We start from the raw sequence: 53,204 nt of genomic DNA, 5'->3' as shown, positions 1-53,204 counted from the left end.
GGCGGCGCAGCGCCGCCGCCCAAAGCGTGAGGAAGAAGACCGGGACGCCGATGGCGGCCGTCATCGTGAAGAACCCGGCATAGCCCGCCCACTCGACGAAGACGCCGGAGAAGCCGGCGAGGAACTTCGGCAGGATCAGCATCAGCGAGCTGAAGAGCGCGTATTGGGTCGCCGTGTGCTCACGGCTCGTCAGCCCCGAGAGGTACGCAAGGAACGCGGAGCTCGACAAGCCGCCGGCGAGATTGTCGGCGGAGACGACCGCTGCGAGCACGACGACGTCGTGCCCGGCGTGCGAGAGCAGCACGAAGAGGAGATTCGTCCCGCAGGCGAGGATCGCCCCCAGGGCGAGCGTTCTCATCGTGCCGAAGCGCATCGCGACGACGCCACCGACGAAGGCCCCGACCAAGGTCATCACGACCCCGAAGACCTTCGAGACGGCCGCAACCTCGGCCTTCGTGAAGCCCATGTCCTGATAAAACGGGTTCGCCATGATTCCCATGACGACGTCGGAGATGCGGTAGGTGGCGATCAAGGCCAGGATGACGAACGACGCCTTCCCGTAGCGGCGGAAGAAGTCCGAGAAGGGCTCTACCACGTAGCGCGCGACCTTCTCGCTCCAGGAGAGCCTGGGCGAAACCGCCTTGGCGCGGGATTCGGGTTCGGGGGAAAGGAGCGTCGCCGTGAGGCCGAGAAGAGCGCTCGCCGCCATCGCGCCGTAGCTCCAGCGCCAGGCTTCGCGCATGTCGGCCCCCTGGGTCTCCGCCCAGGCGGCGATCGCGAGCGCGCCCGCGCCCGCCCAGATCATCGCGATGCGGTAGCCCGTCTGGTACGTGGCGGCCAAGGCCGCCTGCTTCTCCTCGGCGGCGCTCTCGATGCGGTAGGCGTCCAAGGCGATGTCCTGCGTGGCGGAGCACCAGGCGGTGCAGAGCGCCGCGACGGTCATCATCGTGAGGTTCTGCGCGGGATCGGTCGACGCCATCACGAGAAGCCCCGAAGCGACGCCCGCCTGCGAGAGCGCGAGCCACGAGCGGCGGCGCCCCAAAAGGCGCCCGAGCACGGGGAGCGTGAAGCGGTCGACAAGAGGCGACCACGCCCACTTGAAGCCGTAGACGAGGCCCACCCACGAGAGAAAGCCGATCGTCTTCAGATCGACCCCGCTCTCGCGAAGCCAGAAGCTCAAGGTCCCCAGGATGAGCAGCAGCGGCAGCCCCGAGCTGAAGCCGAAGAAGAACATCCGCAGAGCCGCGGGTTCGGCATAGACCGCCAGGCTCTCGCGCCACCCCTTCGCCGTCATCCGCCCAGCACCTCGCTGCGGTCCAAAATCCAGCGCCATTCGCCGGGCTTCATGTCTTCAGGGAGCCGGTACGCGCCGAAGGCGCTCCGGTGGAGCGCCTCGACGCGGTTCGAGCACGCGGCCACCATGCGCTTCACCTGGTGGTACTTTCCTTGGACCAACGTCATCCTCAGGTGCGTGGGCGTCACCAATTCCGCGGCCTTCGCGGCGACGGGCTTCGGATCGTCGTCCAACACCACGCCCGCCGTGAGCTTTTCGCAGAGGTCCGGCGCCGCCGGGTGCTTCAGGGTCACTTCGTAGACCTTGGGGACGTGCCGCTTCGGGTGGATGAGACGGTGCTGGAGCGCCCCGTCGTCCGTCATGAGGAGAAGCCCCGTCGTGTCGACGTCCAAGCGCCCCACGGGCTGAACGTTGCGGCGGCGGAGCTGCCCGGGAAGAAGCGTCATCACGGAAGGATGCGCCGAAGGCTTCATCGAGCACTCGTACCCGGCGGGCTTGTAGAGCGCGATGATCGCGTGCTCCACGACGGGCCAGGTTTCGCCCCGGTACGTGAAGCGCATCCCGTCTTCGTCGAAGCGCTCATCCGGGTCGTCCGCGACGCGCCCCTCCACCTCGACGGCACCCGCCGACACGATCGAGCGGCAGTCGTGGCGCGTGCCGAAACCCTGTTCAAAGAGAATGTCCGCGAGCGTCTTCATCAGCGGCCTCCGGCGGTCAGGGCGCCGAGGTCGTAGTCGACCGTGAGCGGCGCGTGGTCCGAGAACTTCTCGTCCTTGTAGATCGAGGTCGCGCGGGCGCAGGAGGCGAGAAGCGGGGTCGCGATCTGATAGTCGATGCGCCAACCGACGTTCTTCGCGCGGGCCTGCCCGCGCTGGCTCCACCAGGTGTACTGATCGGGCCGGGGGTCCAGAAGGCGGAAGACGTCGCGCCAGTCGTGCTCCGAGAGGAGCTTCGTCATCCAGGCGCGCTCTTCCGGGAGGAACCCGGAATTCTTCATGTTCCCCTTCCAGTTCTTGAGGTCGATTTCCTTGTGGGCGATGTTGACGTCGCCGCAGAAGACGATCTCGCGGCCTTCCGCGCGGCGGCGCTCGACGTAGTCGAGGAACTGGTCGAGAAAGCGGTACTTGGCCGCCTGACGTTCGTCCCCGGAAGTTCCCGACGGGAAGTAGGCCGACATCACGATGTGGGTGCCGAAGTCGGCCTCCACGAAGCGCCCTTCGGCGTCGAATTCGCCCCCGAAGCCCGTACGCACCTCGCGGGGCTCTTCGCGGCACCAGAGGGCGCAGCCCGAGTAGCCCTTCTTTTCGGCGGGGTGGAAGTACGCGTGGTAGCCCGGAATCTCGGCCCACGCGGCGGGAACGTCGTCCGCGCCCGCCCTCACTTCCTGCATGCAGAGCACGTCGGCGTCCGACGCGAGAAACCATTCGAGAAGGCCCTTCTTGTGGGCGGAGCGGATGCCGTTGGCATTGACCGTGACGATGCGGTACATGGGGAGGTTCCAGCGAAAGTTCAAAAATCGGGTGTCCTATAATTTACTGATTCTTCCAACCGCATGCCGCCCGGTACACCGGTTTTCGGTCCCGGCGTCGTGTCGCGATATTTCCCCGCATTCTTCACCCATGCAGTCCATCCAGCAACAGTTCATCGAGTTCGCCCTTGATGCGAACGTCCTTCGCTTCGGCGAATTCAAGACGAAGGCCGGCCGCCTCTCGCCCTACTTCTTCAACGCGGGCCTCTTCAACACGGGCGCCCTTCTCGATACGCTCGGGCGCTTCTACGCCGAGACGCTTCTCGCCGCCCGCAACGAAGGCCGCATCGAGTTCGACATGATCTTCGGGCCCGCCTACAAGGGGATCCCCCTTGCGGCGAGCGTGGCGACGAACCTCGCGCGTCTGGGCTGCGACGTGCCTTGGGCCTTCAACCGCAAGGAAGCGAAGGACCACGGCGAAGGCGGCACGATCGTGGGTGCGCCGCTCAAGGGCAAGGTCGTCATCATCGACGACGTCATTTCCGCGGGGACCTCGGTGCGCGAATCCGTCGCGATGATCCAGGCGAACGGCGCGACGCCCGCGGGCGTGCTCATCGCCCTCGACCGTCAGGAAAAGGGCGGCAACGCCGTCGAGATGACCGAAACCTCCGCGGTGCAGGACGTCGAGAAGACCTTCGGCTTCAACGTCGTCTCGATCATCTCCTTGAAGGACCTTCTCGCCTTCATGGAAGGCGACTCGGAAAAGGCCCGCGCCGTGGCGCAGTTCCGCCCGGCCGTCGCCGCCTACCGTGAGCGCTACGGCGCCTGATTCCTCCCGCAGGATCCGTGAAAAAACCGGCCGCGAGGCCGGTTTTTTCGTGCTTGGGGTTCCCCTTCAGCCTCAGCCGAGCTTCTTACGGAGAAGCTCGTTCACCTGCGCGGGGTTCGCCTTGCCGCGGGTCTTCTTCATGCACTGACCCACGAGCGCGTTGAAGGCCTTTTCCTTGCCAGCGCGGAATTCTTCGACCGACTTCGCGTTGTCGCGGAGCACTTCGTCGATGATCGCTTCAAGGGCGCCCGCGTCCGAAATCTGCTTCAGACCCTTCGCCTCGATCACGGCGTCGACGTCCGTGCCTTCGCCCGCCCAGACGGCCGCGAAGACTTCCTTCGCACCCTTCTGGTTGATCGTGCCGTCGGCGATCCTCGCGAGGATCTTCGCGAGGACGGCGGGCGCGACGGGGGCTTCCGCGAAGCTCATGCCTTCCGTCTGATTGACGGCGGCGGAGACTTCGCCCATCACCCAGTTGGCGGCGATCTTCTTGTCGGGGGCGGCTTCGGCGACGCCGAGGTAGTAGTCGGCGATGTCGCGCGAGGCGGTGAGAATCGACGCGTCGTAGTCGGAAAGCCCGAAGTCCTTCGCCATGCGGGCGCGAAGCTCATGCGGCAGCTCAGGCATTTCGTCCTTGACGCGGGCGATCCACTCGTCCGAGATCGTCAAGGGGAGAAGATCGGGATCCGGGAAGTACCGGTAGTCCATCGAGTCTTCCTTCGTGCGCATCTGGCGCGTTTCGCCCTTGTCGGGGTCGTAGAGGCGCGTCGCCTGCACGACCTTGCCGCCGTCCTCGATCAATTCGATCTGGCGGCGGACCTCGAAGTCGATCGCTTCCTGGAGGAAGCGGAAGCTGTTGAGATTCTTGATTTCGCAGCGCGTTCCGAATTCGGTCGAACCCGCCGGGCGGACCGACACGTTGGCGTCGCAGCGGAAGTTCCCTTCCTGCATGTTGCCGTCGGAAATCCCGAGCCAGACGACGAGCGCGTGGAGCGCGCGGGCGTAGCCCACGGCTTCGGCGGAACTCCTCAGTTCCGGCTCCGTCACGATTTCCAGAAGGGGCGTGCCGGCGCGGTTGAGGTCGATGCCGGAGCTCCCCTGCACGAGACCGTGGATCGACTTCCCCGCGTCCTCTTCGAGGTGGGCGCGCGTGAGGTTGATCGTCTTCATGTAGGGGTCGCCCTTTTTCGGCTCCACCGCGAACGTGAGCTTGCCGCCCACGACGACGGGAAGTTCGAACTGGCTGATCTGGTAGCCCTTCGGAAGGTCCGGATAGAAGTAGTTCTTGCGGTCGAAGACCGAGTGGTTCGCCACCTTCGCGTCGATCGCGAGACCGAAGCGGATCGCGCGCTCGACGGCGCCGCGGTTCAGGACCGGGAGGCTCCCCGGGAGCGCCATGTCGATGAAGCAGGCGTTCGTGTTGGGCGCGTCGCCGAACTGACGGGGCGCGCCGGAGAAAATCTTGGAATGGGTCGAGAGCTGAACGTGCGTCTCAAGACCGATGACAACTTCCCACTGCATGATTGCGGTTCCTCGTCGAATTAGTAGCCTGCGGGGTGACGGGCGTGCCAGTCGGTGGCGCGCTGCCAGTGCGCGCACATGCCGAGCAGGCGCGCTTCGGTGAAGTGCTCGCCGAGGAGCTGCACGCCGATCGGACGGCCGTTCGAGTGGATGCCGCAGGGCATCGAGAGGCCGGGGAGCCCCGCGAGGCTGCCGGGCACCGTGTAGAGGTCGGAGAGGTACGCGCTCACGGGGTCGGCGTTGGCGCCGAAGTCGTAGGCCGTGCCGGTCGTGATCGGGCAGAGGATCGCGTCGACCGAGCGGAAGGTCTGATGGAATTCTTCCGCGATGAGGCGGCGCACGCGCTGGGCTTTGAGGTAGTAGGCGTCGTAGTAGCCGTGCGAGAGCACGTACGTGCCGATCATGATGCGGCGCTTCGGTTCGGGGCCGAAGCCTTCGTTTCGCGAGCGCTTCATCATGTCGACGATGTCTTCGTACTGGGCGGCGCGGTGGCCGTAGCGCACGCCGTCGAAGCGCGAGAGGTTCGAGCTCGCTTCGGCGCAGGCGACGACGTAATAGACCGGAACGCCCAACTCGGCCTTCTCAAGCTTGATGTCGACGATTTCGGCGCCTTCGCGGCGGTAGAAGTCGATGACGTTTTCGATCGAAGCGGCGACTTCCGGGTCGAGCCCTTCACCCATCCAGGCGCGCGGCACGCCGATGCGCAGGCCCTTGACGCCGGCGTTCAGGTCACGCGTGAAGTCTTCCGTGGGCTTCTCGACGCTCGTCGAATCGTACGGGTCGAAGCCCACCATGCTGCCCAACACCATCGCGCAGTCTTCGGCGGTGTGGCCGAGAAGGCCCGCCGTGTCGAGCGACGACGCGAAGGCGATCATGCCGAGACGCGACGGACGCCCGTAGGTGGGCTTGATGCCGGTCACGCCAGTGAAGGCCGCCGGTTCGCGGATCGAACCGCCGGTGTCGGTGCCGGTCGCGATCGGGGCGAGCCCCGCGGCGATCGCGGCGGAACTCCCGCCGGAGCTCCCGCCCGGAACGGCGTTCGCGTCCCACGGGTTGTAGACCTTGCCGAAGGCGGAGTTTTCGTTCCCCGAGCCCATGGCGAATTCGTCGCAGTTGAGCTTGCCCAAGCACACCATGCCGGCGTCGGCGAGCTTCTTGACGACGGTCGCGTCGAAGGGGCTCATGTAGCCCTCCAACATTTTGCTCGCCGCGGTGGAAGCCCACTTGCGGGTGACGAAGATGTCCTTGTGGGCGATGGGGATGCCCGTCAGAGGGCCGGCCTCACCCTTGGCGATGCGCTCATCCGCGGCGCGGGCTTCCTCCAACGTCGCTTCGGGGCGCACGTCGAGGAAGGCGTTGAGGCCGCGGTGCGCTTCGATGCGCCCGAGGTAGTGTTCCGCGAGTTCCACGGCGGAAACCTCGCGGGCCTGAAGCGCGCGGGAAAGCGACGCGACGCTCGAGAAAGTGATGTCCTGCATGACGTGTGACCCTTATTCGATGACCTGGGGAACGAGGAAGCAGCCCTCCGTCTGTTCGGGGGCGTTCTTCATGTTCTCCTCGCGGTTTTCCGGCTCGCTCACGACGTCCTCGCGCAGGCGCTGCACGCCGTCATGAGGGTTGGGCATGGGGGCGACGCCTTCGGTGTCGACCGAGCGGATGCGCTCGATCATGCCGAAGATGTCGTTCAATTCGCCCTGAATGACCCGCATCTGCTCGTCGCTGAGGTCGATGCGGCCGAGATCGGCAATCCGCCGGATGTCGTCCATGCTTAGGGACATAGTCTTGCTTTCCGTGAGGGAGTAGGAGAGAGGCCGCCGGGAACGGGGTGAAATGAGGCATGCGTCGTGCAGCAACACTCCCATACAGCTCCGCGGATCACACCGCGGGTCCTCCGGCGACGACGGTAGGTGGCTTAGTTTATCATTGACAATCGGCCTTGCGGGCCGCGTCCGGCGCGCGCGGCGGGCGTTTCTGCGGTCCCTCAGGGATTCCCGGAACACCGCCATCCAACCTCAAAAATCCGAAGACGAACATGTTTGGTTTTTTCCGCAACTACTTCAGCAACGACCTCGCCATTGACCTCGGTACGGCCAACACGCTCATCTACATGCGCGGCAAGGGGATCATCCTCAACGAGCCGAGCGTGGTCGCGCTCCGTCAGGAAGGCGGGCCCAACGGAAAGACCACGATTCATGCGGTGGGCCGTCAGGCGAAGCAGATGCTCGGCCGCGTCCCGGGCAACATCCAGGCCGTGCGCCCGATGAAGGACGGCGTGATCGCCGACTTCACGGTGACCGAGCAGATGCTCAAGCAGTTCATCCGCATGGCGCATCCCTCGCGCCTCTTCGCGCCCTCGCCCCGCATCATCATCTGCGTGCCCTGCGGCTCGACCCAGGTCGAGCGCCGCGCCATCAAGGAAAGCGCCCTCGCCGCGGGCGCCTCCGAAGTCTTCCTCATCGAAGAGCCCATGGCGGCCGCGATCGGCGCGGGCCTTCCCGTGAGCGAAGCCGCGGGTTCGCTCGTCGTCGACATCGGCGGCGGCACGACCGAAGTGGGCCTCATCTCCTTGGGCGGCATGGTCTACTCGGGTTCGATCCGCGTGGGCGGCGACAAGTTCGACCAGGCGATCATCAACTACATCCGCCGCAACTTCGGCATGATGATCGGCGAACCCACCGCCGAGCAGATCAAGAAGACGATCGGGAGCGCCTTCCCGAGTTCCGAAATTCTGGAGATGGAAGTGAAGGGTATCAACACGGCCGAAGGCGCCCCGCGCACCTTCACCGTGCACTCGAACGAAATTCTCGAAGCGCTTCAGGAACCCTTGAACCAGATCGTGGTTGCGGTGAAGAACGCGCTCGAAAAGACCCCGCCCGAACTCGGTGCGGACATCTCCGAGCACGGCCTGATACTGACCGGCGGCGGCGCGCTCCTGCGCGACCTTGACCAGCTCCTGAAGGAAGAGACGGGCCTCCCGGTGCACATCGCCGAGGAGCCGCTCAACTGCGTGGTCAAGGGCTGCGGCATCGCGCTCGAAAACATGGACAAGCTCCACACCGCCTTCGCCGTGGGCTGAGATGGAATACGGTCCACCGCCGCTCTTCCGGCAGGGGATGTCGGTCAGAATCCGCTTTCTTCTGAGCGTTCTGGCCGCCATCATCCTCATCCTCGTCGACGGACGCCTCCGGGCGGTGGACGGCTTCCGGAGCGCGCTCGTGAGCTTCACGACGCCGCTCGTCGAAGTGGTGGCCGCGCCCGCGCGCTTCATCGGTGAGTACGAAAACTACTTCACGAGCAAGCGCACGCTCTCGGACGAGAATCAGCGCCTCAAGGAAGAAAACCAGCTTCTGCTCCTGCGCGCCGCGCGTCTGAACGAACTCGAAGTCGAAAACGCGCGCTTGCGGAGCCTCGTCGAGGCGGTCCCCCGCACGACGAGCCACACGAAGACCGCCGAAGTTCTGGGACGCGTCTCGGACCCCTTCGTCTCGCGCCTTCAGATCAACCTGGGCGAGCGCGACGGGCTCGTCACCGGCATGCCCGTGATCGGGGTCTACGGCGTTTTAGGGCAGGTCAACCGCACGGTGCTCCACCAGGCCGAAGTGCGGCTTCTGACCGAGCAGCACCAGCAGATTTCCGTCGTCAACGAACGCACGGGCGTGCACTACATCGCGACCGGCACGGGCGAGCCCGAGCTCGACCTCCTCTTCGTGCGCCAGGACGACGACCTGCGCGCCGGCGATCGTTTGGTGACCTCGGGCTTCGACAAGATCTTCCCGCGCAACATCGCCGTCGCGACGGTGACCTCCGTCACGCACACGCCCGGCGAAACCTACCAGCGCGTGAGCGCCTCGCCCGGCGCCATCACGGACGACATCCAGTTCGCGACGGTGATCCTCGTCGACCCGAACCCGACGGCGGCCCTGGAAGCCCAAACCGAAGAGAAGCAGCCTTTTGAGCGGAGACGCCGCCGATGAGCGCATACGACTTTTCCGGTCCCGACGCCCCGCGCGAAGAGCTCCGCCGTCCGGCGGGCTGGCGCTGGATCCTCTTCACGTTCTTCGCGGCGTACGTCCTCAACATCGCGACGATGAGCGGCGAGCTCATGTGGACGCCCGACTTCATCGCGGTGACGCTCGTCTACTGGTGCATCTGGCAGCCGAGAAGCGTCGGCATGTTCGCGGCCTTCGCCTGCGGGCTCCTCATGGACGTTCTGAACGGAAGCGTCCTGGGGCAGCAGGCGCTCGCCTACGTGACGCTCGCCTACCTCGCCTACTGGCTCCACCGGCGCGTGCCCTGGTTCGGCCCCGTCGGGCAGGCGCTCCACGTCCTTCCGCTTCTCTTCATCGCGCACCTCACCGTTCTCGTCGTACGTCTCTGGTTGGACAACATCCTTCCCGAGCCGATGTGGTTCCTGCAGCCCGTGACCGGCGCCCTCATCTGGCCCCTCTGGTCCTACGCGCTCCAAACCTCGCAGCGCCGCTCGGCGCGGACCTGACGCCATGGAATTCGACTTCAAGGCCGAAGACCCGAGCGTGCGCCCCTTCCGGGTGCGCCTCGTCTGGGCGCTCGGCATCGCCGTCTTCCTCTACCTGGTGCTCTTCACGCGCTTTGCGTGGCTGCAGCTCTTCAACCGTGAGAACTACGCCGAGCGCGCGGAGAAGAACCGCACCGTCGCCGTGACGAGCCAGGGTTCGCGCGGGCTCATCTTCGACCGGAACGGGACCTTGGTCGCCGGGAACGAACTCGAGTATTCGCTCGAAATCACCCCGGACCGCGTGAAGGACATCGAGAAGACGATCGACGAACTCTCGACGGTCGTCACGATCACGCCGGCGGACCGCCGACGCTTCAAGCGCCTGCGCGAAGACTTCAACCGCTACGACTCCATTCCGATCCGCACGCAGCTCACCGACGTGGAGATGGCCGTCTTCACCGCGCAGAAGCATCGCTTCCCCGGGGTGGAGATCAACCAGCTGGAGCGCCGCATCTACCCGAACGGCGCCGTCGGGAGCCACTTCATCGGCTACATCGGCTCGATCTCGCAAAACGACAAGAAGCGCCTCGACGAAGAAGGCTCCCTCGCGCTCTACGAAGGTTCCCGCGACATCGGGAAGGTGGGGCTGGAACGCAGCTACGAGGCGGAACTCCACGGCACGCCCGGTCACGAAGTCCTCGAAGTGACCGCGGGCGGCCACGCCGTGCGCTCGCTTTCGCTCGAAGCCCCGAAGCCCGGCAAGAACCTCACGCTCACGGTTGACATGAACCTGCAGCGGGTGCTGGAGAACGCGCTCGCGGGCCGCACCGGCGCCGCGATCGCGATCGAACCCTCGACGGGCGGCATCCTCGCGATGGCCTCGATGCCCACCTACGACCCGAACCTCTTCCCGGGCGGGATCGACCCGGAATCGTGGAGCCAGCTGAACACCGCCGAGACGAAGCCGCTTCTGAACCGCGCCATGCGCGGGATCTACCCGATCGGCTCGACCTACAAGCCCTTCATGGCGATGGCGGGGCTGGAGACGGGCGTGACGACCGTCGACTACGAACTCCTCGACACCGGGAGCTTCATGGTCGGGAAGCACCGCTTCCGCGACCTGACCGGCTCGCCCAAGGGCCCGGTCAACGTCCGGAAGTCGATCGAGGTCTCCTCCGACGTCTACTACTACTGGCTCGCGACCCAGATGGGCGTCGACCGCATCCACGACTTCATGGAACCCTGGGGGTTCGGTCAAAAGACCGGGATCGACCTCGTGGGCGAACAGACGGGGATCCTCCCCAACCGCGCCTGGAAGGAGCGCCGCGTGGGCGAGCCCTGGTACGTGGGCGACACGCCCTCGATCGGGATCGGTCAGGGCTACAACGCGTTCACGCTCCTGCAGCTCGCGCACGCGACGGCGACGCTCGCGAACCGCGGCGCCGTCATGACGCCGCACCTGGTCGAAGCGCGCACCGACGTCGTCACCGGGACGACCGAACGCGCCTCGCGCGAGCCGAAGCTCCGGATGGACCTCAAGCGCGCGCATTTGAACGCCGTCATCGCCGGCATGGTCGACGTGACGAAGAAGGGTACGGCCCGCGCGGTCTTCCGCGACGCCCCCTATTCGGTCGCGGGCAAAACCGGCACCGCGCAGGTGGTGACGATCGCACAGGACACGCGCTACGACGAAAAGAAGCTCCGCCGCGAGCACCACGACCACGCACTCTTCATCGCGTTCGCGCCGGCCGAAAAGCCCCGGATCGCGATTGCGGTGCTCGTCGAGAACGGCGGCTTCGGCGCGAAGGCCGCGGCCCCGGTCGCGAAGACCGCGATCGACTATTGGCTGACGGGTGAGAACGCCCTGGGGCTCCCGCCCCCGAAGGGCGTGGCGATGCCCGCCCACAGTGCGGGCGCCGCCAAGCCTGCGAAGGCCGCCTCCCGTCCCGCGTCCCGAGCCTCCGCCCCGAAGAAGGAGAACACCCCATGAAACGGTTCGACTTCCCGCTGCTCCTTCGCCGGATCGTCTTCCGGCTGATGCGCGTCGACCTGATGCTCCTCGGGCTCGTCATCACGCTGACGACGATCGGGTTCGTGACGCTCTTCTCCGCGGGCTACAGCTTCCCCTGGCGCATCGAAGGCCAGATCCGAAACATCGCCGTCGCCGCGTCGGTGATGTTCGTCGTCGCCGCCACCCCCGTGAAGTGGTTCGAGAAAAGCGCGCTGCCGCTCTTCGTCCTCGGGTGCCTGCTTCTGGCGGCGACCCACGTCGCAGGCGTCACCGTCAAGGGCGCCACGCGCTGGCTCGACGTGGGCGTACGCATTCAGCCCTCCGAAATCATGAAGCTGGCGCTCCCGATGATGCTCGCCTGGTACTACCACAAGCGGAGCGAAACGGCGGCGTGGTGGGACCACCTCGCCGCCTTCGCGATGCTCGCGGTGCCGGTCGCCTTCATCCTGAAGCAGCCCGACCTCGGGACCTCGATTCTGGTCGCCACCGCCGGCTTCGCGGTGATCTTCTTCGCGGGACTTCACTGGAAGGCGATCGCGGTGCTGATCGTCGGTGGGCTGAGCATGCTCCCCATCGTCTGGACGATGATGCACGACTACCAGCGCGAGCGCGTCCTCACGCTTCTCGACCCCACGAGCGACCCCTTGGGGAAGGGCTTCCACACGATTCAGGCCCTGATCGCCATCGGCTCGGGCGGGCTCTCCGGGAAAGGCTGGATGGAGGGCACGCAGGCCCACCTCGACTTCATTCCGGAGCGCACGAGCGACTTCCTCTTCGCGGTCTACGGCGAAGAGTTCGGCTTCATCGGCTGCTCGCTTCTGCTCGTCCTCTTCACGTGCCTCGTCGCGCGCAGCTTCTACATCGCCTCCCAGGCCCCCTCGACCTTCTCGAGGCTGCTGGGCGGCGCCTTGGGTTCGATCTTCTTTACCTACTCCTTCGTCAACATGGGCATGGTGAGCGGCATTCTCCCCGTCGTGGGCGTTCCGCTTCCCTTCATGAGCTACGGCGGGACGGCGCTCCTCATTCTGGGCGTCTCGACCGGGATCCTGCTCTCGATCTCCGCCGAAGTCAGGGCGAACCCGAACAACTAACCGACCGGACTTCTTCCAGAGGTGCACACATGCGTCAACGCCTCATCCGCGTCGTCCTCACGGGCGCCGCGGTCTCGCTTCTCTCGGCCTGCAGCTTCTTCGGCTCCGACAACGGCTACTACCAGAACGACGGACCGCCCGTGCTGGGCGGTTCCGCCGCGAACGGCGCGTCGCCCAAGGTCGAACCCTTCTACAAGCCTTCGCTTCGCCCCTACACGGTGCTCGGCAAACGCTACGTCCCGATGACGGCGGACCTGCCCCTCGTGCAGGAAGGGATCGGCTCCTGGTACGGGAAGCAGTTCCACGGCAACAAGACGAGCACGGGGGAAACCTACGACATGTACGCGGCGAGCGCCGCGCACACGACGATGCCGCTGCCCTCGTACGCGCGCGTGACGAACCTCGAAAACGGGAAGTCGATCGTCGTGCGCGTGAACGACCGCGGGCCGTTCCTCCACAACCGCGTGATCGACCTCTCCTACGCCGCAGCGAAGTCCTTGGGCTACGTCGAGAAGGGCACGGCGCGCGTGCGCATCGAGCGCCTCACCAACGATCAGATCGCCTCGGGCGCCTGGAAGGATCCGTCCCGCACCGCGGCGACGAAGGTGGAAAATGTGGTTCAGTCGGCGGCGTCGAACGTCTCCTCCGTCGTCACCGCGCCCCGCTCGGGCTGGTCGACGCAGATCGGGAGCTTCTCGAACGCCGGGAACGCCGCGCAGTTCGGCGCGCACGCCGAAGCCGTCCTGGCGAGTTCGGGGCGCGCGCTGCGGGTGCGCATCGTCAAGGACGGCAACCTCTACCGCGTCGTCGTGGGCGAAGGGATGAGCGTCGAAGCGGCGCGCTCCACCGCCGCCGACGTGGGCGCGCGCCTCGGCGTGGGCGCCTTTGCGGTGCAGAAGTAAGGATGGGCAGTCATGCGGAACGTTTTCAGAAAGATTGAGGAAGCCTGGCAGGGCGACGCCTTGGAGGCGCTCGCCGAATTCGTCCGGCTTCCCGCAAAGAGCCCGGACTTCGATCCAGACTGGGAGCAGAACGGGGTCCTGCTGCGCGCGCTCGAAGACGCTGCGCGCTGGGCCAAGGTGCGCTTCCCCGAAGGGACCTTTGAGATTCTCTCGGCCCCGGGCGTCACGCCCGTCCTCTGGGTCGACATTCCCGGGACGCGCCCGGGCCGTCCCGCGCTCTTTTACGGGCACTTCGACAAACAGCCCGAAGCGGGTGAATGGAGCGAGGGGCTCGCACCCTTCGAGCCGGTGCTGAGGGACGGGCGGCTTTACGGCCGCGGCACCGCGGACGACGGCTACAGCTTCTACGCCGCGCTCACCGCGGCGCGCGCGATGGATGAGGCGGGCCGGAAGCGCCCGCGCATCATGGGCGTCTTTGAAACCCGCGAAGAGTCGGGCTCGGGCGACCTCCCGCACTATCTCCCGGAACTCTCGAAGCGCGCCGGGCGCCCGTCGGTCCTCACCGTGCTCGACCTCGGCATTCAGGACAAGACGCGCCTCTGGCGCACGCAGAGCCTGCGCGGCGTCGTCACGTTCACCCTGAAGGTCGAAGTGCTCGAGTCGGGCGTGCACTCGGGCGTGACGAGCGGCATCGTGCCGTCGTCCTTTGCCGTGATGCGCACGCTCCTCGACCGCCTCGAAGACCCGGCGACGGGCCGCGTGAAGGTCGCGAGCATGCACGTGCCGGAGCCCACCCGCCACATGCCGGCGCTGCGGCGCTTGGCGGAACTCTCGGGCGAGGACCTCTGGAAACGCTTCCCCTGGGCGGGCGAGACCGAACCCCGAAGCTTCGATCCTTTGGAGCTGCTCCTTAAAAACGGCTGGCAGCCGACGCTCTCGATTCTCGGGGCGGAAGGGCTCCCGCCCGTCAAGGAAGCCGGGGCGCTCATCCGTCCCTCGACGACGCTGAAGCTCTCCTTCCGCATTCCGCCCGGCGTCGACGCGCAGAAGGCGGCGGAAGACGCGGTCGCGCTCGTCACGACCAACGTGCCCTCGAAAGCGAAGGTCACGGTCGCAAACCTTCATGCGGAGCCTGGGTTTGAAGCGCCTGCAGGCGCCGAGTGGTTGGACGCCGCCTGGTCGAAGGCGAGCGAAGAACTCTTCCGCGAAACGGCGGAAGACGTCTTCGACGGTGCGACCATCGGGATCCTGCCGAAGTTCGCCAAGGCCTTCGGCCCCTGCCCCTTCCTCTGCACGGGCGTACTGGGGACCGAAGACAACGCGCACGCGCCCGACGAGAGCGTCTCGCTCGAGTACCTCACGAAGCTCACCTGTGCGGTCGCGTCGGTGCTCGATGCCGTTCCTGAGGAGGAGTAGCCGATGCGCCGCGATTTGGTCACGCAGGTCATCGTCGAATGGGCGGACGGCGAAGTCGACAACTTCGCCACGCCCTTTGAGGCCGAGCGCTACATCAACGCCATGCTGGACGAACTCGACGTGCCGACGCGCGCCTGGTTGGAGGACATGGCCGGCAACAAGAAGTGGGATTACGACATCGTCGAAGACGACGACGGCGTGATCCGGCTGATCGACTGAAGAGGGAATCCACCATGAGCGAATGCCCGCTTTGCGCGCTCCCGCCCGAAGCCTACGTTTGGCGGGGGCGGCACTTTGCGCTTCTCAACGTCTCGGACGACGTCTTTCCCTGCTACTTCCGCCTCATCGCGCGTGAGCACGTGCGCGAGGTGACGGACCTCTCTCGGGAAGTGCGCGCCCAAATGTGGAAGCTTTTGGAAGCCCTGGAAGAGGCGATGCGCGCCGAGATGCGCTGCGACAAGGTGAACTGGGCGCAGTTTGGCAACATGGTGCCGCACGTGCACTGGCATCTGACGGCGCGCTGGGCGGACGACGACCGCTTCCCCGCGTGCCCCTGGGAGCCCGTGCGGCGCGAGGTGCCGGAAGCTTTGATTCGTGAGCGCCGGGAGGCTTCGGCGCGGCTGGCACGAAAGCTCCCGGAGATTCTGAGCGCGGTCGATCAGTCGAACTGAGGACAGACCTGCGGACGGCCGAGCGTCGAGAGCGCCCCGCGGACCTTGGCGTTTTCGTCCGGCGTGAGCGGCTGGAAGACGAGCCGCACGGCGTCGGCCTCAGGCCGCTCGTGGCGAACCGCCGGACTCGTGATCCGGCAGCGGGGCGCGGCTTCCAGGAGCCACGCGGACGCGTCGGCTGCCGACGGGAAGGTGCCGAGGCGAACGCCCCAGCCTTCGCGGCGAACGAAGACCGGCACCGCGTCGGCGCAGCCGCGCGAAGCCATCTGTGAGGCGGCCTTTCGGGCCGCCTCTTCATCTTTGTAGGGGCCCGACCAGGCGGCGAAGTGTTCGGGCACGCTCAGCATGCGCATGCGGTCGACCCAACCGATCTCCTGAATGGCCGGACGCACGCGCTGCAGATCCGTCATGCCGACGGGCCCCCATTCGAGGCAGGCCGCGTCTTCAAGGGCCGCCTGAGGTTCGGGCGCCGCTTCCGCCGCAGCGGGAACGGTTTCGGCCGCTTCAGCCGTTTCAGCCGTTTCAGCCGTCTGAGTTTCTTGACCCGCTTCCGAGGCGGCGTAGGTCGGCTGCTCGCGGCGGATGCTCTCCACCTTGACGGGCGAGGAGAGCGCGAAGCCCGCAAGCGACGCCTCCACCCGCTCGGGCACGTTCCCCGGGGCGGGCGCGCGGGCGCCGGTCCAGACGACGCCCCAGAGGGCGGCGGCAAGAACGGTCAGCGTGATCGGAACGACGTGCCTCATCGGTGGTTTTCCTTCTCTTCCTTTTGGGCGGCGCGCGCCGCAAGGCCGCGCAGCACGAGATTGTGGTGAACGAGGAGGTCCGGAACCTCCTGGCGCAGGTGCGGCGCAAGGTACGCGGCCGCGCCCCCGGCCATGATGACGCGGACGGGCCTGCCGGCCGTGCGCTCGAAGACGTGCTTCGCGCGCACGATGAGCCCCACCTGGGCGTCGATCAGCCCGGTCGCGACGGCGTCCGCCGTCGATTTCGGCAGATCCGTCGCCTCGCCCATCGCGTCGGGCAAAGTCGGGATGCCTTCGAAAAGGCCCTTCTGCATGAGCGTGATGCCGGGCGCGATGCGACCGCCCGCAAAGGCGTAGCGGCCGGGTGCGGTCATCTCGATCGAGTCGACCGTCGTCGCCGTCCCGGTGTGCACGACCAGAAGGGATTCGCCCTGCGCCGCATGGACGGCGCCCAGGGCGGCGTGCCAGCGGTCCGCACCCAGCTGCATCGGGTTGGCGTAGCGGTTTTCGAGCACCACCTCGTCCGACTCGAAGACCTTCTGCGGACGCACCCATTCCCAGGGAATGCGGTGGTCGTTGAAGAACTTCGTCGCGGAGAAGGCGAGCGCGGGGGCGGCCACCGTGCTGCCGACGACACGCGTGGGATTCAAGGCGAGCCACGCGGCGTAGAGATCCTTTTTGAAGTGGCTCTGCGCGCGGTGCACGACGGTCTTCGGTTCCTCTTCGGAACCCAACACGCTCCACTTGAGGGCCGTATTGCCCAAATCAACGAGAAGAACCGTCACATCCAACCTCCAGCGGCATTGACGAGGGAGGTTCCCCCGCCCAAAAGAAGCTCGCCCTCTTCGGTTTCCACCCGAAGGCGGCCATCGGCGTCGACTCCCCGGTCGACGCCTTCGGCGAGCATGCCGCTCCCGGCATCCTGCCAAAAAACCGAGCGGCCCGCAAAGGCGTCCGCATCCGGAAAGTCCTGAAGAACGGTCTCGACGCCCTCATCCTCCGCCCGGCGGAAGGCCGTGAGCATCGCGGCGGCCATGTCGGTGAGCATCGCGGTGCGGCGCGCGGGGTCGTTTTCAAAGGGAGACTTCTCACCCACCGCGAGCGCGCTCATGCGCCAGCCGCTCGTCGTGACGGCGGCGTGGTCCGCGGGGAGCGTGACGTTCAGGCCCACGCCCACCACGACGGAACCGCGCCCTTCGGCATCCCGAACGATCTCGGAGAGAATGCCGCCCGCCTTGCCGCCCGAAACCCAGATGTCGTTCGGCCACTTGAGCGCCGCGTCGAACCCGGCCGCGCGCAGCACCCGCACGACGGCGACGCCCGCGGCGATCGAGATCAACCCCGGCGCACGGTGCCCGAACTGCGGGAGCGCGAGCCCCAGCGAAAAGAGGAGCGCGTCGCCCAAGCGGCGCCATTGGCGCCCCCTGGTGCCGCGCGCGGCGGACTGCCGCGCGACGGAGAGAAGCACCGGGTGGCCAAAGGCCCTCCGCTTCCCCGCGGCCTTGAGATCATCATTGGTCGAGCCCGTCTCCCAGCGGAAGTCGACTTCCGCGCCGAAGCGCCGGAGCCCCTCCTCGGCCGCCCTGCGGTCGAGAAGCGCCCCGATCACGCCATCCTTTTCCTCCACGTCCCTCTCCCGGGAACACGATTCTTCAGGAACCGTGCTTGTTTTTGCTAAAATATTCGGTTTCAAATTTCGACCGATCCATTCGGGGATTGTGTCACAAAACCTCCCGCCGGGACCCCGTGCCGCCGGCGACATCGACCGCCGCCACATGAACTTCGCCCAACTCCTCGGCCGGATCCTCTGCGCCGCACTGACGGCCGCCGCCCTGGCGCTGCCCGTGCGCGCCGCGGACGCCGTGCGCCTGCTCCTCGACTTGGAGAGCCGCCGGGCGATCAGCGCGGAAAACGCCGCCCAAGCGGTGCCCGCGCAGGCGACCGTCGCCCTGATGACGCTCTACGCGTCGATGACGCTGATGCGCGAGCAGGGCGTCGAGCCCGCCGCCGTGGTGGAGCTCGCCCCGGCCAAGGTGACGGAAGGCACCGGGCGCCGCGCGAAGACGAAGACCGTCCCGAGGAGTGCAACCGTTGAGGAGCTCCTGCGCGCGCTTCTCATGTCCGGCGACGACGAGGCGGCGCGTGCGTTGACGGCGAAGCTCTCCGCGGACGAAGCCGCCTTCACGGCGGTGATGAACCGGGAGGCGAAGCGCCTGGGGCTCACCCGGACCGTCTTCACGACGCCTTTCGAGACGCCGGACGCCGCGCAGACGACGAGCGCGGCGGACCTCGCGGTCCTTGCCGAAGCGCTGTTCCGGGACCATCCGGAAGTGCGCGCCTGGGCGAAGACGAGGACGGCGGAGCTGGCCGGGCGCACGGTGACCAACACCAACACGCTCCTTGAGCGCAGCAACGCCGTCACCGGGGTCTTCCGGAGCGTGGGCGAGCAGGCCGCGGACGCCGTCGTGCTCTTTGAGAATCCGCGCGCCAACGGCGACGTGCGCCGCCTGATGGCGGTGATGCTGCGCGCCGAGGACGCGGAGGATCTCGACGAAACGGTCTTCGGGATGCTCGGCAACGGTTACCGCAACCACGAGACCGTCGGCGTCTACGGCGCGGACGCGCTCGTCGCGCGTCTGCCGGTCCTGAAGGGCGTTGCCCCGGACGTCGCGGTCGGCACCGACCGCAAGGTGCTGATCACGGTCGAACGTGCGCCCCTTTTGGAAGCCCCGAATTCGCGCCTTCGCGTCGAAGTGATCTACGAAGCGCCCCTGACGGCGCCGCTCCGCAGGGGCGACCGCGTGGGCGACATCCGCGTGAGCTTCAACGGCGAAGAGGCGGCGAGGGTGCCGGCCGTGCTTCTGGAAGACGTCCCGCAGGGAAGCTTCTGGGCGCGGATGGCCGACCAGATGCGGCTGGCGCTCGGTTGGTACGAGAAGAGCAACGTGACGTCGCCCGCCGAACGGCGCACCGAAACGAACACGGAACCGGAGCTCTCCGAGGACGCCGAAACGGGCGCGCCTGAAAAGGGCGCCGCAGAGGCTGCCGAAGCCGACCTGGCGGAAGAAACCGCATCGGCCGGGGACGACGCCGCCCCGACGGAAGACGCTCCCGGCGGGAACGACAAGAAAGAGGGAGAGAAGAACAAATGACCGAACAGAAGAAGAACGGGACGACCGACGTGACCGACGTTGAGGTTCAGGAGAGCCTCATCACCTATCCGACGATGTTCCCCATGAAGATCATGGGCGCCGCCAAGGACGACTTCCCCAAAACGGTCGCCTCGATCGCGAAGGCGCACTTCGACGACTTCGACGCCTCGACCATGAAGGTCGGCTACTCGCGCACGAAGAAGTACATGGCGGTCTCGATCGAAGTGTTCGCGCGTTCGCGCGAACAGTTGGACGCGATGTACCGCGCCTGCACGAGCCACCCGGACGTGAAGGTGGTGCTCTGATGCACAAGGCCTACGTCGGCGAACAGATGGAGTACCCGGGCCTCATCAAGGCCTGGCTCGCGTTCGTTCGCCCGAAAACCTGGCAGATCGCCATCATGCCGGTGCTGGCGACGATCGCGCTCGCCTACAGCGAGCGCCACGTCTTTCACCCGCTCATCTTCCTCTGCACGATCTCGATCGCGATCCTGCTCCAGGCGCTCTCGAACATGCAGAACGACCTCGGCTACACGCAGAGGAAGGCCGAGACCGGCAACCGCAAAGGCTTCCCCAGGGCGACCGCCATGGGATGGATCTCGATCCGCACGGCGAAGATCGCCATTGCGGTGATGGCGGTGCTCACGCTCCTCAACACGGCGGTGCTGGTCTGGTTCGGCGGCTGGATCTTCGCGGCGGTGGGCGTCCTTTCGCTTTTGGCGGCCTACTGCTACATGGGGGGTCCCAAGCCCATCGCCTACACGCCCTTCGGAGAGCTCGTCGTGCTGCTCACCTTCGGGATCACGTCCGTCTGGGGCACGTACTACCTGCAGACGGGGGGCCTCAGCATCAACGCGGCGCTCCTGGGACTCGCCCTCGGGTGCTTCGCGAGCGCGGTGCTCTGCGTCAACAACTACCGCGACCGCGAGCACGATGCGAGCATCGGCCGCAAAACGCTCGCCGTCGTGATGGGCGAAGAGAACTTCAAGCGGCTCTTCACCGCGATCCTGATGATTCCGTACGGACTCGTCTGCCTGATGGTGCTGATCGAAATGTCCTACTGGACGTACTTCTTCGTGATGCTCACCTTCCCGAGCTGCATGCACCTCCCCGAGCGCATGGTGTCGCTCAAAGGGGCGGAGCTCAACAAGGTGATGCTCGACTGCATCTATCAGCTGAGCGTCTTCTCGCTCTTTTTCATGGCGGGCGCCACGATGCACGCGATCCTCATCGACCTCACGGTGAGTTCGCTGAAATAAAGCACCCGAGAAAGACGACGAAAGAAAAGGCCGACGCTCCGAAGAGGAGCCCGGCCTTTTCTTTCAGGGCGGAGTCCGAAGCGTCACTGCGCCGAGGAGGCGTCGACCTTGGAGCTCGAATTCAAGTCCTTCATGCGGCGGTCGATCTCGGCCTGCGTCACGATGTTGAAGACCGTGACCACCTTGGCGACGCCGGAGACTTCGCTCGCGCGCTTGGCGGTGCGCTGAGCTTCCTCCGACGTAACGACCCCCATCAGGTAGACGATGCCGCGGTCGACCGTCACCTTCATCTGGTTCAGGGACACCTTGTCGGTGCCGATGATGGCGGTGCGGACCTTCGTCGCGAGAAGCGAGTCGGACAGACGCGTGCCGACGGACGAGACGTCCATGACGGCGAGCTCGTTCACGACGCTTCTCACGTCCGACGAAATGCTCGCGATCTGCTGCGCGGCGCGGCGGTCCGCCGGGGAGCCGACCTCGCCCGTGAGGAGCACGCGGCCCTCATAGCTCGTCACGGTGATGTGGTGCTTGTCGTTGTTGAGCGCCTGGGTGATCTCATAGAGCACGCGCTTTTCGATCACTTCGTCGCTCACGATGTTGCCCGTCGTGCGCCGGTCGGTCATCACGGTGGCGGTGCCCACCGCGGCGCCGCCGATGAGGATCGGGGCGCAGCCCGTCGCCGCCAGGGCGCTCACCGCGCACAGAAGCGCGATGCTCGAAGTCTTGATGGTGTTCATCGGTTGGGGGCACGGCCCGTTGGAGCGGGCCGGTGCCTTCTCTCGGTATGGTTGTGATGCTTTTCAGTGTAGCCAAAACGGCGCGGGTCGCGCATGGTTCGCGCACGCCCGGTACCGCCGAAGCGTTTCAAGGCGCTACGGATGAGGATTCGATCAAGGGGCGAAGCCGTTCCCAATAGGGCATGAAGGCGGACTTTTTGACCCACCAGCGGCCCGCGCGCAGACGGATGGCGTCCTCCGCGAGGAAGCGCCGCAGCACCACCCCCAACTGTTCGCGCGAAGCGCCGAGGACGTGCGAGGCGGACGTGCGCGAGGGCAGCGCGGGAATCGAGAGCCACTCCACGCCCGGATTGTCGATCGAATCGAGAAAGCCGCTTTCGGTCGAGAGTCCCACGAGGAGCACGAAGACGGCGCTCCTCTCCTCCAACCCCGCCGTTTGGTTGATCACCATCGCGAGACGGTCGGAGACGGCGCAGGAGGCGGCGTAGCCCCGGAGTTCCTTCTGCCACTCGGGGTTCTGGTCGCAGATCCGCAGAAGCAGTTCGGAGTGCACGCAGAGAAGCTCCGCGGAGGTCGCGCACCAGTGCCGGCGCGGCATCCGGTCCTTCACGTAGAGGTCCTCGTAGGCGCCGCAGAGCGCGCCCGGACCCGAGAGACTCACGAGCAGGGGATCTTCGTGCAGGGGCGACATCATCGCCTTCACGATGAAGCCGCGCTTCACGAACATGAGCTTCCCGGAAAAGAGCTCGGGCGAGCGGTAGACGACCTCGCCCGGCACCGCGCGCACGACGTGTCCGATCCCTTGGAGCACTCTCGACAATGAGACGGAAAGCCTCGGTGAAAACCAAGGGAGGAAGTCAAAACGCGGGGTCATTTGGTATGAACAAAAAAGTTGTCGTTTCTGTGCATAAGGTTCGTGAATAACTTTTCTGTTCCTTCATGAAATTGTGGGCAACTCAAGGGAAGGCGATTTTCGCCCGAAATTCATCCACAACCCGTCCACAGCTCTTCACATCGTTCACAACGACTTGTCAACAGGGTCGTCCACAGGCTAATCGACTGAAGCGCAAGGGAAAGAGCGGGCTATCCACAAAAATCGACGCGCCTATATTCTACTAACTGCTTTTAAAAGAAAGGAAGAAGAAGTATAGAGAGGACAACTTGGAGGGGCCCTGGGGAGAAGCGCTCCCCGAGGGTCCGGGCGCTCCGCGCTTCACGCGCAGGAAGAGGAGGAGGTTCTCCACCGGAAAAAGTGAAGAACCTGTGCATGACGTGTGGGTTGTGTTGGGATATTTTTGGGATTTTTCAAGGTTATCAATGAGATAACATGGATTTTTAATCCCAAGGGGCTCGAGGGTACGGGTCGGTGCCGCGCTCAATCGGGGAGACGCATCGCGGCTTCAAAACCGTTTCTGAGGGCCCAGGAGGCCCGCCACGCGTTCTGAGGGGTGGTCTGGCTGTCCACCCCTTCAAACGGTATGGCGAGCGCTCTGAGCGCGTTGGCGAGCTCCTTTTTGGGTTCGCACCCCATCGCGAGGACGATGTGGTCGACGCGGAGGATGTGCTGCTCCTTCGAGTCCTCACCCACGCGGATGCGGATGGCGTAGGGATCGATCGAGTCGAAGCGCGCGTCGTCGACGGTCTGCACGCCGTTCATCCGGAGCCACTGGAGCTCGTAGGCGCGCGGCGTGTTGAGGATTTGAGCGCCCACGCCGCCCGGGCGGTCCGAGATGAGCGTGACGCTTCGCATCGGAAGCTCGATGTGAGGAACGAACCCCAGCATCCCGCCGGGATGCCGCACGGGAGAGCCGATTCCCCAGGCGCGCAGCCACGCTTCACGTGAAATGTTGCCGTTCGGGGCGATCAGCATCGCCGAAACGGCCCGTCCGGCATAGGTGTCGCCCAGCACGGCGACGCGGCGTCCCACGGGGACGCCGTCCGTCATCAGGTCCTCGTACGTGAGGACGTTGGGGCCGTCGATACCGGGAATGTCGGGAATGACCGGGCGCGCGCCCACCGCCAGGATCACGTGGGCGTCGACGCGCTTGCGGATCATCCACTCGGCATCGACCTGAACGCCCGTCGTCACTTCGACGCCGAGGCGCTCCAATTCTTCGGCCATGTCGCGGGCGAGCTTCGCCCAGCCTTCCTGGCCGGGAAGCTTCGCGGCGGCGAGAAGGCCGCCGCCCAGCTGCGCGCGCTTTTCGATGAGGCGCACGCGGGCGCCCCTCAGCCTCGCCGCGCGTGCGGCGCTCATCCCGGCGGGGCCGCCTCCCACCACGATCACGTCCTTCCCGGACGCGAAGGCCCGCGGCTTCTCCCAATCCGGTATGAATGCGGCCGGGTCCGAGGGACACGCAGGGAGACCTTCGTCGGGGCGGTGAACGGGACAGCCTCCGGCGCAGCGCATGCAGGGCCGCACGGGCTCGTCCGCACGCACGTGGGCGCACCAGGCGGGGTCCGCCGTCGTTTCGCGGTCCACCTCCACGAGGGCGCCGGGGCGGCGCACCAGAAGCTCGTGAAGGTCTTCGGGCGCCGGGAGCGGCCCCGAGAAGATGACGGGGCTCTTCAGTTCGTTCGCGAACTGCTCCATGACCGGAATCCACGTCCCCGGCGGCGTCATCGCGCTCTGCACGGGGATTTCGCCGCGGCGGATCCCCAGGGCGAAGGAAAAGCAGTTGACCCCCGCGGTTTCGAGCGCGTGGGCGTAGGTGAGGATTTCGTGCCAGGCGGGCCCCTCCGGATCGAAGTCCATGAGGGAGAGCCTGAAGGCGAGGATGGGCGTGGGACCGAGATAGCTCCTCACGCGCTCGACCAATTCAACGCCGAACCTCGTGCGGTCCCGGCCCCAGCCGTCGCGGCGCTTGTTGATGACGCCCGAGAAGAACGTGTTGGGAAGCGAGAGGCCGCCGCCGTCGATCTCGACGCCGTCGTAGCCCGCTTCCTTGACCGCCAGATAGGCGCTTCTGCCGTACGCGTGGAAGATCGCCGGAAGACCGAGCACGGGCGCACGGTGGGCCCGGCGCTTCGTCTGCGGGTTCCACATCGGCGAGGCGGCCAAGGCGAACGGGTGGTCGGCGGCCGCCCCCGCGTGCGAGAGCTGCAGCACGGCGCGGGCCCCCGAGGCGTGGATCGTCTCGGCGACGGCGCGGAAATCCTCCAGATACGCCTCGCCCAGGACCGGATCGGCGCTCTCGACCTTCCCCGTGAAGTGCGGGGCGGCGCCCGGAACGATGCACATCCCGGCGCCGGGGCGCCGCGCAAACCACGCCCTCATCGCTTCGGGCGAGAGTCTCAGGAACCTCGGCGCGGCGACGATGCGGTTGGGGAGCGTGCGCCCTCCGACCGCAGAGGGCGCGAAGAGCGCGTCGAAACTCATTCTTCGGCCTCGGGCACGTTGTGGATTCCGAAGGGCACGAGCACGCTCGGCACGACGGACTTCGTATCTTCGAGGTGGCGCATCTGGTCGTCGAAGAAGATGTGCGGGCGGATGGCGTTCAGAATCGGCGTCTTGTCGAGGCCGTCCAGAAGGAAGAGTTCCGCTGCGCTCATCCCGAAGGTCTTGAGCGTGGTGACGAGACGGTCGGCGCTCTGCGAGCCGCGTGCGGTCACGATCGAAATGCGGATCGCCGGATGGAAGTACGGGTTGTCGCGGCCGTGGAGGTCGTAGTCGAGGCGCTGGAAGTGGGAGAGCTTCGCGAAGAGGCCGCGCAGGGGCCCCGGTTCGTGCGGCGTCGCGGCTTTGCTCCTCTCCAACTGATGAAAGCCCGCAAGGCCTTCCTTCTGGTACTCGCGCTCCGCCTCGTCGTCGATGATGACGCCGTCGAAGTCGAACGCGATGCGCAGCGACGGATCCTGGTCGTCGACGTCCTCGACGGTGTTGGGGAGCACGAGCCCGCCGGGGAGCCCCGACTCGATCGCCATCTTCACGCTCTTCGGGTTCGCCGACAAAAAGAGCGAGACGTTGAAGGCGCGCAGGAACGGAAACGTCGACTGCCCCGACGTGAAGGCGCCGGAGGTGACGGGAAGGTTCCAGTGACGGCAGGAGTGAAAGATGCGCTGCGCGCTCTCGGGAGAATTCCGCGAGAGCACGACCACCTGGAAGGGATTCTCTTCGCCGAAGTGGTCGTTCAGCGCCAAAAGGCGCTTCACGAACGGAAACGCGACGCCCGGCGGGAGCGGATCCTCCTTGTGCGCGACCTGATAGTCGCGGAAGGCCGCGTAGCCCTGTTCCTCAAAGAGACGGTGCTCTTCCTCAAGGTCGAAGAGCGCCCGGGAGGAGACCGCCACGACGAGGCGGTCGTTGGGGTTGGGGGTGACCATCGTTGTGTCCTCCTACGACGGACCTTCAGGGCCGGCGCGGACGGGGCCGATTCCGGCCCCGTCCCGGGTTCATCAGGCGTCGATGTTGCTCGCGAAGAGCGCGTTCGATTCGATGAAGTCGCGGCGCGGCTCGACGACGTCGCCCATCAGCATCGAGAAGATGGCGTCGGCGTTGGCGGCGTCCTCGATCCTCACGCGGAGCATGCGGCGGATGTCGGGGCGCATCGTCGTGTCGCGGAGCTGTTCGGCGGACATTTCGCCCAACCCTTTGTAGCGCTGACGGATGATGCCCTTTTCGGCCTGCTTCGTGATCCAGTTGACGGCGTCGGCGAAGTTGCGCACGCCCTGACGCACGCCGCCGCGTTCGATCGCGGCGCCGTCGCCGATCACGCCGCTCAGCATGTGGGCGCTTTCCTGGAGCTTCGCGTAGTCGGCGGAGCGCGTGAATTCCGGCGTGATCGTCGTCGTCTTGGTGTTGCCGTGACGGCGGCGGTGGATCTTCAGGAGGTGCTTCTCGGTGTTCTCGTCGTAGACCGCTTCGATCTTGACGTCCGGATCGCGCATGTCCTCTTCGAGGCGCTTCGCGCTCTCTTCGGCGGCGAAGGTGTTCTCGAGGTTGACGGTCGTGCCGGCGGCGATCGCAAGCAGCACGCCGCGGTCCATCGCGTTGCCCAAGCGCGAGATGAGGTCGCGCACCGCGACGTATTCGTCGACCAACTCTTCGAGGGCCGTGCCGCGGATCGCGCGGCCCTCTTCGATGTCGGCCGCGGTCGAGTAGAGCGCGGCGCCTTCGAGCGAGAGGCGCTTCAGGTACTCGTTCATCTCGGCTTCGTCTTTGAGGAACACGCCCTTGTCCTTCTGGTTCTTCTGAACCTTGTAGAGGGGCGGCTGCGCGATGTAGACGTAGCCGTTTTCGATCAGCTGCGGCATCTGACGGTAGAAGAGCGTCAGAAGGAGCGTACGGATGTGCGCGCCGTCGACGTCCGCGTCGGTCATGATGATGATGCGGTGGTAGCGGAGCTTCTCGATGTCGAAGTTCTTGCCGATGTTGGCGCCCAAGGCGAGCGTCAGCGTTCGGATCTGCTCGCTGTCCAGAAGCTTGTCGGTCGCGGCCTTCTCGACGTTCAGCACCTTCCCTCGCAGAGGCAGAATCGCCTGGAACTGCGAATCGCGCCCCTGCTTGGCGGAGCCGCCCGCCGAGTCCCCTTCCACCAGGAAGAGTTCGGAGTAGGCGGGGTTCTTTTCGCGGCAGTCGGCGAGCTTCCCGGGGAGGCTTCCGCCCAGGGCGCTCTTTCGCGTCATGTCGCGGGCCTTGCGGGCCGCTTCGCGGGCGCGCGCAGCGGAGACGATCTTCTCGCAGATGATCTTCGCGTCTTCGGGGTTGCGCTCAAGGAAGAGCTCCAGCTCGCGGGCGACGACTTCTTCGACCGCGGGACGCACTTCGCTCGAGACGAGCTTGTCCTTCGTCTGGGAGCTGAACTTGGGTTGCGGGACCTTGACGGAGAGCACGCAGGTGAGGCCTTCGCGCATGTCGTCGCCTTCAGGGTCGACCTTCGCCTTCTTCGCGAGTTCGTTCTGCGCGATGTAGTTCTTCAGCACGCGCGTGAGCGCGGCGCGAAGCCCCGTGACGTGCGTGCCGCCGTCGCGCTGCGGAATGTTGTTCGTGTAGGCCGCGAGGACTTCGTTGTACCCGTCCTGCCACTGCATGGCGATTTCGACGTCGACCGGCACGCCGTTGCTCGTCACGGTTTCGCGCGCGTGGAAGATCTTCGGGTGAAGGACGTTCCTCGTGCGGTTCTTGAATTCGACGTAGGCGACGAGACCCTTTTCCGTTTTGAGAAGCGCCTCGTGCTCCGTGCGCATGTCCTTCAGGAGGATTTCGACGCCGGAATTGAGGTACGAGAGCTCACGCAGGCGCGAGAGCAGCGTCTCGTAGCTGAAGGTCGTCACCTGCTCGAAGATCTGGAGGTCCGGGAGGAAGTGCACCTCCGTCCCGTGGCGGTCGGTCTTGCCGACGAACTCCATCGGCGAGACGAGCGTCTTCTCACCCGTCTTCGGGTTCGTCTGCTCTTCGATGATGGGATTCACCACCTTCCCGCGCGAGAAGCTCAGACGGCGCTTTTCGCCGTCGCGGCAGACCGTGAGGTTCAACCACGTCGAGAGCGCGTTCACGCAGGAGACGCCCACGCCGTGCAGGCCCCCGGAAATCTTGTAGCCGTTGTTGTCGAACTTGCCGCCGGCATGGAGTTCGGTCAGGGCGATTTCCGCGGCGCTTCGCTTCGGTTCGTGCTTGTCGTCCCACTTGATCGCCGAGGGAATCCCGCGGCCGTCGTCGACGACCGAAACCGATTCGTCCTGATGGATGGTGACCTCGATGTGGCTCGCGAACTTCGCGAGCGCTTCGTCGATCGAGTTGTCGACGACTTCGTAGACGAGGTGGTGCAGGCCGGAGCCGTCGGCGGTGTCGCCGATGTACATGCCCGGACGCTTGCGAACCGCTTCAAGGCCTTCAAGAATCTGAATGCTCGATTCGTTGTAGCTCGACGCGGCTTCGGCGGGCGCCTCGGACGTCTGTTCGACGGCCTCGGTCGCTTCGGTGACGGTGTTTTCAGCTTCAGTCATGGGTCAGGTATTCGTTCGTTCGCGAGGATGACGGTCAGATGCGCATCGGCATGACGACGTAGCGGAAGTCCGTCGTCTCGGGCATCGTGAGGAGCACGCTCCGCGGCGTCTGCGCGAAGTGAAAGCTCACCTCGTTGTTCTTCAGGTTCGAGAGCGCGTCGATCAGGTAGAGCACGTTGAAGCCCATGTCGAGGTCGTCCCACGTCCAGTCGACCGCGATGTCCTGCGTCGCTTCTTCCTGTTCGTTGTTCGTGCCCTGGATCTGGAGGTTGCCGCGGGAGAGAAGCCAGCGCACGCCGTTGAACTTCTCGTTCGTCATGATCTGCGCGCGGCGCAGCGCCGAAATGAGTTCTTCGCGGTTGATGCGGATGACGCACGGGTTCGACTCAAAGGTCGGCATCACGCGTTCGTAGTCGGGGAACTTGCCGTCGACCAGCTTCGAGCGGTACGTCACGTCCGTGAAGCTGAATTCGACCTGCATGTCGCCGAAACGGATCTGCACTTCGCTGTCGTCCTCGGGGAGGATGCGGAGGAGTTCGCGCACGGTCTTGCGCGGAATGATCGCGTCGTGGGGTTCTTCGAAGAACTGGCCTTCCTCCAGTTCGCACTCGCAGAAGGAGAGGCGGTGCGTGTCGGTGGCGACGCAGCGCACGGTCGAGCCCGAGGTCACCATGAGGACGCCGTTCAGGAAGTAGCGGATGTCCTTGTTCGCCATCGCGAAGCTCGTCAGCGCGAGCACGCGACGGAGCTTCTTCGCGGAGATCTTGATTTCGCGCGTCCAGTCGACGGCGTCGAACGACGGGAAGTCGTCCGCGGGGAGCGTCTGAAGCTGGAACTGGCCGTTCGTTGTCGCGAGCATCGCGACGCCGTCCTCGACGCTCAGCTCCACCGGGGCGGAACCCTTGATCGTCGAGAGGATGTCGCCCAGCTTCTGCGCGGAGACCGTGAAGCACCCTTCGGATTCATCCGAAAAGCCCACCGGCGCGCTCGTCACGACCTGCGTGTCGAGGTCGGTCGTCGTGAAGACGGCGTTCGTGCCCTTCACGTCGATCATGATGTTGTTCACGATCGGCACGGTGGAATTGCGTTCGACGATGCCCGAGACGATCTTGACGGGCTTTTGAATGGTTTCGCAGTTGCTGCGCAGAAGCTGCATGACGTTCGGTTCCTAGGAATGAGTTGAATGGGTTGTCAGCCGCGGATCAGCTGTTCGAGCACGTGGAGCTCATGGTTGAGCTCGGCGTTGCCCATGCGTTCCTGCGAGATCTTGCGCACGGCGTGCATCACGGTCGTGTGGTCGCGCCCGCCGAAGTTGGCGCCGATCTCGGGAAGGCTGTGCTGCGTGAGCTCCTTGGCGAGGTACATCGCGATCTGTCTCGGGAGCGCGATGTTCGCCGGACGGCGCTTCGAGTGCATGTCCGCCACTTTGATCTTGTAGTAGTCGGCGACGGTCTTCTGAATCGTCTCGATCGTGATCATCGTGTTCGAGACCGTGAACTGGTCGCGCAGCACCCGCTTGGCGACGTCGATCGTGATCTCGCGGTCGGCGGCGGGCTGGAACTGCTGGTAGGCGACGACCTGCTGGAGGGCGCCTTCGAGTTCGCGGACGTTCGATTTGAGGCGCTTCGCGATGAAGGCCGCCACTTCGTCCGGAAGTTCCACCCCCATCGACTTCGCCTTGTTGAGAAGAATCGCCGTCCTCATCTCGAATTCGGGCGGCTCGATCGCGACGGAAAGACCCTGCGAGAGCCGGGAGATGAGGCGCGGCTCGATGTCCTTCAGGCCGCGGGTGTACGTGTCCGACGTGATGACGAGCTGCTTGTTGTGCGGAACGAGCGCCTCAAAGGCGCGGAAGAACTGCGCCTGCGAGCCCTTCGCCCCGGAAAGCGACTGCACGTCGTCGATCAGAAGAAGGTCGAGGTTGCTGTAGCGCTCGTCGAAGCGCTGCAGGCTCTGAGGACCGCCCTTGCTCGCGGATTCGCGCACGGCGGTCGTGTATTCGTTGATGAAGTCCTGCGCCGAGATGCAGCGCACGCGCGCCTTCGGATGAAGGTCGAGGTATCGGTGCCCGATCGCCTGCATGAGGTGGGTCTTCCCGAGACCGACGCCGCCGTAGATGTAGAGCGGGTTGTACTGCGACCCGGCCGTGCTCGCGACGTGCTCGGCCGCGGCGACCGCAAGCTGGTTCGCGTTGCCGTTGACGTAGTTCTCGAAGGTGAGCCCGGGGAGAAGCCCCGTCTCTTCGCGGCGGCGCTCCTGCGCGTCCGTGACGGAGGAGGTTTTCTTGCCGTCCGCTTCGGCCGCCTCACGGTCCTTGTCCGTGATCGCGTTGATCACGACCTCCACGCGCACGCCCTTGTTGACGAGCGTCGCGACGGTCTGGATAGTGCCGAGGTACTTGCTCCTCACCGAAGAGAGCTTCGGGAGCGGCGCCTCCAGCACGAGCTTCGCATGCTCGGGATCCCACGACACCGGTTCGAGCGGGGCGAACCACGTGTTGTAGATGCCAGGCGTGTGCTTGATGAGCGTCTTGAGCTCGTTCAGGCAGGCTGTCCAGAATTCATGCATTGGGATCGGAAAAGAAGCGGAGGCGCAAAGGTCAATCCCTTATTTTAGCCGGTAAGTGATTGATCGTGCGGGGCTCCATGTCCCCATCCCGGCAGCCCGGGAACCTCGGGCGGACGGGGCCTGAAAAGACGGTCCGTCCGGGTTTTCGTTCCGCGTCCGAAGACCCGTGCGGCGACTGGTTGTCCACAACCTCTTATGGAAAACTATTCCTTGTGGATAAAAGGATTTTAATGGAGTGAACACGTACGCACGACCTGTTTCAACAGACTCGCGGTGGGGTTGACCGCGGAGGCGTCCCACATCTTGTGGTTTGATCGACGGATCTTCGACATTTGGTATGCCGGAAGGCCGCCGGGAAGAGCGTTTCCGGCGCCGAACCCTTGGGATGTCCGAAAAGTGGGGCCTATCGTTTGACAACGCTTGACGGGATGGGTTCTAATATCGGACTTTTCGTAGTTCTCGTTGATCGAGGCCGCGTGCCGCAGATGAATGGACGTATTTGGTCCGCTGAGACCGAAGCGGAAAAGCGGGGCTAACGAAAATTTCATGCGTGCCGCCGGGCAGCGCCAGGGCGCCGCCGCGCACAGCATTTGTTGATTTCCGCTCGATTCGTGCCCCCTGGCGCGATGAGCCCTCTTTTACCAAGCAAGGATCCATCATGGCTACCAAACGTACCTACCAGCCTTCCAAGGTCAAGCGTGCCCGTACGCACGGCTTCCTGGTTCGCAGCCGCACCAAGGGCGGCCGCCGCGTGCTCGCCCGCCGTCGCGCCAAGGGCCGTCACGTTCTCGCCCTCTAATCCGTCGAAGGCCGGAGACCCCTCGTGTCCGGCGACGGGAAGAAGACGCGCCATACGTTCCCCCGACGTCTCCGTCTGATCAAGACGGCGGACTTCGGGGTTGTCGTCCGTACGCGCAACGAACACACGTTCCGCTCGGATGCCGTCTTCTTCTCCGCGCAGTGCATGAGGCGCCCCGAGGCGCCTGGTGAGCTCCGCTTCGGCGTGACCGTCGGCAAGAAGAACGCGAAGCGCGCGGTCGACCGCGCGCTCGTCAAGCGGATCCTTCGGGAGTCCGCGCGCATGCAAGCTCCGGCTCTCCTGACCATGCTCGGTCAGCGGGGACTGGGGCTTGATGTGTCTCTGCGGCTCAAAACGCCGCTCGCACAGGCCGGGGACCGCACGGCGGTCCGTGCGCTCAAGCGCGCGCTCCGTGCGGATGCCGACAAGCTCATGGGCGAAATCTGCCGCCGGGTGCGCAAGACCCCCGCGGCGGCGCCCAAAGCCGAAGCCGATAACGTACCATCGTGATGCGCACACCTCTGGCGGCGCTCTTCTTGGGTGCGATCCGGCTCTACCAGCTGACGCTCTCGCCCTGGGTGGGACGCGAATGCCGGTACGTGCCGACGTGCTCCGCATACGCGATGGAGGCGATCGAGCGCTTCGGCGCGGTCCGCGGCGGTTGGCTCGGCCTCAAGCGCATCCTGCGGTGTCATCCGCTGGGCGGCTGCGGGTTGGACCCGGTGCCCGAAAGATTTCAATGGTTCGGCGGACGGTCTTCAGGCCGTGACGCCGATCACCCTCAACACAACAACCATCAATAGAGCCCTATGGGAAAAGACTTCCAGCGCACCCTGCTTTGGGTGATTCTTGGTGCCTCGCTCTTCATGCTGTGGGACAACTACCAGGTCTACACGGGCGGCCAGTCGGTCTTCCATTCGAGCACGCACGAGCAGACGGCCGAAACGACGCCGGCTGAAGTCCCCTCGACCGGGACGGTCGCGGCCGTGAACGCCACGCAGAGCGCCGCGGAAAAGGCCGTGAAGCCCGTTGAGGTCACGACCGACCGCATGAAGGTCACGTTCGACCTCGAGGGTGCGCGCATCGTCCGCTCCGAAATGCTGATGATGCCGCGCCAGCCCGACTGGACCGAAGTCGGTCTCGCGGGGCTCGTGCTGGGCCGCAAGCCCGCCGAGGATCTCGGCAACCTCGTCCTCTTCGAGACGACCCCGACGCGCACCTACGTCGCGCAGACGGGGCTCGTGGGCGGCGACTATCCGAACCACCGCACGGAATACCGTCTGGTGAGCCAGGCCGTCGACATGAAGGACGCCGACAAGCTCGACATCGTCTTTGAAGCCGACAAGGGCGGCCTCAAGGTGACGAAGACCTTCTCCTTCACGCGCGGCAACTACGGCGTCGAAGTGAAGACCGACATCGAAAACGTCGGCCAGACTCCGGCGACGCCCTCGATCTACTACCAGATCACCCGCGACGGCGGCAAGCCCGAAGGCGAAAGCAGCATGTACTCGACCTTCACGGGCGCGGCGGTCTACTCGAACGAAGAAAAGTTCCAGAAGATCGACTACGCGGACATCGCCGACAAGAGCGCGACGTATCAGGGCGAAACGGACAACGGCTGGGTCGCCATGATTCAGCACCACTTCGTGAGCGCCTGGGTTCCCGAACAGGGCGAAAAGCGTGAGAACTACGCCAACGCCGTCGACAAGAACCTCTACTCGATCGGCACGCTCGTGAAGCTCCCGACGGTCGAACCCGGGAAGACGATCTCGGACAAGGCCGAGCTCTACGCTGGCCCGCAGGCGCAGGAGCGCCTCGAGCAGATCGCGCCGGGGCTTGAACTCGTCGTCGACTACGGCTGGCTCACCTTCCTTGCGAAGCCCATCTACTGGCTCCTTTCCTTCCTGCACGGCATCGTCGGGAACTGGGGCTGGGCGATCGTGCTCCTCACCTGCATCGTCAAGGCGATCCTCTACCCGATTTCCGCCGCCGGCTACCGCTCGATGGCGCGCATGAAGGAAGTGACGCCGCGCATGAAGGCGATCCAGGAAAAGTACAAGGACGACAAGCAGCGCCTCAACCAGGCGATGATGGAGCTCTATCAGCGCGAGAAGATCAACCCGGTGGGCGGGTGCCTGCCGATCTTCCTGCAGATCCCGGTGTTCCTCGCCCTCTACTGGGTGCTGCAGGGCTCGGTCGAGCTGCGCGGCTCCGAGTGGATCCTCTGGGTGCATGACCTGGCGATGCCGGACCCCTGGTTCGTGCTGCCCGCCCTGATGGCCGCCACCATGTTCCTGCAGATCTTCCTCAATCCGAAGCCCACCGATCCGGTTCAGGCCCGCATGATGTACATCATGCCGGTGGTCTTCTCGGTCATGTTCTTCGTCTTCGCCTCGGGCCTCGTGCTCTACTGGTTGACGAACAACGTGCTCTCGATCGCGCAGCAGTGGTGGATCAACAAGACCATCGCCGCCCAGCGCGCCTCCAACCTGAAGTAAGGCGGCGCCGAGAGGCCGAATGACAAAGACCGGAGCATCCCGACGGATGACTCCGGTCTTTCGCCATCGTGGGAGGCGGGTTCTTCAGCTACGGCGCGAGGCCAGAAGCAGAAGCGGCCAGCACCAGACGGAGAGCGTCCAGAGGAGAATCCTCCCCGGCGTCATCCGTTGGTTTTCCGCGCGGCGCGTCTTCATGAAGAGCGAGACGCCGCCCGCGCAGACCCAGGCGAGGAACCCGCCGTAGATGAGCACCCGCGTGTCGTAGTCGTCGCCGAAGGCGGCCGCGGCGAACGCGGCGAGCGGAACGGAGATGACGACCGCGAGACAGGTGCCCGCCAGTGCGGGCCCGAAGAAGTCGCCGCCCGAGCGGCGTGGGTTTTGCAAAGACATGCGTTAGGCCGGACAATGAGGTCCGCAGAAGTAGTTTCAAGCGTTGCGGCCGGAAGGCGCTTCCGCCGCGCACGGACATTCCAAGATTATGCACTCCGACACTGATCCCATCGTCGCCGTCGCGACGGCCGCGGGCCGAGGCGGCATCGGCATCGTCCGCGTCTCGGCGCCGCCCGAGCGCGCCGCCGGCATGCTCGAAGCGCTCTTTCCCGGGCGTAGGGCAGAGCCCCGCCACGCTCACCTCTGGCCGGTGACGGACGCGTCGGGGAACCTTCTGGACCACGCGATCGTGCTCTGGTTCCCCGCGCCCGCGAGCTACACGGGCGAGTCGGTGCTCGAAATCCAGGCGCACGGGGGCCCGGTGCTGATGCGCATGATCACGCGCACGGTCTTGGAGAAGTGCGCGGCCTTCGGCGTGCGTCTAGCCGAACCCGGCGAATTCACGAAGCGGGCGTTCCTGAACGGCCGCATGGACCTCGCGCAGGCCGAAGCCGTGAGCGACCTGATCGACGCGGTGAGCGAATCCGCGGTGAGCGCGGCGACGCGCTCCCTGACGGGCGAATTCTCGAACCTCGTTCACGCCGTCGCGGACGAAACGGATGAGCTGCGCGCCTACGTCGAAGCGTCGCTCGACTTCCCGGAAGAGGAAGTCGAAAACCTCGCGCAGGGCCGCATCTTCGAGCGTACTGAAGCGCTGCTTGAGCGCATCCGCACGATTCTCGCCACCGCGCGCCGCGGCAGCGTGCTGCGCGAAGGCGTCACCGTCGCGCTTGTGGGGAGCCCCAACGTCGGGAAGTCGAGCCTGCTGAACGCCTTGGCGGGCGAAGAAGTCGCCATCGTCACCGACATCGCCGGGACGACCCGCGACAAGATCGAACACTGGGTGACGATCGAAGGGGTGCCGCTTCGCATCGTCGACACCGCCGGGATCCGCGAAACGTCCGACACCGTCGAAGCCAAGGGGATCGAACGCACGTTGGACGCGGCTTCGAAGGCTGACCTCGTTCTGCACCTGGTCGACGCGTCCGGGCGAATCGTCGACGAAGAAAACGTCTTGAAGCGCGTCATGTCGGTGGTGCGCCGCGGCGTTCCCCTCGTCACCGTCGCCAACAAGGCGGACGAGGCGGATCCCTCGCGCACGCCCCTTCCGGACGAAATCCTCATTTCCGCCCGCACGGGCGCGGGGCTTGAGAACCTGCGCCGCGTGCTCCTGGAGTCGGCCGGCATGTCGGCGAGCACCGACGGGCTCTTCATGGCGCGCGAGCGCCATCTCGACTGCCTGCGGCGTGCGCAGTCGCACCTTGAAGCCGCGCTCGCCATGCGTACGGGCTTCTGTATGATGGAGCTCCTTGCCGAAGAGCTCCGTCTGGCGGGCTCGGCGCTGGGTGAGATCCGGGGTGAAACGACCCCGGACGATCTGCTCGGCATGATCTTCAGCAAGTTCTGCATCGGCAAGTAAGGCCGAAGGCTCGGACAACGAAATGGACTATCCCGAACACTATGAGGTGATCGTGGTCGGCTGCGGCCACGCCGGCGCCGAAGCCGCGCTCGCCTCGGCCCGCATGGGCCGCCGCACGCTCCTCGTCACGCACAATCTCGACACGATCGGACAGCTCTCCTGCAACCCGTCGATCGGCGGGATCGGCAAGGGGCACCTCGTCAAGGAATTGGACGCGATGGGCGGCGCCATGGCCGCCGTCACCGACGCCTCCGGCATTCAGTTCCGAATCCTGAACGGCTCGAAGGGCCCGGCCGTGCGCGCGACGCGCGCGCAGATCGACCGTCAGCTCTACCGCGCCGCGATGCGCGAGCGGATCGAAGCGACGCCCAACCTCGACGTTTTCGGCCAGGCGGTCGACGACCTGATCGTCGAGCATGGCCGCGCCGCCGGCGTCGTCACCCAGACCGGGATCCGCTTTCACGCCCGCGCCGTCGTCATCACGGCGGGGACGTTCCTGAACGGCCTCGTTCACGTCGGGCTCGAACACTATCCCGCGGGCCGCATGGGCGACCCGGCGAGCGTGCGCCTGGCCGAGCGCTTGAAGGACCTCGGCATGCCGCAGGGGCGCTTGAAGACCGGGACGCCCGCGCGCATCGACGGGCGCACGATCGACTTCACCAAGTGCGAGGAGCAGTGGGGCGACCTCGACCCCGTGCCGGTCTTCTCCACGTGGACGCCCGCCGCGGAACATCCCCGGCAGATGCCATGCTGGGTGACGAGAACGACCCCGGAGATGCACGAACTCATCCTCGCGAACCTCGACCGCTCGCCCATGTACGCGGGTGTGATCCAGGGCGTAGGGCCGCGCTACTGCCCGTCGATCGAAGACAAGGTGAAGCGCTTTGCCGATAAGGACAGCCACCAGGTGTTCCTGGAACCCGAAGGCCTCCGCGTGAACGAGTTCTACCCGAACGGCATTTCGACCTCGCTTCCCTTCGACGTGCAGCTCCGCATGGTGCGGATGATGCCGGGGCTGGAGCACGCGCATCTGCTGCGCCCGGGCTACGCGATCGAATACGACTACTACGACCCGCGCGGGCTCATGCGCTCGCTCGAAACGAAGGCGATGCCCGGGCTCTTCTTTGCGGGTCAGATCAACGGCACGACGGGCTACGAAGAGGCCGCCGCGCAGGGGCTTCTGGCCGGGATCAACGCGGCGCGCTCCGCGCGTGGCGAAGAGGCCTGGGTGCCGCGCCGCGACGAGGCGTACCTGGGCGTCATGGTCGACGACTTGACGACGAAGGGCGTCACCGAGCCCTACCGCATGTTCACGAGCCGCGCGGAATACCGCCTGAGCCTTCGCGAAGACAACGCCGACATGCGCCTGGCACCCGTTGCGCGTGAGCTGGGGCTTCTCACGGAAGAGCAGTGGACGGCCTTTGAGAAGAAGCGCGAAGCCGTCGCGAAGACGTTGGAGAGCCTCAAGAGCACCTGGATTCATCCGGGCGTGATCGATGCGCACGAAGCCGGGCGCGTCTTGGGCGCGCCGATCGAGCGCGAGCACAACCTGCGCGCGCTCCTTGCGCGCCCGAACGTGTCGCTCGAGGCCCTCGGGACGCTCACCCGCACGGACGGCACGAAGGTGCTCGACGTCGAAGAACTCACGCCCGCCGAGCGCGAGCAGGTCGAAATCGACGTCAAGTACTCGGGCTACATCGAGCGCCAGAAGGACGAGATCGCGAAGCAGGGCGCGAACGAAGCGCTCGCGATCCCGGCCGACATGGACTACGACGCCGTGCGCGGGCTCTCCTTTGAGGTCCGCCAAAAGTTGAAGGCGCACAAGCCCGAGACGATCGGGCACGCGAGCCGCATCTCGGGGGTCACCCCCGCGGCGGTGACGCTTCTGCTCGTGCACCTGAAGCACCGCCACTACTACGTCCGCAGCAAGGGCGACCGCGATCCGGCGGCCCGCTCGGACGGCTGACCGGAGAAGCCACATGGATACCGTTGCGCTCAGGGAAGGGCTCACCCGCCTCGGGCTCGCCCCCACCGACCGTCAGATCGAGCAGCTCGCGGCCTATGCGGCGCTCCTTCTGCGCTGGAACAAGACCTACAACCTCACCGCGATCCGTCATGAGGACGAGGTGCTCACGCACCATCTTTTGGACAGCGCGGCGATGGTGCCCCACATCGCCGTGGAAGCCCCCGACGCGAAGACCGTCCTCGACGTCGGAAGCGGCGGGGGGCTCCCCGCCGTGCCGATCGCCGTCTTCCGGCCGGACCTTCAGGTGACGGCGGTCGACGCCGTCGGCAAGAAGGCGGCCTTCATCAACCAGGCGGCGATCGAACTGGGCCTGCGGAATCTCCGCGCGCGGCACAGCCGCGTCGAGAAGCTTCCCGGCACCTACGACGTCATCACCTCGCGCGCCTTTGCGACGATGAAGGACTTCACGACGCTCACGGCGTCCCTCGCCCACGAAGACACGAAGTGGCTCGCGATGAAGGCGGTGCACCCCGAGGACGAACTTGCGGACCTTCCCGGACACGCCCGGGCCCTGAAAACGATTAAGCTTGAAGTACCCGGACTCGACGAGGCGCGCTGCCTCGTGGTCCTTACGCCCGCCGACTGACGCTCGGCCTCAAAACTTCGGAGTCCGCCGTGGAATCCTCGGCTTTCGTCAGCGCGTTCATCTACGCGTTCAGTACTCTCCTCCCCGTGATCAACCCCTTCAGCGGCGCGATGTTCTTCGCGGCGATGACGGGAAATCTGAACGACCGCGACCGCGCCTACGTCGCCAACCGCCTCGCGCTCTATTCGGTCGTGATCCTGCTCGTGTGCCTCTTTGCGGGGCACTTCATCCTCGGGTTCTTCGGCATCTCCGTGGGGGTGCTCCGATGCGCGGGCGGGTGCGTGCTCTTCGCCGCGGGCTGGAGCGCCCTGAACGCCCCCTCGCACGATGGGAGCGAGCAGACGCCGCAGAGCCTCTCCCGCGTGAAGTTGAAGAGCATGGCCTTCTACCCCTTCACGCTGCCCCTCACCACGGGCCCGGGCGCCATCGCCGTGTCGGTCGCGCTGGGGACGAGTCTTCCCTACAACGTCGCCAACATCGCGGGCACGGTGGCCGCGACCTTCGCCACCGTGGTCGTCATCTGGCTCTGCTACCGCTACAGCGACCGCGTGGGCCGCGCGGTCGGGGCCGCGGGCGCCGACGCGCTCGCGCGCATCTTCGCCTTCATCCTGATCTGCCTCGGCGTTTCGGTCTTCTGGCAGGGGTTCTCGGAGCTTTGGCTGGCGTTGAACGCCTGAGATCCCGGAGAAATCGGGCCTCATTTTGTTAAACTTTCCGCTTTGGGCGGACTGCGCCCGGCAACCACGACAGAAGAAGCATGGGTCACGTTTTCTGCATTGCGAACCAAAAGGGCGGCGTCGGCAAGACCACCACGGCCGTCAACCTCGCCGCCGCGACGGCGCAGCGCGACCGTCGGGTCCTTTTGGTCGACCTCGACCCCCAGGGGAACGCCACCATGGGGTGCGGCATCGAAAAGCGCGACCTCGAGCGTTCCGTCTATGAGCTCCTTCTGGGCGAAGCGGCGTTCGACGACGTCGTGCGCCGCTCGGAAGAGGCGGGCTTCGACGTGCTGCCTGCCAACCGCGCGCTCTCCGGCGCGGAAATCGAACTCGTGAACCTCCCCGAGCGCGAGCACCGCCTGCGCTGCGCCCTGGAGCAGGTTTCCTCCCGCTACGACTACGTCTTCATCGACTGCCCGCCGAGCCTCAACATGCTGACGCTCAACGCCTTCTGCGCGGCGGACGGGATCATCATCCCGATGCAGTGCGAGTACTTCGCTCTCGAAGGCGTCGCCGACCTCGTGGCGACGGTGAAGCGCATCCACGCGGAAAAGAATCCGCGTCTTCGCATGCTCTCGGTGCTGCGCGTCATGTTCGACCCGCGCATCACGCTCCAGCAGCAGGTGAGCGAACAGCTTTCGCGCCACTTCGGCGACCGCGTCTACGAGACGATCATCCCGAGGAACGTGCGCTTGGCCGAAGCGCCGAGCTACGGCCAGCCCGGCATCGTCTACGACCGCTCGAGCAAGGGTGCGCGCGCCTACACGGCGTTTGCGGATGAAATGCTCCGCCGACTCGAAGGAGCCAAGGCATGAGCTTGAACAAGAAGGGTCTCGGCCGCGGGTTTGAGTCGCTTTTGGGTCCGGACGATTCCGTCAACTTCGACGAAGTCCGCCAGATCATCGAGCTCCCGATCGCGGAGCTCCACGCCGGGCGCTATCAGCCCCGCACGGACTGGGCGGAGGAACCCCTTGAGGAACTTGCGGCCTCGATCCGCCGCGAAGGCGTCATCAGCCCGGTGATCGTCCGTCCCTCGGGGCTCGGCTACGAAATCATCGCGGGTGAGCGCCGCACGCGTGCCGCGAAGCTCGCCGGGCTCGACCGCGTTCCCGCGATCGTGCGCGACGTCGACGACCGGCGCGCCGCCGCGATGGCGCTGATTGAGAACATCCAGCGCGAGGACTTGAACCCCATCGAAGAGGCCGAAGGCATCAAGCGCCTGATGGACGAATTCGAATTCACGCACGAGGAGGCGGCGAACGCCGTCGGGCGCTCCCGCTCGGGAACGACGAACCTCCTGCGCCTGCTCACCCTTGAAGAGGACGTGAAGGGATCCCTGCGCCGCGGCGAAATCGACATGGGGCACGCCAGGGCTCTTCTCGGGCTCACGGGCGCCGCGCAGAGCGAAGCCGCGAAGGCGGTGCGTGAGAAGGGCCTCTCGGTGCGTCAGACCGAAACGCTCGTGCGCCGCCGCAGGGAGGGCGCCCCGCAGCCGCGCCGCCGCGTCGTCATCAAGATCAAGGACGACGAGAAGAGCGGCGCGCCTCTTGAAGAAGCGCTTTCCGCAGAATTGGCCGCCGACGTGTCGATCACGGCGAGCGCCAAGGGGCGCGGGCGCATCGTCATCGCCTTCGAAAACCTTGAGCAGCTTACGAGCATCGTGCGCCGCATCCGCGGCTGACGAGCCTATCGAAGCGAAAAAGTCGGACTAAATCGCTTGTCTTCTACGGGTTTTTGAGTAGAATCAGGCCCGCGGACAGCTACCCTGATTGGGGTAGGTTGTTACAGCTTACGACTAGTTGTTTAAGACTTTTCGTGAAACTACAATTTCGGACGATTCAAATTCCCAACCCCGTGTTGCGTAAGAATGTTGGCCGTTTCTGATATGATGCGCGTCTCTCTTGCGCAGTATGCTCTTACACTTTTTGCAGCTCTTGTTTCAGCACTCTTCTTCGGTGCAGACGGTGCGGCTTCAGCCATGATCGGCGGTTTGGCCTATGCCTTTCCGACGAGCGTGCTGATCGCGGTTATCGTCATGCGCAAGCGCCGCGGAAATCCCGGAGCGTACACGGTGCTCGTCGGAGAATTTGTCCGGATTCTGGCCTTCGCTGCCGTCATCGGCATCGCGGTTGGAGTTTATGAAGACTTGCACTGGCCGGCCGTCCTCATCGGAATCGTGGCGGCCGTAAGCAGCTACTTCGTCATTCTCTTCAAAAAATACTAAGGATCGGTACCCATGGAAGGACCTACCGCAACTGAGTACATCCAACATCACATGACCCACCTGTCTTCGATGAAGCAGGGTGTGATCGTTGACTTCTCCATCGTGAACTACGACACCATCTTCTTCTCGATTCTGATGATGGTCTGCGTGTTCTTCCTTCTGCGTGCCGGCGCCAAGCGCGCCACATCCGGCGTCCCGGGCAAGATGCAGTGCGCCGTTGAAATGCTCGTCGAAATGGTGAACAACCAGGCTAAGGGCATCGTCCACGGCGACCGCACCTTCATCGCCCCCCTCGCGCTCACCGTCTTCTGCTGGGTGGCGCTCATGAACGCCATCGACTTGATCCCGGTCGACCTCTTCCCGTGGATCGCCGGCTTCTTCGGCCTCCACTACCTCCGCCCGCTGCCCACCGCCGACATCAACGGTACCCTCGGCATCTCCTTCGGCGTCCTCCTCCTGCTCTTCTACTACGGCATCAAGGTCAAGGGCGCCACGGGCTTCGTGGTTGAACTGTTTACGGCGCCTTTTGGCAAGCATCCCGCTCTTTGGGCGTTCAACTTCCTGTTGAACATCATCGAGTACGCCGCCAAATTCGTGTCGTTGGGGATGCGACTCTTCGGCAATATGTACGCCGGCGAGTTGGTCTTCTTCCTGATCGCCCTTCTGGGTGGTTTCGCTCTTGAGCTCGGCCCTCTTGGGGGTGTGAGCGCTGGGCTCGGACAAGTCGCGGCCGGCTTGGTCTGGTGGCTTTTCCATGTTCTGATCGTTCTGTTGCAGGCGTTCATCTTCATGATGCTGACGCTGGTCTACATCGGCCAGGCGCACAGCAGCCACTAACAGATAGATTTCAACTTTCTTTCCTTTACTCAACTACTCCCTTTTTACGGTTAAGGAGTTTATTCAAATGACCAACGTCGCTTTCGTTGCTCTTACCTGCGGTCTTATCGTGGGCCTCGGCGCCCTCGGCGCTTGCCTCGGCATTGCCATCATGGGTTCGAAGTACCTCGAATCCTGCGCCCGCCAGCCCGAACTCATGGAACCCCTTCAGACGAAGATGTTCCTCCTCGCCGGCCTGATCGACGCGGCCTTCCTGATCGGCGTCGGTATCGCCATGATGTTCGCCTTTGCCAACCCGTTCGTCGGCTAATTCAGCCGTCGCAAGCAAACGTCTTTTCTTTTAATGACGCCGTCAGCTGCGCCCACATCCCATTCCCGGCGCGGCTGACATAACGGGGTTCAACAATGAACATTAATGCCTCTCTGTTTGTACAGATGGTCGTGTTCTTCCTTGGTGCCTGGATCACCATGAAGTACATCTGGCCGCCGTTGATCAACGCGATTGAAGAGCGGCAAAAGAAGATTGCGGACGGCCTCGCCGCCGCCAACAAGGGCGAAAAGGCTCTTGCCGTGGCGGCCGAGCAGAGCAAGGCCATCGAAGCCGAGGCCCGCGGCCGCGCCACCTCGCTCGTCTCTGACGGTGAAAAGCGCGCCCAGGCGGTGATCGATGCCGCCAAGGCTCAGGCCCAGGTTGAAGCCGACCGAATCATTGAAGCCGCCAAGGCTGAGGCCGCTCAGGAAATGCAGCGTGCCCGCGAACAGCTCCGCGGCGAAGTCGCCGCGCTGGCCGTTGCCGGGGCCGAGCAGATCCTCGCTCGCGAAGTGGACAAGACGGTTCACGCCCAGTTGCTTGAACAATTGAAGGCGAAGCTCTAACTATGGCTGAACTTTCGACGATTGCGCGCCCCTACGCTCAGGGCCTGAATCAGGCTCTCCGCGAGCGTAATGCCGGCGCTGAGGACCTGGCCCGTGCGGTCGAAGCCGTCGACGCTCTTGAGCGCACGGTTGCGGACCCGCAGCTGGCCCTGCTGGTTGGCGACCCCAAGCTGACCGATGATCAACTCTTCGACCTGATCGCCGGCGTCGTCGGCAAGGATCTTCCCCAGGAAGTCGCCAATCTCCTGCGTGTGGTCGTCGAAAACGGTCGTCTGGAAGCTGTGCCGGAGATCGCCCGTCAGTTTCGTGAACTCAAGAATTTGTCCGATGGTGTCGCCGACGCCCATATCGAGACGGCGTTCGAATTGAGCCAGGCCGACATCGACGGTCTGCTCAACGCGCTCGCGAAGAAGTTTCCCGGCGTGACCCTTCACCCGGTCGTGACCGTCAACCCCGAGCTCATCGGCGGCGTCTGCGTGCGCGTCGGTGACCAGGTTCTTGACGCGTCCGTTCGCGCCCGTCTCGCCCAGATGAAGACGACGCTCACCGCCTAAAAAAATTCGGAGCTGTAAGATGCAACTCAATCCCAGTGAAATCAGCGAACTGCTGAAGAAGCGTATCGAAGGCCTCGGCGTTTCCGCTGATCTTCGCACCCAGGGTACCGTGGTCTCCGTGACCGACGGTATCTGCCGTGTTCACGGTCTGCACGACGTGATGCAGGGCGAAATGTTGGAGTTCCCCAACAACACCTACGGCCTCGCGCTCAACCTCGAACGCGACTCCGTCGGCGCCGTGATTCTCGGTGAATACGAGCACATCTCGGAAGGCGACACGGTCAAGACGACCGGCCGCATCCTTTCCGTTCCCGTCGGCCGCGAACTCATCGGCCGCGTCGTGAACGCGCTCGGCCAGCCGATCGACGGCAAGGGCCCCGTTGAAGCGAAGGAATTCGACGTCGTCGAAAAGGTCGCCCCGGGCGTCATCGACCGTCAGTCCGTTTCGCAGCCGGTGCAGACCGGTCTGAAGTCCATCGACTCGATGGTTCCCGTCGGCCGCGGCCAGCGCGAACTCATCATCGGTGACCGTCAGACGGGCAAGACCGCCGTCGCCATCGACACGATCATCAACCAGAAGGGCAAGGACCTGATCTGCGTGTACGTCGCGATCGGTCAGAAGGCCTCCACGATCGCCAACGTCGTGCGCAAGCTTGAAGAAAGCGGCGCCATGGAATACACGATCGTCGTGGCCGCCACGGCCTCGGAATCCGCCGCCATGCAGTACATCGCCCCGTACGCCGGTGCGACCATGGGCGAATACTTCCGCGACCGCGGTGAAGACTCCCTCATCGTCTACGACGACTTGACGAAGCAGGCCTGGGCCTACCGCCAGATCTCGCTGCTGCTTCGCCGTCCGCCGGGACGTGAAGCCTATCCGGGCGACGTCTTCTACCTCCACTCGCGCCTCCTCGAACGTGCCGCGCGCGTGAACCCCGCCTACGTCGAGCGCTTCACCAAGGGCGCCGTCAAGGGCAAGACGGGTTCGATGACGGCTCTGCCGATCATTGAAACCCAGGCCGGCGACGTGACCGCGTTCGTTCCGACGAACGTCATTTCCATTACCGACGGCCAGATCTTCCTTGAAACCGACCTCTTCAACGCTGGTATCCGTCCCGCCATCAACCCGGGTATTTCGGTTTCCCGCGTCGGTGGTGCGGCCCAGACGAAGATCATCAAGAAGTTGGGCGGCGGCGTGCGTCTCGCGCTCGCGCAGTACCGTGAACTCGCGGCCTTCGCGCAGTTCGCCTCCGACCTCGACGACGTCACGCGCAAGCAGCTCGAACGCGGCCGCGTCGTGACCGAACTCATGAAGCAGCCTCAGTACCAGCCGCTCCAGGTTTGGGAAGAAGCGCTCGTGCTCTACGCCGTCAACTGCGGCGCGTACGACGACGTGACCGTGGCCGACGCTCTGCGCGTCGAACGCGGCATGCGTGAGTACCTCAAGACGCATCACGCTGATCTTGTTGAGTCGATCGAAGCCAAGAAGGAACTCGTCAAGGAAGACGAGGCCAAGCTCAAGGCCGCCATCGACGAATTCAAGAAGAGCGGCGCCTACTAAGCCAGACTGATCCTAGAGGACCCAAACCCATGCCCAGTACTAAGGAAATTCGCGGAAAGATCAAGAGCGTGCAGAACACGCGCAAGATCACCAAGGCGATGGAAATGGTTGCGGCCTCGAAGATGCGCAAGGCGCAGGACCGGATGTTTGCCGCTCGCCCGTACGGCGACAAGATCCGTGTGATCTGCTCGAACCTCGCGGAAGCGAACACCGAGTACAAGCATCCGTTCCTCGCCAAGCACGAAGGTGCGAACAAGGTCGGCCTCATCATGGTCACGACCGACAAGGGCCTCGCCGGCCCCTTGAACACCAACATCCAGCGCTTGGTTCTTCAGCGAATCAAGGACTGGAACGCCGAAGGCGTCGCCATCGACGCCACGGCGATCGGGAACAAGGGTCTCGGCTTCCTGACGCGCCTCAACGTGCCGGTGGTCAGCCAGGTCGTTCAGCTTGGCGACCATCCCAACCTCGACAACCTGATCGGCGCCATCACGGTGCAGATCAAGGCGTTCATGGAAGGGAAGGTGGACTCCGTGCATCTGGCCTATTCGCGCTTCGTCAACGCGATGAAGCAGCAGCCCGTCATCGAGCAGCTGCTTCCGCTCACGGCGGACCGTTTCGGCGCCGCCGAAACCGAGACGAAGAGCGGGTACTCGTGGGACTATCTCTACGAGCCCAACGCCCAGACCGTCCTCGACGAGCTTCTGAAGCGCTACGTCGAAGCCCTGATTTATCAGGCAGTTGCGGAAAACATGGCCTCTGAGCAGAGCGCCCGTATGGTTGCCATGAAGGCGGCCTCGGACAACGCCAAGAAGCTCATCGGCGAACTGCAACTCGTCTACAACAAGACCCGTCAGGCCGGCATTACGAAGGAAATCACCGAAATCGTCGGTGGTGCCGCTGCCGTGTCTTAATGGAAAAAGTTACGAATACTAAGGAACACCCATGAGTATCGGACAGATCGTTCAGGTCATCGGCGCTGTGGTGGACATCGAGTTCCCCCGCGACGCCATGCCCAAGGTTTACGAAGCGCTCGTTCTCGAAAAGGACGAAAGCAACACCCTGGCCGAATCCGGCCTCACCTTCGAAGTGCAGCAGCAGCTTGGCGACGGCATCGTCCGTACCATTGCCATGGGCTCTTCCGAAGGTCTCCAGCGCGGCATGAAGGTCACGAGCACCGGCAAGGGCATCTCCGTCCCGGTCGGTCCGAAGACCCTCGGCCGCATCATGGACGTGCTCGGCCGTCCCATCGACGACGCCGGTGAGATCGGCGAAGACGAACGCCGTGAAATCCACCGTGAAGCGCCGAAGTTCGACGAACTCTCCCCGTCCGTCGACCTGCTCGAAACGGGCATCAAGGTCATCGACCTGATCTGCCCGTTCGCCAAGGGCGGCAAGGTCGGCCTCTTCGGCGGCGCCGGCGTGGGCAAGACCGTCAACATGATGGAGCTCATCAACAACATCGCCAAGCAGTACGGCGGCTACTCCGTCTTCGCCGGCGTGGGCGAACGTACCCGTGAAGGGAACGACTTCTACCACGAAATGGGCGAGTCGAAGGTTCTCGACAAGGTCGCCATGGTGTTCGGTCAGATGAACGAACCCCCGGGCAACCGTCTGCGCGTCGCCCTGACGGGGCTGACGATGGCCGAAGCCTTCCGTGACGAAGGCCGCGACATCCTCCTCTTCGTCGACAACATCTACCGCTACACCCTTGCCGGTACGGAAGTGTCCGCTCTGCTCGGCCGCATGCCGTCCGCCGTGGGCTACCAGCCGACCCTCGCCGAAGAAATGGGCAAGCTGCAGGAACGCATCGCCTCGACGAAGACCGGTTCGATCACGTCGATCCAGGCCGTGTACGTCCCTGCCGACGACTTGACCGACCCGTCGCCCGCGACGACCTTCGGCCACTTGGACGCCACCGTCGTTCTGTCGCGTGACATCGCCGCGCTGGGCATCTACCCCGCCGTCGACCCGCTCGACTCGACCTCGCGTCAGGTTGACCCCAACATCATCGGCGAAGAGCACTACACGACGGCCCGCCGCGTGCAGGAAACGCTCCAGCGCTACAAGGAACTCCGCGACATCATCGCCATTCTCGGCATGGACGAACTCGCGCCTGAGGACAAGCTCACGGTCATGCGTGCCCGCAAGATCCAGAACTTCCTCTCGCAGCCGTTCCACGTGGCGGAAGTCTTCACGGGCGCGCCCGGCAAGTACGTTCCCCTCAAGGAAACGATCCGCGGCTTCAAGATGATCGTCAACGGCGAATGCGACGAGCTTCCCGAGCAGGCCTTCTACATGGTCGGCACGATCGACGAAGCCTTCGAAAAGGCCAAGACCCTCAAGTAACACCGGACCGATCCGGCCCCGCGCCCTCGGTACGGAGCCGGGTTTCCGGAGCCTGACCAAACGGAGCAACTCTAATGGCTACCATCAAAGTCGACGTCGTCAGCGCGGAGGAGAACATCCTCTCCGTTGATGCCGAGCTCGTGTCGCTTCCGGGCAAGTCTGGCGAACTGGGCATCCTGCCCGGCCATCTTCCCCTGATCACCCTCATTCGCCCCGGGTTCGTGCGCATTCATCTGCCGAACAAGGAAGTCGAACAGGTGTTCGTGGCGGGTGGCGTGCTTGAAGTTCAGCCCGACGTGGTGACCGTGCTTGCCGACACCGCCATCCGCAGCCAGGACCTCGACGAGGCCAAGGCTCAGAAGGCGTTGGAGGAAGCCCGCGCCGCGCGCCAGAACGCGACGGGCGAACTCGCGATCGCGAAGATCGAAGCCGAAATGGCCGCCCTGGCCGCCGAGCTTCAGGCGATCAAGAAGATTCGTCAGCAGACGCGCTGATCGGCGTCGTCCGCAGCCCTACGACCGACGAGGCGTTCTTCCCCGAAAGGGAAGGGCGCCTCGTTCGTTTTGGAGCGCTCCGGTTCGTTTCGCGCTAGGATTCCATTATGTGAGGCGCGCCTCCCGGTTATCCGGAGGCCGCGCGTGAAGCTTTTCCCGGCATGGGGAGAAGCACCATCCGCCCCGGAATGCCGGGCGTTTCATGGAGTTCGGAATGACTGTTAAGGTGCTCGTAACGACGGACGGGTCTAATTTGAGCGACAAGGCTGTGGAGAGCGCTGTCGCGTTGTCGAAGGCGTTGGGCGCCAAGCTGATCGGCGTCACCGCCGTGCTCGCGCCGCCGCCCGCTGCGGGCTTTCAGGCCGAGGATGAGGCCGTGCGCGACCGTCTCGCCGCCATCTCCCGCAAGGCTGAGGAAGCGGGCGTCGAGTGCGAAGTGGTGGCCGAGCATTCCGACGCCGTCTGGAAGGCGATTCTGGAGTGCGCGGACCGTCACGACGTGAGCTACATCGTGATGGCGAGCCGCGGTCTCGGGAGCATCGGTTCGTTCCTCCTGGGGAGCGAAACCCAGAAGGTGCTCCATCAGGCCGACCGCCCCGTGCTGGTCGTGCGCTGAGCGCCCTCAGGCGTTCTGCGCTTCGGCGAGAGCGGCGAGAAGTCCGGCGCGTTCGACGCCCCGGATTTCGAGCCGCTTTTCTCTGCTCGTCTCGCCCGCGATGAGCTCGACGGCGCTCTTCGGAACGCCGGCGACGCCCGCGAGGAACTTGACGAGCGCCTGATTGGCCTTCCCGTCGACGGGAGGCGCCTGCAGGGCGACTTTGAGCCGCTCGCCGTGCTCGCCCACCACGCGGCTGCGCTTCGCGCCGGGCTGCACGTGCAGCGCCACGGTGACGCCCGCCTTCGAGGCGACGCACCAGCGGTCGGCCGCGGAAAACAATTCAACTGACGACATACGAGCTACGGCTCGGTTTTGGGAGACCCTTGAGAATGAAACCGACCAACGACGCCTTTTTGCGTGCGCTTTGCCGGGAGAAGACCGATTTTACGCCGCTCTGGCTCATGCGCCAGGCCGGCCGCTACCTGCCTGAGTACTGCGAAACCCGCGCGCGCGCGGGGAGCTTCATGGGTCTCGCGCAGAACCCCGACTACGCCACCGAGGTGACGCTCCAGCCGATCGACCGCTACGGTCTCGACGCGGCCATTCTCTTCTCCGACATCCTGACGGTGCCGGACGCCATGGGCCTCGGCCTCTCCTTCGTGCAGGGCGAAGGTCCCGTCTTCGCGAAGCCCGTCCAGGACGAAGCCGCGGTCGCGCAGTTGGCGGCCCCGGACCCCAACGTCGAACTCAAGTACGTCATGGATGCCGTCTCGAGCATCCGCAAGGCGCTCAACAATCGCGTGCCCCTGATCGGCTTCTCGGGTTCGCCCTTCACGCTCGCCTGCTACATGGTCGAAGGCCGCGGCTCGCGCGACTTCCGCACCGTGAAGACGATGATGTACCGCCGCCCGGACCTCTTCCACCGCATTCTCGAAGTGAACGCCGAAGCGGTCGCGCTCTACCTCAACGCCCAGATCAAGGCGGGCGCGCAGGCCGTGCAGATCTTCGACACGTGGGGCGGCATGCTCGCCGACGGCGACTTCCAGACGTTCTCGCTCGCCTACACGAAGAAGGTCGTCGAAAAGCTCATCCGCGAAAACGACGGCGCCAAGGTGCCCTCGATCGTCTTCACGAAGGGCGGCGGCGAATGGATCGCCGACATCGCCTCGATCGGCTGCGACGCCGTGGGCCTCGACTGGTCGGTGAACCTCACGCGCGCGAGGAGCGTCGTGGGCGACCGCGTCGCGCTCCAGGGCAACCTCGACCCGTTCGTGCTCTTCGGCGACGAAGAGACGATCCGCCGCGAAGCCCGCCGCGTGCTCGACGCCTACGGTGAAGTGGGCGCGGGCGGCCACGTCTTCAATTTGGGCCACGGCATCAACCAGTTCACGCCGGTCGAGAACGTCCGGATTCTCGTCGACGAAGTGCACAGCTACAGCCGCCGTCATCACTGACCGGCCTGAAGTTGTACACAAGAGCGCCTACTCTTGTGCACAAGCCTGAGAAACCCCGGGTGTCAATGCCTGGGGTTTTCGTTTTTCTCCGAATTGACTGAAGGACGGTTGAACCTATCGTGTGTAGGTGCTTAGTTCGCGCTCTTTGACATGGGGTGGATAGGGTAGGGGGAAGCGTGCAAAGGCAGAAATCCACATAGTTATCCACAGGTTTTCAAACAAGGTCTTTTCGCCCATGCCCCAACGCGAAAGCCCGGATTGCGTTAGTGTTCTCGCATCAAGGAGAGGATCGAACCCATGGCTGAAGCGGAACAATTTGCGGCGGTGATCGTGGACGCGCCGGGACTCGGCGCCCTCGACTACCGCGTCCCCGAAGGGATGCTGCTCGCACCGGGCGACCGCGTGATCGTGCCGCTCGGCACGCGAAAGGTTCCGGGCATCGTCACGGGACTCTCGCCCGTGACGGAGGTGCCCGCGAAGAAGCTGCGCCGCGTCGCGGCGGTCCTTTCCGACACGATTCCGCTTCATGCCGAATGGTTGGCGCTGACGCGCTTTGCGGCGCTCTACTACCAGCGCGGCTGGGGCGAGAGCGCCGTGCCGGCGCTCCCGCTCTTCATGCGCCGGGCGCCGGGCGTGCGGCACGAGTCCTGGCTCAAAAAGGCCCGCGCGATCGGTCCGGCAGGCGGGGAGCCCGGGCCGCGTCCCCAACTCAACGACGAGCAGGCCGAAGCCTGCCGTCAGGTGCTCGCCTCCGGGGGCTACGTCCCCTGGGTGCTCTTCGGCGTGACGGGCTCGGGCAAGACCGAGGTGTACCTGCACCTCATCGAAGAGACGCTCGTGCGGGACCCCGAGGCGCAGGTGCTCCTCATGGTCCCGGAAATCAACCTGACGCCGCAGTTGGAGGCGCGCGTGCGCGCACGCTTTCCCGACGAGCTCGTCGTCGCGATGCACTCGGACTTTCCGGACGGCGAGCGCGCCCGCTCGTGGCTTGCGGTCCATGAGGGCCGGGCGCGCGTCTTGGTCGGCACGCGCATGTCGATCTTCGCGAGCTTTCGGAAGCTTGCCCTCGTCATCGTCGACGAGGAGCACGACACCTCCTTCAAGGCGGGGGACGGTCTGCGCTTCTCCGGGCGCGACCTCGCCGTCTGGCGCGCGTGGAAGAACCGCTGCCCGGTGATCCTGGGGAGCGCCACGCCCTCGATCGAAACCTGGGCGAAGGTGCGAAAGGGCGACTACAAGCTCTTGACGCTGACGAAGCGCGCGTCGGCCGAGGCGACCCTTCCCGCCATCCGGCTCGTGAACCCCAACCGGAAGGGTGCACGCACGCTCTTGACGCCCGACGCCGCGGCCGCGATGGAGGCGACCCTGAAGGCGGGCCGCCAGGTGCTCGTCTTCCTCAACCGCCGCGGCTACGCCCCGGTGCTCTCCTGCCCCTCCTGCGGCTGGGTGAGCACCTGTCGGCGCTGCTCCACCTTCACGGTCTTCCATAAGGGCGCGAAGCGCCTCGTCTGCCACCACTGCGGGTGGCAGACCGGGATTCCGCCCGCGTGCCCCAAGTGCGGCGACCCGGACATTCTCCCGAAGGGCACCGGGACGGAGCGGATCGAAGAGGAATTGGCCGTGCGCTTCCCTGACCGCAGGGTGCTCCGCATCGACCGCGACAGCGTCTCGACGCGCCATGAAGCCGAAGAAGCCTTCCGGCGCGTGCACGCAGGCGAGGTCGACATTCTTGTGGGTACCCAAATGGTCGCGAAGGGGCACGACTTCGCGAACGTCGGCCTCGTCGTGGTGCTCAACCCCGACGCGCAGATGCTGAGCCCGGCGACGCGTGCGCGCGAGCAGCTCTTCGCAACCCTCATGCAGGTGGCGGGGCGCGCGGGGCGCGCGGGCGCGCAGGGCGAGGTGCTGATCCAGACGCGCTTTCAGGACGATCCGCTCTTTGCGGCCCTGGCGCGCCAGGACTACGTCGCCTTCGCGGATGCGGTGTTGGAAGACCGCCGCGCCAACATGGCCGTGCCCTACGTCCATCAGGCGATGCTCTACGCCGAGGCGAAGAGCTTGGCGGAGGCCGAGTTCTTCCTCACCGAAGCGGTCGAAATCGGCATGCGGGAGGCGCCCCCCGAGGTGCGCATCTATGACCCGGTGCCGATGCCCCTGATGCGGCTCATGAACGTCGAGCGCGCGCAGCTTCTCGTTGAAGCCGACGAGCGTCCGGCGCTCCAAGCCTTTCTCGCGCGCTGGCGCCAAAGTCTGCGCGCCCGCGCGGGGGTCGAATGGACGATGGAAGTCGACCCGCTCGAAGCCTGAGGGCCGTGTATAATTCGGGATCCCGCTCCACGTGGTGAAATGGATATCATGCGGCCCTCCGAAGGCCGCGTTACAGGTTCGATTCCTGTCGTGGGGACCAAATTCAAATCCAATGGCGTCCGAGAACGTCCGATTGTCAAGCAAAGATAAGGATTTTTTGGTTAGAGCACTGTCCGGAGAAGTCCGATACAGTCCACTAAAATCCGACGTTTGTTAGTAGACTGGTTAGGGGACTGGGATCCAGCCCAAGAATCTCTAACGTCAGTCCACTAACATGCCCCGCAAAGCTCAACCCCTCACCGCGCTTGGGATCCGTAAGAAGATTGAGGCGCTCTCGAAAGATCCGACGTTCACCAAACCCGTTAAAGGAACCTCTTCACCGGGGCCCTTTCT

The 53,204-nt window shown here is 65.0% G+C and carries 53 protein-coding genes and 1 tRNA gene; 36 read left to right on the top strand and 18 right to left on the bottom strand.

The window, feature by feature from the left end:
- From HMPREF9440_RS00280 to HMPREF9440_RS00270, 3 genes are all read right to left on the bottom strand, one after another.
- The coding region (locus tag HMPREF9440_RS00280) for an AmpG family muropeptide MFS transporter (protein ID WP_008540364.1) at window positions 1-1,294 on the bottom strand (1,294 nt) is incomplete at its 3' end.
- Entirely contained in the window at window positions 1,291-1,992 is a 702-nt protein-coding gene (locus HMPREF9440_RS00275) for a 16S rRNA pseudouridine(516) synthase (protein WP_008540361.1), read from the bottom strand. The genes HMPREF9440_RS00275 and HMPREF9440_RS00280, both read right to left, overlap by 4 nt.
- Complete coding sequence (locus HMPREF9440_RS00270) at window positions 1,992-2,783, bottom strand: exodeoxyribonuclease III (RefSeq protein ID WP_008540360.1); 792 nt, start codon at window positions 2,781-2,783, stop codon at window positions 1,992-1,994. The genes HMPREF9440_RS00275 and HMPREF9440_RS00270 overlap by 1 nt, the downstream gene beginning before the upstream one ends.
- A 130-nt stretch (window positions 2,784-2,913) precedes the next feature.
- On the opposite strand from HMPREF9440_RS00270, the gene pyrE reads away from it, so the two are divergent.
- The gene (gene pyrE, locus HMPREF9440_RS00265) at window positions 2,914-3,591 is read left to right on the top strand and encodes an orotate phosphoribosyltransferase (protein WP_008540358.1); all 678 of its coding nucleotides are present in this window, start codon (window positions 2,914-2,916) and stop codon (window positions 3,589-3,591) included.
- Window positions 3,592-3,663: 72 nt separating this feature from the next.
- Here pyrE and gatB read toward each other — a convergent pair whose 3' ends face one another.
- Genes gatB through gatC form a run of 3 tightly spaced genes read right to left on the bottom strand, consistent with a single transcriptional unit; the run spans window position 3,664 to window position 6,890 of the window.
- Window positions 3,664-5,112 (bottom strand): Asp-tRNA(Asn)/Glu-tRNA(Gln) amidotransferase subunit GatB, encoded by a 1,449-nt coding sequence (gene gatB, locus HMPREF9440_RS00260; RefSeq protein WP_008540356.1) that lies wholly within the window; start codon window positions 5,110-5,112, stop codon window positions 3,664-3,666.
- Window positions 5,113-5,132: 20 nt separating this feature from the next.
- Entirely contained in the window at window positions 5,133-6,590 is a 1,458-nt protein-coding gene (gene gatA / locus HMPREF9440_RS00255; RefSeq protein ID WP_008540355.1) for an Asp-tRNA(Asn)/Glu-tRNA(Gln) amidotransferase subunit GatA, read from the bottom strand.
- 12 nt (window positions 6,591-6,602) lie between these two features.
- Entirely contained in the window at window positions 6,603-6,890 is a 288-nt protein-coding gene (gene gatC / locus HMPREF9440_RS00250) for an Asp-tRNA(Asn)/Glu-tRNA(Gln) amidotransferase subunit GatC (protein ID WP_008540354.1), read from the bottom strand.
- Between the two features lie 254 nt (window positions 6,891-7,144).
- Here gatC and HMPREF9440_RS00245 point away from each other — a divergent pair, with 254 nt between their 5' ends.
- From HMPREF9440_RS00245 to HMPREF9440_RS00205, 9 genes are read left to right on the top strand one after another with little or no spacing between them, the layout of a single operon-like run.
- Window positions 7,145-8,188, top strand: coding sequence for a rod shape-determining protein (locus tag HMPREF9440_RS00245; RefSeq protein ID WP_008540353.1), 1,044 nt, complete (start codon window positions 7,145-7,147; stop codon window positions 8,186-8,188).
- A 1-nt stretch (window position 8,189) separates the two neighbouring features.
- Window positions 8,190-9,086, top strand: a complete 897-nt coding sequence (mreC, locus tag HMPREF9440_RS00240) for a rod shape-determining protein MreC (protein WP_008540352.1) — start codon at window positions 8,190-8,192, stop codon at window positions 9,084-9,086.
- Window positions 9,083-9,607, top strand: a complete 525-nt coding sequence (gene mreD / locus HMPREF9440_RS00235) for a rod shape-determining protein MreD (protein WP_008540351.1) — start codon at window positions 9,083-9,085, stop codon at window positions 9,605-9,607. Before mreC ends, mreD begins: the two co-directional genes overlap by 4 nt.
- Before the next feature lie 4 nt (window positions 9,608-9,611).
- The gene (gene mrdA, locus HMPREF9440_RS00230; protein ID WP_008540350.1) at window positions 9,612-11,576 is read left to right on the top strand and encodes a penicillin-binding protein 2; all 1,965 of its coding nucleotides are present in this window, start codon (window positions 9,612-9,614) and stop codon (window positions 11,574-11,576) included.
- A complete protein-coding gene (rodA, locus tag HMPREF9440_RS00225) occupies window positions 11,573-12,688 on the top strand; it encodes a rod shape-determining protein RodA (RefSeq protein WP_008540349.1) in 1,116 nt (371 codons plus the stop codon). The genes mrdA and rodA overlap by 4 nt, the downstream gene beginning before the upstream one ends.
- A 29-nt stretch (window positions 12,689-12,717) precedes the next feature.
- Window positions 12,718-13,590: a septal ring lytic transglycosylase RlpA family protein gene (locus tag HMPREF9440_RS00220; RefSeq protein ID WP_008540348.1), complete on the top strand. Its 873-nt coding sequence runs from the start codon at window positions 12,718-12,720 to the stop codon at window positions 13,588-13,590.
- 12 nt (window positions 13,591-13,602) lie between these two features.
- Window positions 13,603-15,006, top strand: coding sequence for a M20/M25/M40 family metallo-hydrolase (locus tag HMPREF9440_RS00215; protein ID WP_008540347.1), 1,404 nt, complete (start codon window positions 13,603-13,605; stop codon window positions 15,004-15,006).
- A 3-nt stretch (window positions 15,007-15,009) separates the two neighbouring features.
- The gene (locus HMPREF9440_RS00210) at window positions 15,010-15,225 is read left to right on the top strand and encodes a hypothetical protein (protein ID WP_008540344.1); all 216 of its coding nucleotides are present in this window, start codon (window positions 15,010-15,012) and stop codon (window positions 15,223-15,225) included.
- A gap of 14 nt (window positions 15,226-15,239) precedes the next feature.
- Complete coding sequence (locus HMPREF9440_RS00205; protein WP_008540343.1) at window positions 15,240-15,677, top strand: HIT family protein; 438 nt, start codon at window positions 15,240-15,242, stop codon at window positions 15,675-15,677.
- Here HMPREF9440_RS00205 and HMPREF9440_RS00200 read toward each other — a convergent pair.
- Genes HMPREF9440_RS00200 through HMPREF9440_RS00190 form a run of 3 tightly spaced genes read right to left on the bottom strand, consistent with a single transcriptional unit; the run spans window position 15,665 to window position 18,047 of the window.
- Window positions 15,665-16,420 carry an SPOR domain-containing protein gene (locus tag HMPREF9440_RS00200; RefSeq protein ID WP_008540341.1) on the bottom strand — a complete coding sequence of 252 codons (756 nt, stop codon included), beginning with the start codon at window positions 16,418-16,420 and terminating at the stop codon, window positions 15,665-15,667. The two genes, HMPREF9440_RS00205 and HMPREF9440_RS00200, sit on opposite strands and share 13 nt — an antisense overlap.
- Complete coding sequence (locus HMPREF9440_RS00195) at window positions 16,417-17,205, bottom strand: type III pantothenate kinase (protein ID WP_008540340.1); 789 nt, start codon at window positions 17,203-17,205, stop codon at window positions 16,417-16,419. Before HMPREF9440_RS00195 ends, HMPREF9440_RS00200 begins: the two co-directional genes overlap by 4 nt.
- Window positions 17,202-18,047 (bottom strand): biotin--[acetyl-CoA-carboxylase] ligase, encoded by an 846-nt coding sequence (locus HMPREF9440_RS00190; protein ID WP_008540339.1) that lies wholly within the window; start codon window positions 18,045-18,047, stop codon window positions 17,202-17,204. Before HMPREF9440_RS00190 ends, HMPREF9440_RS00195 begins: the two co-directional genes overlap by 4 nt.
- A 148-nt stretch (window positions 18,048-18,195) precedes the next feature.
- Here HMPREF9440_RS00190 and HMPREF9440_RS00185 point away from each other — a divergent pair, with 148 nt between their 5' ends.
- The 3 genes from HMPREF9440_RS00185 to menA are packed head-to-tail and all read left to right on the top strand — an operon-like array spanning window position 18,196 to window position 20,830.
- Window positions 18,196-19,572: a D-alanyl-D-alanine carboxypeptidase family protein gene (locus HMPREF9440_RS00185; RefSeq protein WP_008540338.1), complete on the top strand. Its 1,377-nt coding sequence runs from the start codon at window positions 18,196-18,198 to the stop codon at window positions 19,570-19,572.
- Window positions 19,569-19,877, top strand: a complete 309-nt coding sequence (locus tag HMPREF9440_RS00180; protein ID WP_008540337.1) for a YbeD family protein — start codon at window positions 19,569-19,571, stop codon at window positions 19,875-19,877. The genes HMPREF9440_RS00185 and HMPREF9440_RS00180 overlap by 4 nt, the downstream gene beginning before the upstream one ends.
- Window positions 19,877-20,830 carry a 1,4-dihydroxy-2-naphthoate octaprenyltransferase gene (gene menA, locus HMPREF9440_RS00175; RefSeq protein WP_008540336.1) on the top strand — a complete coding sequence of 318 codons (954 nt, stop codon included), beginning with the start codon at window positions 19,877-19,879 and terminating at the stop codon, window positions 20,828-20,830. The genes HMPREF9440_RS00180 and menA overlap by 1 nt, the downstream gene beginning before the upstream one ends.
- 83 nt (window positions 20,831-20,913) lie before the next feature.
- On the opposite strand, the gene HMPREF9440_RS00170 is transcribed toward menA, so the two are convergent.
- The 7 genes from HMPREF9440_RS00170 to dnaA all read right to left on the bottom strand — a co-directional run bounded on the left by HMPREF9440_RS00170 (window position 20,914) and on the right by dnaA (window position 31,080).
- The gene (locus HMPREF9440_RS00170; protein WP_008540335.1) at window positions 20,914-21,567 is read right to left on the bottom strand and encodes a BON domain-containing protein; all 654 of its coding nucleotides are present in this window, start codon (window positions 21,565-21,567) and stop codon (window positions 20,914-20,916) included.
- Window positions 21,568-21,694: 127 nt separating this feature from the next.
- A complete protein-coding gene (locus tag HMPREF9440_RS00165) occupies window positions 21,695-22,378 on the bottom strand; it encodes a cyclic nucleotide-binding domain-containing protein (RefSeq protein ID WP_040763119.1) in 684 nt (227 codons plus the stop codon).
- 564 nt (window positions 22,379-22,942) lie between these two features.
- A complete protein-coding gene (locus HMPREF9440_RS00160; RefSeq protein WP_008540330.1) occupies window positions 22,943-24,946 on the bottom strand; it encodes an oxidoreductase in 2,004 nt (667 codons plus the stop codon).
- Entirely contained in the window at window positions 24,943-25,890 is a 948-nt protein-coding gene (locus HMPREF9440_RS00155) for a 5'-nucleotidase (RefSeq protein WP_008540328.1), read from the bottom strand. Before HMPREF9440_RS00155 ends, HMPREF9440_RS00160 begins: the two co-directional genes overlap by 4 nt.
- A gap of 72 nt (window positions 25,891-25,962) precedes the next feature.
- Window positions 25,963-28,512: a DNA gyrase subunit B gene (locus tag HMPREF9440_RS00150; protein WP_008540326.1), complete on the bottom strand. Its 2,550-nt coding sequence runs from the start codon at window positions 28,510-28,512 to the stop codon at window positions 25,963-25,965.
- Window positions 28,513-28,546: 34 nt separating this feature from the next.
- Window positions 28,547-29,668: a DNA polymerase III subunit beta gene (dnaN, locus tag HMPREF9440_RS00145; RefSeq protein ID WP_008540324.1), complete on the bottom strand. Its 1,122-nt coding sequence runs from the start codon at window positions 29,666-29,668 to the stop codon at window positions 28,547-28,549.
- 35 nt (window positions 29,669-29,703) lie between these two features.
- Window positions 29,704-31,080 (bottom strand): chromosomal replication initiator protein DnaA, encoded by a 1,377-nt coding sequence (gene dnaA, locus HMPREF9440_RS00140; RefSeq protein WP_008540322.1) that lies wholly within the window; start codon window positions 31,078-31,080, stop codon window positions 29,704-29,706.
- Window positions 31,081-31,738: 658 nt separating this feature from the next.
- Here dnaA and rpmH point away from each other — a divergent pair.
- From rpmH to yidC, 4 genes are read left to right on the top strand one after another with little or no spacing between them, the layout of a single operon-like run.
- Window positions 31,739-31,879, top strand: coding sequence for a 50S ribosomal protein L34 (gene rpmH / locus HMPREF9440_RS00135; RefSeq protein WP_040763118.1), 141 nt, complete (start codon window positions 31,739-31,741; stop codon window positions 31,877-31,879).
- Between the two features lie 24 nt (window positions 31,880-31,903).
- Window positions 31,904-32,389, top strand: a complete 486-nt coding sequence (locus HMPREF9440_RS00130; RefSeq protein ID WP_008540319.1) for a ribonuclease P protein component — start codon at window positions 31,904-31,906, stop codon at window positions 32,387-32,389.
- On the top strand, window positions 32,389-32,682 hold the full coding sequence (gene yidD / locus HMPREF9440_RS00125) for a membrane protein insertion efficiency factor YidD (RefSeq protein WP_008540318.1): 294 nt from the start codon (window positions 32,389-32,391) through the stop codon (window positions 32,680-32,682). Before HMPREF9440_RS00130 ends, yidD begins: the two co-directional genes overlap by 1 nt.
- A gap of 6 nt (window positions 32,683-32,688) precedes the next feature.
- Window positions 32,689-34,377, top strand: coding sequence for a membrane protein insertase YidC (yidC, locus tag HMPREF9440_RS00120; RefSeq protein WP_008540317.1), 1,689 nt, complete (start codon window positions 32,689-32,691; stop codon window positions 34,375-34,377).
- 84 nt (window positions 34,378-34,461) lie between these two features.
- Here yidC and HMPREF9440_RS00115 read toward each other — a convergent pair whose 3' ends face one another.
- Window positions 34,462-34,767, bottom strand: a complete 306-nt coding sequence (locus tag HMPREF9440_RS00115; protein WP_008540316.1) for a hypothetical protein — start codon at window positions 34,765-34,767, stop codon at window positions 34,462-34,464.
- Between the two features lie 88 nt (window positions 34,768-34,855).
- On the opposite strand from HMPREF9440_RS00115, the gene mnmE reads away from it, so the two are divergent.
- From mnmE to HMPREF9440_RS00035, 16 genes are all read left to right on the top strand, one after another.
- Complete coding sequence (gene mnmE / locus HMPREF9440_RS00110) at window positions 34,856-36,226, top strand: tRNA uridine-5-carboxymethylaminomethyl(34) synthesis GTPase MnmE (protein WP_008540315.1); 1,371 nt, start codon at window positions 34,856-34,858, stop codon at window positions 36,224-36,226.
- Between the two features lie 22 nt (window positions 36,227-36,248).
- Window positions 36,249-38,192: a tRNA uridine-5-carboxymethylaminomethyl(34) synthesis enzyme MnmG gene (mnmG, locus tag HMPREF9440_RS00105; RefSeq protein ID WP_008540314.1), complete on the top strand. Its 1,944-nt coding sequence runs from the start codon at window positions 36,249-36,251 to the stop codon at window positions 38,190-38,192.
- 13 nt (window positions 38,193-38,205) lie between these two features.
- Window positions 38,206-38,838 carry a 16S rRNA (guanine(527)-N(7))-methyltransferase RsmG gene (rsmG, locus tag HMPREF9440_RS00100; protein ID WP_008540313.1) on the top strand — a complete coding sequence of 211 codons (633 nt, stop codon included), beginning with the start codon at window positions 38,206-38,208 and terminating at the stop codon, window positions 38,836-38,838.
- Between the two features lie 29 nt (window positions 38,839-38,867).
- A complete protein-coding gene (locus HMPREF9440_RS00095) occupies window positions 38,868-39,515 on the top strand; it encodes a MarC family protein (protein ID WP_008540311.1) in 648 nt (215 codons plus the stop codon).
- Window positions 39,516-39,595: 80 nt separating this feature from the next.
- Window positions 39,596-40,372, top strand: a complete 777-nt coding sequence (locus HMPREF9440_RS00090) for a ParA family protein (RefSeq protein WP_008540310.1) — start codon at window positions 39,596-39,598, stop codon at window positions 40,370-40,372.
- Window positions 40,369-41,238 carry a ParB/RepB/Spo0J family partition protein gene (locus tag HMPREF9440_RS00085; RefSeq protein ID WP_008540309.1) on the top strand — a complete coding sequence of 290 codons (870 nt, stop codon included), beginning with the start codon at window positions 40,369-40,371 and terminating at the stop codon, window positions 41,236-41,238. Before HMPREF9440_RS00090 ends, HMPREF9440_RS00085 begins: the two co-directional genes overlap by 4 nt.
- A gap of 186 nt (window positions 41,239-41,424) precedes the next feature.
- Window positions 41,425-41,781, top strand: a complete 357-nt coding sequence (locus tag HMPREF9440_RS00080) for an ATP synthase subunit I (protein ID WP_008540308.1) — start codon at window positions 41,425-41,427, stop codon at window positions 41,779-41,781.
- Between the two features lie 12 nt (window positions 41,782-41,793).
- Window positions 41,794-42,618, top strand: coding sequence for a F0F1 ATP synthase subunit A (atpB, locus tag HMPREF9440_RS00075; RefSeq protein ID WP_008540307.1), 825 nt, complete (start codon window positions 41,794-41,796; stop codon window positions 42,616-42,618).
- Between the two features lie 67 nt (window positions 42,619-42,685).
- Window positions 42,686-42,928 (top strand): F0F1 ATP synthase subunit C, encoded by a 243-nt coding sequence (atpE, locus tag HMPREF9440_RS00070; protein WP_008540306.1) that lies wholly within the window; start codon window positions 42,686-42,688, stop codon window positions 42,926-42,928.
- A 95-nt stretch (window positions 42,929-43,023) separates the two neighbouring features.
- A complete protein-coding gene (locus HMPREF9440_RS00065; RefSeq protein ID WP_008540305.1) occupies window positions 43,024-43,494 on the top strand; it encodes a F0F1 ATP synthase subunit B in 471 nt (156 codons plus the stop codon).
- A gap of 2 nt (window positions 43,495-43,496) precedes the next feature.
- Window positions 43,497-44,048: a F0F1 ATP synthase subunit delta gene (locus tag HMPREF9440_RS00060; protein WP_040763117.1), complete on the top strand. Its 552-nt coding sequence runs from the start codon at window positions 43,497-43,499 to the stop codon at window positions 44,046-44,048.
- 19 nt (window positions 44,049-44,067) lie between these two features.
- The gene (gene atpA / locus HMPREF9440_RS00055; protein ID WP_008540301.1) at window positions 44,068-45,609 is read left to right on the top strand and encodes a F0F1 ATP synthase subunit alpha; all 1,542 of its coding nucleotides are present in this window, start codon (window positions 44,068-44,070) and stop codon (window positions 45,607-45,609) included.
- 29 nt (window positions 45,610-45,638) lie between these two features.
- Window positions 45,639-46,523, top strand: coding sequence for a F0F1 ATP synthase subunit gamma (gene atpG / locus HMPREF9440_RS00050; RefSeq protein ID WP_008540299.1), 885 nt, complete (start codon window positions 45,639-45,641; stop codon window positions 46,521-46,523).
- Between the two features lie 31 nt (window positions 46,524-46,554).
- Window positions 46,555-47,958, top strand: a complete 1,404-nt coding sequence (gene atpD, locus HMPREF9440_RS00045) for a F0F1 ATP synthase subunit beta (protein WP_008540297.1) — start codon at window positions 46,555-46,557, stop codon at window positions 47,956-47,958.
- A 74-nt stretch (window positions 47,959-48,032) separates the two neighbouring features.
- Entirely contained in the window at window positions 48,033-48,452 is a 420-nt protein-coding gene (locus HMPREF9440_RS00040) for a F0F1 ATP synthase subunit epsilon (protein WP_008540295.1), read from the top strand.
- 214 nt (window positions 48,453-48,666) lie between these two features.
- Window positions 48,667-49,068, top strand: coding sequence for a universal stress protein (locus HMPREF9440_RS00035; protein ID WP_050816027.1), 402 nt, complete (start codon window positions 48,667-48,669; stop codon window positions 49,066-49,068).
- 6 nt (window positions 49,069-49,074) lie between these two features.
- Here the strand turns inward: HMPREF9440_RS00035 and HMPREF9440_RS00030 are convergent, their stop codons facing one another.
- Window positions 49,075-49,404: a DUF167 domain-containing protein gene (locus HMPREF9440_RS00030; RefSeq protein WP_008540292.1), complete on the bottom strand. Its 330-nt coding sequence runs from the start codon at window positions 49,402-49,404 to the stop codon at window positions 49,075-49,077.
- Between the two features lie 35 nt (window positions 49,405-49,439).
- Here HMPREF9440_RS00030 and hemE point away from each other — a divergent pair, with 35 nt between their 5' ends.
- From hemE to HMPREF9440_RS00015, 3 genes are all read left to right on the top strand, one after another.
- Window positions 49,440-50,504 (top strand): uroporphyrinogen decarboxylase, encoded by a 1,065-nt coding sequence (gene hemE, locus HMPREF9440_RS00025; protein WP_008540290.1) that lies wholly within the window; start codon window positions 49,440-49,442, stop codon window positions 50,502-50,504.
- A gap of 297 nt (window positions 50,505-50,801) precedes the next feature.
- Window positions 50,802-52,811: a replication restart helicase PriA gene (gene priA, locus HMPREF9440_RS00020; protein ID WP_008540288.1), complete on the top strand. Its 2,010-nt coding sequence runs from the start codon at window positions 50,802-50,804 to the stop codon at window positions 52,809-52,811.
- A 25-nt stretch (window positions 52,812-52,836) separates the two neighbouring features.
- Window positions 52,837-52,911, top strand: a tRNA-Arg gene (locus tag HMPREF9440_RS00015).
- Window positions 52,912-53,204 lie beyond the last annotated feature (293 nt).

The sequence above is a fragment of the Sutterella parvirubra YIT 11816 genome, from assembly GCF_000250875.1.
In the GTDB taxonomy this organism is placed as follows: Bacteria; Pseudomonadota; Gammaproteobacteria; order Burkholderiales; family Burkholderiaceae_F; genus Sutterella; species Sutterella parvirubra.
Note: the sequence above shows the minus strand (reverse complement) of the source record. Positions and strands in the feature narration are given on the sequence as shown.

Bases quoted from the DNA above. Each gene is read 5' to 3' on its own strand.
- HMPREF9440_RS00150 (WP_008540326.1), bottom strand. From the start codon at position 28,512: ATGACTGAAGCTGAAAACACCGTCACCGAAGCGACCGAGGCCGTCGAA.
- atpB (WP_008540307.1), top strand. From the start codon at position 41,794: ATGGAAGGACCTACCGCAACTGAGTACATCCAACATCACATGACCCAC.
- HMPREF9440_RS00155 (WP_008540328.1), bottom strand. From the start codon at position 25,890: ATGGTCACCCCCAACCCCAACGACCGCCTCGTCGTGGCGGTCTCCTCC.
- HMPREF9440_RS00270 (WP_008540360.1), bottom strand. From the start codon at position 2,783: ATGTACCGCATCGTCACGGTCAATGCCAACGGCATCCGCTCCGCCCAC.
- atpG (WP_008540299.1), top strand. From the start codon at position 45,639: ATGCCCAGTACTAAGGAAATTCGCGGAAAGATCAAGAGCGTGCAGAAC.
- HMPREF9440_RS00065 (WP_008540305.1), top strand. From the start codon at position 43,024: ATGAACATTAATGCCTCTCTGTTTGTACAGATGGTCGTGTTCTTCCTT.
- HMPREF9440_RS00180 (WP_008540337.1), top strand. From the start codon at position 19,569: ATGACCGAACAGAAGAAGAACGGGACGACCGACGTGACCGACGTTGAG.
- HMPREF9440_RS00245 (WP_008540353.1), top strand. From the start codon at position 7,145: ATGTTTGGTTTTTTCCGCAACTACTTCAGCAACGACCTCGCCATTGAC.
- gatA (WP_008540355.1), bottom strand. From the start codon at position 6,590: ATGCAGGACATCACTTTCTCGAGCGTCGCGTCGCTTTCCCGCGCGCTT.
- atpE (WP_008540306.1), top strand. From the start codon at position 42,686: ATGACCAACGTCGCTTTCGTTGCTCTTACCTGCGGTCTTATCGTGGGC.
- yidD (WP_008540318.1), top strand. From the start codon at position 32,389: ATGCGCACACCTCTGGCGGCGCTCTTCTTGGGTGCGATCCGGCTCTAC.
- dnaN (WP_008540324.1), bottom strand. From the start codon at position 29,668: ATGCAGCTTCTGCGCAGCAACTGCGAAACCATTCAAAAGCCCGTCAAG.
- atpA (WP_008540301.1), top strand. From the start codon at position 44,068: ATGCAACTCAATCCCAGTGAAATCAGCGAACTGCTGAAGAAGCGTATC.
- gatB (WP_008540356.1), bottom strand. From the start codon at position 5,112: ATGCAGTGGGAAGTTGTCATCGGTCTTGAGACGCACGTTCAGCTCTCG.
- HMPREF9440_RS00080 (WP_008540308.1), top strand. From the start codon at position 41,425: ATGTTGGCCGTTTCTGATATGATGCGCGTCTCTCTTGCGCAGTATGCT.
- pyrE (WP_008540358.1), top strand. From the start codon at position 2,914: ATGCAGTCCATCCAGCAACAGTTCATCGAGTTCGCCCTTGATGCGAAC.
- HMPREF9440_RS00200 (WP_008540341.1), bottom strand. From the start codon at position 16,420: ATGAGGCACGTCGTTCCGATCACGCTGACCGTTCTTGCCGCCGCCCTC.
- dnaA (WP_008540322.1), bottom strand. From the start codon at position 31,080: ATGCATGAATTCTGGACAGCCTGCCTGAACGAGCTCAAGACGCTCATC.
- HMPREF9440_RS00275 (WP_008540361.1), bottom strand. From the start codon at position 1,992: ATGAAGACGCTCGCGGACATTCTCTTTGAACAGGGTTTCGGCACGCGC.
- HMPREF9440_RS00160 (WP_008540330.1), bottom strand. From the start codon at position 24,946: ATGAGTTTCGACGCGCTCTTCGCGCCCTCTGCGGTCGGAGGGCGCACG.
- HMPREF9440_RS00205 (WP_008540343.1), top strand. From the start codon at position 15,240: ATGAGCGAATGCCCGCTTTGCGCGCTCCCGCCCGAAGCCTACGTTTGG.
- menA (WP_008540336.1), top strand. From the start codon at position 19,877: ATGCACAAGGCCTACGTCGGCGAACAGATGGAGTACCCGGGCCTCATC.
- HMPREF9440_RS00220 (WP_008540348.1), top strand. From the start codon at position 12,718: ATGCGTCAACGCCTCATCCGCGTCGTCCTCACGGGCGCCGCGGTCTCG.
- HMPREF9440_RS00215 (WP_008540347.1), top strand. From the start codon at position 13,603: ATGCGGAACGTTTTCAGAAAGATTGAGGAAGCCTGGCAGGGCGACGCC.
- HMPREF9440_RS00170 (WP_008540335.1), bottom strand. From the start codon at position 21,567: ATGAACACCATCAAGACTTCGAGCATCGCGCTTCTGTGCGCGGTGAGC.
- mrdA (WP_008540350.1), top strand. From the start codon at position 9,612: ATGGAATTCGACTTCAAGGCCGAAGACCCGAGCGTGCGCCCCTTCCGG.
- rpmH (WP_040763118.1), top strand. From the start codon at position 31,739: ATGGCTACCAAACGTACCTACCAGCCTTCCAAGGTCAAGCGTGCCCGT.
- mnmE (WP_008540315.1), top strand. From the start codon at position 34,856: ATGCACTCCGACACTGATCCCATCGTCGCCGTCGCGACGGCCGCGGGC.
- HMPREF9440_RS00115 (WP_008540316.1), bottom strand. From the start codon at position 34,767: ATGTCTTTGCAAAACCCACGCCGCTCGGGCGGCGACTTCTTCGGGCCC.
- hemE (WP_008540290.1), top strand. From the start codon at position 49,440: ATGAAACCGACCAACGACGCCTTTTTGCGTGCGCTTTGCCGGGAGAAG.
- HMPREF9440_RS00060 (WP_040763117.1), top strand. From the start codon at position 43,497: ATGGCTGAACTTTCGACGATTGCGCGCCCCTACGCTCAGGGCCTGAAT.
- atpD (WP_008540297.1), top strand. From the start codon at position 46,555: ATGAGTATCGGACAGATCGTTCAGGTCATCGGCGCTGTGGTGGACATC.
- HMPREF9440_RS00185 (WP_008540338.1), top strand. From the start codon at position 18,196: ATGAACTTCGCCCAACTCCTCGGCCGGATCCTCTGCGCCGCACTGACG.
- HMPREF9440_RS00210 (WP_008540344.1), top strand. From the start codon at position 15,010: ATGCGCCGCGATTTGGTCACGCAGGTCATCGTCGAATGGGCGGACGGC.
- mreD (WP_008540351.1), top strand. From the start codon at position 9,083: ATGAGCGCATACGACTTTTCCGGTCCCGACGCCCCGCGCGAAGAGCTC.
- rodA (WP_008540349.1), top strand. From the start codon at position 11,573: ATGAAACGGTTCGACTTCCCGCTGCTCCTTCGCCGGATCGTCTTCCGG.
- rsmG (WP_008540313.1), top strand. From the start codon at position 38,206: ATGGATACCGTTGCGCTCAGGGAAGGGCTCACCCGCCTCGGGCTCGCC.
- mnmG (WP_008540314.1), top strand. From the start codon at position 36,249: ATGGACTATCCCGAACACTATGAGGTGATCGTGGTCGGCTGCGGCCAC.
- priA (WP_008540288.1), top strand. From the start codon at position 50,802: ATGGCTGAAGCGGAACAATTTGCGGCGGTGATCGTGGACGCGCCGGGA.
- HMPREF9440_RS00085 (WP_008540309.1), top strand. From the start codon at position 40,369: ATGAGCTTGAACAAGAAGGGTCTCGGCCGCGGGTTTGAGTCGCTTTTG.
- HMPREF9440_RS00040 (WP_008540295.1), top strand. From the start codon at position 48,033: ATGGCTACCATCAAAGTCGACGTCGTCAGCGCGGAGGAGAACATCCTC.
- HMPREF9440_RS00035 (WP_050816027.1), top strand. From the start codon at position 48,667: ATGACTGTTAAGGTGCTCGTAACGACGGACGGGTCTAATTTGAGCGAC.
- HMPREF9440_RS00030 (WP_008540292.1), bottom strand. From the start codon at position 49,404: ATGTCGTCAGTTGAATTGTTTTCCGCGGCCGACCGCTGGTGCGTCGCC.
- gatC (WP_008540354.1), bottom strand. From the start codon at position 6,890: ATGTCCCTAAGCATGGACGACATCCGGCGGATTGCCGATCTCGGCCGC.
- yidC (WP_008540317.1), top strand. From the start codon at position 32,689: ATGGGAAAAGACTTCCAGCGCACCCTGCTTTGGGTGATTCTTGGTGCC.
- mreC (WP_008540352.1), top strand. From the start codon at position 8,190: ATGGAATACGGTCCACCGCCGCTCTTCCGGCAGGGGATGTCGGTCAGA.
- HMPREF9440_RS00090 (WP_008540310.1), top strand. From the start codon at position 39,596: ATGGGTCACGTTTTCTGCATTGCGAACCAAAAGGGCGGCGTCGGCAAG.